This is a genomic window from Hymenobacter monticola (assembly GCF_022811645.1).
In the GTDB taxonomy this organism is placed as follows: Bacteria; Bacteroidota; Bacteroidia; order Cytophagales; family Hymenobacteraceae; genus Hymenobacter; species Hymenobacter monticola.
Map to the genome: position 1 here is coordinate 5,047,701 of NZ_CP094534.1, position 54,274 is coordinate 5,101,974.

Genomic DNA, 54,274 nt, shown 5'->3' on the forward strand with positions numbered 1-54,274 from the left:
GCGCACAGCGCGGCCCCGATTTCCTCGGCGTGGCGGGTGGCGGCCAGCGCCGCCATCTGGGCCGGCACCGGCACGGCCGCGCCGGTGGCAAACAGCCGGGCCGTCACCGCCTCGGCCAGCGCGGGCGGGGCCACCAGGCAGCCCACGCCCCACCCCGCCAGCGCCAGCGACTTCGAAAAGCCGCTCACTATCACGTGCCGCCCGCGCGGGTCGGGCAAGGCCAGCAAGGTGGGCAACGCCTCTGGCCCAAAGCTGATGCCCTCGTAAATCTCGTCGCTCAACACCCAAAGCTCCGGAAAGTCGGCCGTCACGGCCAGCAGGTCCGCCCATTCGGCCCGCGAATACACGCGCCCGGTCGGGTTGTTGGGGTTGCTGATGAGGAGCAGCCGGGTGGCCGGCGTGAGGGCGGCGCGTAGCGTGGCGGGCGTGAGGGCGTAGTTGTCGGCCGCTGCCAGCGGCAGGGTGCGGAGCGTGCCGCCGGCCCGGCGCACCAGCTCCCAAAAGCCAAACCAATTGGGCGTGGGCAGCAGCACCTCGTCGCCGGGCCGTAGCATCTCGCTGAGCAAGGCAAACAGGCCGGTTTTGGCTCCGTTGGTCACCACTACCTGCTCGGCACTGACGCTGGCCGCGCCGCGCTGGCGGTAGCGCTCCGCCAAAGCTTCGCGCAAGGCGGGCAGGCCCGCCGCCGGGCTCACGGCCAAGGGGCCCAGCTGCTGTTGGGCACCGGCTAGCACCTGCGTAGCCGCTGCCAACGCCACTTCGGGCACTGCAAAATTTCCGTAGCCAGAAGCCAGGCTGATGAGGTCCATGCTTTGAGTTATTTGAGTGAAGAGTTGGATGGCGTCTGTCATCCAACTCTTAACTCTTTACTCCTAACTCCTCTCTAGCCAGCACCACGTCGGCGAAATCGCCGGCCGCATCGGTGAAGGACGTTACCACCTGCAAGCCGACCTCAGCGGCCAGCGCTTCAATCTGGGGCATCGTGAACTTGAAGGAATTTTCGGTGTGAATGACCTCCCAGGCAGCGAAATCGACGGTTTCTTCCAAGGCGGCAAAGTGCACCTGCTGAGCCCGGGCACTCACCAGGAAGGAGCGCACGGCCCCGCTCAGCGGGCTGTAGTCGGTGTAGTGCTGCCAGTGGGCCAGGTCAAAATCGGCGCCCAGCTCGCGGTTGAGGCGGGTGAGCAGGTTCAGGTTGAACGCGGCCGTGACGCCCTGCGCGTCGTCGTAAGCCGCCCGGATGCGGCGCGGGTCTTTCTGCAGGTCGAAGCCGATGAGCAGGCGGTCGGCGGGGCCCAGCGGGGCGGCCAGCTGGCGCAGGAAATTCAGCCGCTCGCCCGGGCCGAAGTTGCCGACGTTGGAGCCCAGAAACAGCACGGCCTTAGTGCCCGCCCATGTGCGCAGCTGGGTGAGGGCCGTGGCGTAGTCTTCCACCACCGGCGCCACGCGCAGGGCGGGCAGCTCCCGGCGCAGCGTCTCGACCAGCCCTGTCATGGCGCCCGCCGAAATATCCACCGGCGCATACGTAAACGCGGCGTTGCCTTGCAGCAGCTCGCGCAGCAGCAGCTTGGTTTTGGTGCCGTCGCCCGCGCCCAGCTCCACCAGCGAGAAATCGGGGCTGCCGGCCGGGCTCAGGGCCGCCGCCAGCGCCGCGCCGTGCTGCTGGAAAATGGCCGCCTCGGCCCGCGTGGGGTAATATTCCGGCAAGTCCATGATTTGCTGGAACAAGCGGCTGCCCGCGTCGTCGTAGAAATACATCGACGACAACGTTTTGGGCGTTTTGCGCAGGCCGGCGGCCACGTGTTGGGCTAGCTCGCTTGCGGCCGGATTCAGGATGGATGGTTGGGACATAATCGGAACAGGTCATTCAAAACCCGTCATGCAGAGCGCAGCGAAGCATCTCGCGTGCTTAAGTAAACCAATCGATTGAATCACCATCGCAAGCGAGATGCTTCGCTGCGCTCTGCATGACGTTCTTACTGCAGCCTAGCGCGCCAGCCGGATGCCGGAAAACTGCCAGCGCTTGTCGGCATGAAAAAAATTGCGGTAGCTCACACGAATGTGGCTTTCGGGCGTGACGCAGGAGCCGCCGCGCAGCACCAGCTGGTTCACCATAAACTTGCCGTTGTACTCGCCCAGGGCCCCGGCGGCGCGCTCGTAGCCCGGGTAGGCGTGGTAGGCCGAGTAGGTCCACTCCCAGCATTCGCCCAGCAGCTGGTGGCACTGCGCGGGGTCGGCGTCGGCGGGCAGCGGCTGGGGGTCGAAGCGCTGGCTTTCCAGCCAAGTACCGCCGGCGGGCGTGGCGCCGAAGTGGCGGGCCGCCGTTTCCCATTCGGCCTCGGTGGGAAGGCGGGCTCCTGCCCAGTAGGCATAGGCGTCTGCCTCGTAGAAGCTGACGTGCGTGACGGGCGCGGCCGGGTTCACGGGCTGCAGGCCGTGGTGCGTGAAGCGGTACCAGGCGCCGTCGCGCTGCATCCAGTACAGCGGCGCTTCCCAGCCCTCGGCCTGGGCCAAATCCCAGCCCTCGCCCATCCAATAGCGGAAGTCGCGGTAGCCGCCGGCTTCCATGAAGGCCAGGTATTCGCCGTTGGTCACCAGCCGGTTTTGCAACTCAAATGGGGCCACCAGCACGTCGTGGGCCGCCAGCTCGTTATCAAAGCAAAATCCCTCTTCCTGAAACCCAATGCGGTAAATGCCGCCCGGCACGGGTAGCCAGGAAGCTGTTGATTCTGCAGGGGCTTTGGTTTCAACGCTTAACCCATTCAGGTACGCCGGTGCCAGCGGGCTGGTACTGAGGATGTATTTAATGTCGGTAGCCAGCAGTTCCTGGTGCTGCTGCTCGTGTTGCAGGCCCAGCTCCACCAGCTCATAGAACGCGGCAGGAAGGTCGTCGGCGTGGTTGAGCAGGGCGGCCATGGCCTCGTCGACGTGGGCGCGGTAGGCCAGCACGTCGGCCAGGGGCGGGCGCGAGAGCGTGCCCCGGTCGGCCCGGTTCACGCGCGAGCCCAGGGAGTTATAATAGGAGTTGAACAGGAAAGCGTAGTCGGGGTGAAAGAGCTGGTAGCCGGGGGCATACTCCTTCAGCAGAAACGTTTCCCAGAACCAGGTGGTGTGGGCCAGGTGCCACTTGGGCGGGCTCACGTCGAGCATGGGCTGCACCACCGTGTCTTCGGGCAGCAGCGGGGCGCACAGGGCCTGGCTTTGGGCGCGCACCGCCTGGTAGCGGGCCGGCCAGGGCGAAACGGCCGCACGGGGAGCAGCCAGGGAAGCAGGGGCTTGGGACATGATGGTGGGCCAGCCACTAAGGCCTGGCAGGGCACTAACCGGATTAGCACGCCAGAGGTTACGGTCCAGCTCCGGATATGTGTTTCTCCCGCTTGGCTTCTGAAAATGGCGTGCCGTCCCGAAAACCCGCAGAGCGCAACAATAACTACGTAGAAGCTCCTCAGTAAAAATTGGTATTTATGGTTCGAAACCTTGTAAATCACAACTTAAGCGAAAAATAGGGGTACGACTACCGCCGCTGCACATTACCATTGCACTCTGTTTAACCCTCTTTTTGAAAAACAAACATGGCTACTCAAACCACTTCCGCCGCTGGCGCCACTGCCACCAAACCCGCCACCCGCCCGGCTAACCGCGTGGGCACCAAAAGCCGCCGCGGCTTCGCGGCCATGAGCCCCGAGACCCAGCGCCGCATTGCCAGCGAGGGCGGAAAAGCCTCGCACGCTAGCGGCCGGGGCCACCGTTTCTCGGCCGAAGAAGCCCGCGACGCCGGCCGCAAAGGCGGCCTGGTAAGCCGTCGCGGCAAAGCTGCTTCGACCAAGTAAGCACTGTTCGCCAAGCGAAGACGAAGCATGCCGCGCATCTTTGCGCCATGCTTCGTCTTCGCTTTTCGCAGCGCGCGCTGCGCTTCAACTTCCCGGCCCGCACCTCGCGCGGGGCTCTGGCCGAGCACGTGGCCTGGTACCTGCACCTGACCCACGACGACGCGCCCGCCATCACGGGGTTGGGCGAAGCCGCGCCGCTGGCCGGCCTCAGTCCCGACTATGGGCCCGACTTCCCCGCCGCCGTTGCCCAGCTTTGCGCGCGGTTCAATGCCGGCGCATTGGCCACCTTCGCGGCGGCTGATGCGCCGGCATTTGTGGGTCTGGGCCTGCCCGCCCTCACCTTCGCCCTCGAAACGGCCGCCCTCGACCTGGCCCGCGGCGGCCGGCGCCAGCTCTACGCCAACGCTTTCAGCGAGGGCCGCGCCGCGCTGCCCATCAACGGGCTGGTGTGGATGGGCGACGCCCCTTTCATGCGCGAGCAGATTCGGCAGAAGCTGGCGGCCGGGTATTCGTGCCTGAAGCTGAAAATCGGCAGCCTCGACTTCGCCACCGAGTTAGCGCTGCTGACCGAAATCCGCGCCGCCGCCGGCCCCGAACGCCTGGTGCTGCGTGTCGACGCCAACGGCGCCTTCGCCCCGGCCGAGGCGCCGGCCAAGCTGGCGCAGTTGGCGGCGTTTCACATTCATTCCATCGAACAGCCCCTGGCCGCTGGCCAGACTGCGGCCATGGCGGAACTGTGCCGCACCTCGCTCCTGCCTATTGCCCTCGACGAGGAGCTGATTGGGGTGACCGAGCCGGCCCGGCAAGTTGCGCTGCTCGATGAAATCCGGCCGGCCTACATCGTGCTCAAGCCCACACTGCTGGGCGGGCACGCCGCCACGCGCCGCTGGATTGCGCTGGCCGAGGCGCGCGGCATCGGCTGGTGGATTACCTCGGCCCTGGAATCGAACGTGGGCCTCAACGCCGTGGCCCAGCTCACGGGCGAGTACGACGTGCGGGGCTTTGCGCAGGGCCTGGGCACGGGCCAGCTCTACCACAACAATGTGGAAGCCCCTCTGCACGTGGGCGGCGGCGCGCTGCGCTACGACCCGGCCGGCGCCTGGGAGCTGCCCGCCTGAAGCAGCTCGGGCGGAAAAGGCGCGGCTGTTCGCTAATTTACCGGCCCGCTCTTCCCGCTTCCCGCCATGTTTGTTTCGCGCCTTGTGTGGTTGCTGCTATTCCTGCTTTGGGGCGGGGAAATGCAGCCGGCTGCGCGGGCGCAGGCCGCTTCGACTGAGGCGCCGTTTCGGCTTCGGAACACGCGGCACCCCCGGGCGCGCGTGCCGGTCCAGTTGCAGCGCAATCTGCTGATTGTGAAGTGCCTGCTGAACGGCGCCGGTCCTTACAATTTTTTGCTTGATACGGGCGTCAGCACCACCCTCATCACCTCGCCTGCCCTGGCCGATTCGCTGCACCTGCGGCACGGCGAGCGGTTCCGGATAGTGGGCGCGGGCGGCGCCGACAGCGGCCTGCTGGCTTACCAGGCCGACAGCGTGCGCCTGACACTGGGCGGCGTGGAGGCCGCGCACCTCAGCCCGCTGGTGCTCGAAGCAGACGCGCTCAATCTCTCGGGCTACGTAGGCATGCCCATCCACGGCATCCTGGGGTCGGAGCTGTTTCGCAGCTTTGTGGTGGCGCTGCGGCCCGAGGAGTCGTTCATGGTGCTCCACGACCCGGCCACCTTTCAGGCGCCCCGGGGCCGGCAATGGTCGAGCCTGCCCATTTCGCTGGAAAAAGGCAAGGCTTACTTTCAGGCCCCGGTGCAGCTCAGCGACTCGCTCACCCTCCCCCTGAAACTGGTGCTCGACACCGGCGCCAGCCACGCCCTCTCGCTCGAAACCGACTCGGACCCGCGCCTGGCGTTGCCGCCCCGCCGCCTGGCGGCCGAGCTGGGCCAGGGCCTCACCGGCACGGTGCGCGGCTACCTGGGCCGGGTGGGGGCGCTGCACCTGGGCCGCTACCGGCTGCGCTCGGTGCTCACCTCCTACCCCGACGGGGCCGACGTGCACCGCCGCGCCGACGTGCCCCGCAACGGCAACGTGGGCTACGAGCTGCTCAAGCGCTTTTCGCTGGTCATCGACTACCCGCACCAGCGCCTGCTGCTGCGGCCCAATGCGCACCTGTCCGAGCCCTTCGAACACGACATGTGCGGCCTCGACCTGCTAGCCTTCAGCCCCGACTACCGCCGCTACCTGGTGCTGAGCGTGGCCCCCGGCTCGCCGGCCCACCAGGCGGGCGTGGAGCTCGACGAAGAACTGCTCAGCATCAACTTATTGCCGGCCAGCGCTTTCACCCTCACCCAGCTCAGCCGGATGCTGCGGTCCGAAGACGGCCGAGCGGTGTACCTAGTGCTGCGCCGGCCCAACGGCGACCTGCACACCGTGACGTTGCGCCTGAAGCGGCAAATCTGAGGTCGACCGGCAGCGCCGGGCGTACCTTCGCGGCAGTTTTCGCTTTCAACTTTTTGCTGTTTATGACTGCTCGACTTCTGCTTCAGCTCGCCGCCGTGTTCGGCGGCCTGGGCGTGGCCATTGGGGCCTTCGGGGCCCACGCCCTGCACGACACGCTGGTGAAAGCCGGCCGCGTCGACACCTTCGAAACTGCCGTGCGCTACCAGTTCTTTCACGTGCTGGCGCTGCTGGCCATTGGTGTGCTGTGGGCCGCCCGGCCCGAGCTGCGCGGCCTGGGCACCACCGGCTGGCTGTGGCTGGGCGGCATCGTGGTGTTCAGCGGCTCGCTCTACGGCATCTGCTTCACGGGCATCACCAAGCTGGGCGCAGTGGCGCCGCTGGGCGGTTTGCTGTTTCTGGCTGGCTGGGTAAGCCTGATACTGGCCGTTCGCGAGCTGTAGGACCCACAACCTATGTGCTAAGCCAACAAAAAAGGCGGCTCGCTTGCGCGGGCCGCCTTTTTAGCGTTAGAGCAGAAGCCAGAAAAGCTTACTTGGTTTTCACTTTCACTTTGGCGTCGCCCACTTTCTCTTTGGTTTTCTTGCCGTCCGTCTTCACTTTGGCGTCGCCGGCGGCTGTGGTCGTGGTCATGGCGGGGGCGGCGTTGGCCGTGGCCGAGGCCTCTTTCACTTCGCCTACCAGCGACACGGTGGTGCTGCCAGCAGCGGCGTTCGACTCAATGGTCAGCACTTTGTTCTGCATACCCATTTTGCCGGCCGAGTTGAAGTGGGCCGAGATGGTGCCGGTCTTGCCGGGGGCTACGGGCTCTTTGGTCCACTCGGGGGTGGTGCAGCCGCAGCTCACGCCGATGTTGGAAATGATGAGGGGCGCGGTGCCGGTGTTGCGGAACTTGAAGGTGTGGTCAACCACGCCGCCTTGCACCACCGAGCCGAAGTCGTATTTCGACTCTTCGAAGGTGATGGCGGGGCCGGCCGTAGCGGCTGCTTTCGTGGACGTGGCCTGGGCTTGGGCGGTGTAAGCGGCAGCGGTCAGGCTCAGGGCGAGGAGCAAGGTTTTTTTCATGGAGCGGAAAGCTTAAAAAGAATTGAAGGAGTTGGGGTTTAGCAAATTTAACGGTTTCGCCGCCACTGGCAAATTTACGGCCAAACTTGGCAACGAACCCTGAAGATACCGTGAAGTACCCGAAACCCGCGCCCCGGGAATTTCATTCCATGCCCCGCCTGGCACGAGTACCCCGAAGCTCCGCTTCGGCCCGTTGAACGATGCGGCCGTGAGCCGAAGCGGAGCTTCGGGGTACTCGTGCCATACGGCCCACAACGCCTGCTCAGTCCTCTTCCACGGGGTCGCTAATCAGCTTCTGCTGAAAATTGAGCAAGAACAGCCGCTCCGACGCTCGCGTAATGGCCGTGTAGAGCCAGCGCGCAAACTCGCCCGCCAGCGGCTCGTCGGGCTTCAAAAAGCCGTGGTCGACGAACACGGCCTGCCACTGCCCGCCCTGCGCCTTATGGCAGGTGAGGGCGTAGGCAAACTTGATTTGCAGGGCGTTGAGGTAGGGGTCTTTGCGCATTTCCTTGTACCGCTCGGCCTTGGTGGTAAGGTGGGCGTAGTCCTCGCTCACGGCCAGATACAGGGCGTTATTGCGGTCGGAGGGCAGGGCCGGGCTTTCGGTGTGCAGCGTGTCGAGCAGCAGCTTCACTTCAATTTCGGGCTCGTCGGGGTAGTCCACCAAGCGCACCAGCGCCTGGGCAAAGTGAAAGCCGTACACCTCCTCGCGCCGCACCACCTTCCTGATTTCCAGGAAGTCGCCGTTGGCCAGGAAACCGATTTCGGAGTCCTTCGGCAGCCAGAAGTAATTGTTGCGCACCACCATCAGGTAGTCGCCGCCCTCAATCTCCTCCTCGGCATCGAACAAGGCCCGCCGGATGAGCTGGTTGTACTGGTTGGCGTTGCGGTTCGAGCGGCAGATGATGGTGGTGTTTTCGTGGCCGAACTGGCGGTAGGCCCAGCGCAGACCGTCCTCCAGCTTGTCGCCGCCCATTTTGAACATGTCGCGGAAACCATTGGTATGCAGCTGAATATTGGGCGTTTCCGCGCGCAGCTCCTCGCGCAGCTCGGTGGCATTCACCAGAATGCCCGACTGCTGGGCCTGGCGCATCACCTGGCGCAGCTCCACGCTGCCCACCGTGGCCCGGAAACGGTGCGCCAGCAGTTCCGGGTCGAGGGCCGGGCTCAGGAGCTGGCCCACCGGCGGCAGCTGCGCCGTATCGCCGATGAGCAGCAGCTTGTTGCTGGTTTTCTCGAACACGAAGCCCATCAGGTCATCCAGCAAGCCGTTTTCGCCGAAGGCTTTTTCGTCCGAAATCATCGAGGCTTCGTCCACGATGTAGAGGGTTTGCTCGGTGCGGTTGGGTTGGCGCTGAAAGTTGAGCCGTTCGGACGGGGCGCCCGAGGTCTGACGGTAGATTTTCTTGTGAATGGTGCTGGCCGCTACGCCCGCGTAGCCCGCCATCACCTTGGCGGCGCGGCCGGTGGGCGCTAGCAGGGTGTACTTGCGCTGCAGCTTGTGCAGCCACTGCACTAGGGCACTTACCACGGTGGTTTTGCCGGTGCCGGCGTAGCCGCGCAGCACAAAAATCTTACGCCCCGGCAGCTGGTCTTTCAAAAACGCGTCGAGCTGCGTGAACAGCAGGGCCTGGTCTTCGGTGGGTTCGTAGGGGAAATAGTCGCGGACGGACGGGGTGCGGAGGGAGAGCATTATTACAGTTTCAACAATATCAAATTAGGCACGCTGCTGCTTTCACGCTGCTGCTTTATAAAGTCAATCTGCGTCATAAACGTGCTTATTCCACAGCCGGAATCCTTGAAGCAGGATGCGACGCAGCACCTTGCGCTCCTGACGGGGCCACACTACCGGGCCCCAGGGATGTCCTGGCCGTCGCCATATCCCGGCGGTCACATACAATAGCTCAAACACCCGGTTGCGAACGGGAGACTTCGTATCGCCATCGAAGGGCTTTCCGGCGCTCTGGCTCACATCAGTAAAGATGTTCCAGGCTTCCAGTGAAGCGGCAGGCGGCATTTTTTCAGGGTTGTCCATCCAGGAAGCCACCGCATCGAAGTCAAGAAGTTTCGGCGGTTCAGCGTTAAGCGAAAGGTGCTGCTTTTTTGCCAGTTCAACGATTTTTTCGCTACTCCTAAACGCGGGCACAAGCTGATTATCAGAAGTCCAGAAAGAATCTTTTTCCTCCAAGCCTTCTCTCCAAAGCAAGTACATATCCTTGCGCTTATATCGTGCCCAAAAAATGTAGTAATTAAACTTGCTCATACCCAGCGCTCAGAGGTGGAGATTCAATTATCAACTGGGCTCAATCACCGCCATTGTGGCACTGGCCTTGGCAATCAGCAGGTCGTCGCACCACACTTCGGCCTCGCAAAAATGCAGGCGGCGCCCGGCTTTCAACACCCAGCCGATGGCTTTTAATTTCTGGCCGAAGCCGGGGTGCAGATAGGAAACTCTCAAATCGGCGGTCACCACCCCAAAATTGTCGGGCACGAGCGTGACGGCCGCAAAGCCGGCCACCAAATCGGCCAGCGTGGCGATGAGGCCGCCGTGGGCGAAGCCGCGCTGCTGCTGGTGCTGCTCGGCCAGAGTTAGCTCGGCCTCGATGCGGCCGGGGGCGATGGCCGTGAGGTCGGCCCCAATCAGGTGCATGAAGCGCTGCCCGGTGAGCTTGCGGCGGATGCGCGCTTCAAGGTCGGGGGTAGCAGCGGTTTCGGGGGTATTTGCAGACACGAAAAGTCGGTTAAGTTTGCTTAAATAAAGAAGCCGATAGTTCATTCATCAGCTTTGTACTGATTTGTACTCTGCACCAGGCGCTAGAACTTTCGAGAACTAAAAAGCTACTTCTAGAGGCCTTAAATCCTCATTCTTGGGCGGAAATCCAAAGGTACTGGCTGCGGACGGGCTGGGAGTTTCTTCTTTCATTTTTTCCTTCCCAAACTCTATGGAACAGCTACCGGCAATGCAATACCTAATGGCGGGCGCGCTGGGGCTGGGCCTGGCGGCATGCAGCGGGTTTCGGGTGTTTGTGCCGCTGCTGGCGGCCAGCCTCTGCTACCATTTCGGCTACCTCGCGCCGGCGGCAGGGTTTGCGTGGCTGGGTAGCTGGGCGGCGCTGCTCACGCTGGGCACGGCCACGCTGGTCGAAATCGCGGGCTACTACATTCCGGTGGTCGACCACGTTCTCGACACGCTCACCACGCCGGCCTCGTTTGTAGCCGGCACCATCCTCATGACGTCGGCCCTCCCCCACCTCGACCCCACCGTGCGCTGGACGCTGGGCGTTCTGGTGGGCGGCGGCACAGCCGGCCTGGTCCAAACCGCGACGGCCCTGTTGCGGGGCGCCTCCACCGCCACCACCGCCGGCCTGGCCAACCCCGTGCTGGCCACGGCCGAAAACACGTTGGCCATTGGCGGCGTGGCGCTCACGCTGCTGTTGCCGCTGCTCGCGGCCGCTCTGGTGCTGCTTCTGGTGGTGTATGTGCTGAGCCGCCTGCGCCGCTGGCGGGCCCGGCGGCGGGCCAACGGCTGAGTTTTTCTTTTCCCGTCAATTCTTAAAACAAACCCCGTCGCTCCGCGTTTGCCATGCACGCTTCTCTCATCCGGTTGAAAACATTCTCGCTACTTGTTGCTGCATGACCAATCCAACCACTATCGATTCCGAGGCCTTATTGGCGGCCTATTCGGGCAAAGTGCGGGTGCGCGTCGGCGGCCTGCTCCTGCGCGACGGAGCCCTGCTGCTGGCGGCGCACCGGGGCCTGCTGCCGGAGGGTGCCTCGTTCTGGTCGCCGCCGGGGGGCGGGTGGCAGTTTGGCGAAAGCATTCGGGCGGCGCTCGCCCGCGAGTTTTTGGAGGAAACGGGCCTGAATGTGCAGGTGGGCCGCTTTTTGCACCTGCACGAATTCAGCACCGACAAGCTACAGGCCCTGGAGCTGTTTTTTGAAGTCATCGCCGACGATGCCGCGCAGCCCCGGCTCGGCCACGACCCCGAGCACGCGTCTCACCAGCAGTTGCTCACCGAGCTGGCCTGGCATACACCGCGCCAGCTGCTGCAGCTGCCCCCAAACCAAGTGCACCCCGTGTTGCAGCACCTGCTCAGCCCCGACGACGTGTTCGTGCCGCAGCAGCGCTTCGCTTGAGTTAGCGTAGAACCGGCCTTCGTGCTGAGCGTTACCAAGGACCTCTGCCACGCTCCGAACGAAGACTGGTTGCGCACATCTTTCCTTTCTCATCGGGCGAAGCGTTATCTTCGGGCATTTTCGCGCCGAATTCGTGTCCGTTTCCACTGCTTCAACTGCTTCTGCATCCGCCGCCAACTCTTCGTTGCGTTTGCGCGACGAGACGTTTGACGCCGCCACGCTGGGGGCCTACAATCTGTATTTGCTGGCCAGCCCCACGCGCCTGCAGCTAGCGGTGGCCGATGTGGAGCGCAATAAATTCGTAGCCCTGGAAGAGCAAGCGTTGCCAACGGGTGGCCTGCCCGCGCTGGCCGCGCAGCACGATTTTCTGGGCCAGCGGGGCTGGAACGCCGTGCGCTTGGCCATCACGGGCCGCGCCTTCACCCTGCTGCCGGCGCCCTTGTTTCGGGCCGGCGACGAAGAAGCGGCCCTGCGCCTGCACCATTTTCTCACGCCCTTCGAAACCGTGCGCCACACCACCCACCCCGGCCTGGAGCTGGTGAACGTGTTTGCGGCCGACGCGGCCGTTGCCAACTGGCTGGGCACTACGCATGGCGCCAGCGGCCGCCTTTTGCACCACACCAGCGCCCTGCTGGCCGGTTTGGTGCACCAGCGCGGCGCCGCGTCGCCCCGCCGCCTCTACCTCAACCCCGGCCCGCAGGAGCTTACCCTGGTGGTGCTGGGCCAGCACCTGGAGTACTGCAACGTTTTTTCCACCTCCACGGCCGAGGACGTGGTGTACTACACCATCTTGGTGATGCAGGAACTGGGCCTCAATCCCGACGAGGACGAGGTGACGGTGTGGGGCGAGCTCACGCCCGATTCGGCCATTTTCAGCCTGCTGCGCACCTATGTGCGGCAGGTGCGCTTCGGCCCCCGCCCCGGCAACGTGCAGTACAGCTACCGGCTCAACGACGTGTTCGAGTACCGTTATTTTGACTTGTTCAGCCTGCACTTTGCGTAAATAATGTTGAGTTTTAAGGGTTGAGTATTGAATTTGAACATCTTCTCAACTCAACATTCAACTCTCAAAACTCAACGCTTATACCATGCCCCGCATCGCCATTTTCCCCGGCTCTTTCGACCCCTTCACCAACGGGCACCTCGACATTGTGCGCCGCGGGGCGGAGCTGTTTGATGAGGTTATCGTGGCCATTGGCACCAATAGCAGCAAGCAGCGCTACGTGCCCATCGAGCAGATGCTGGCCCTGCTCGGCGAGGTGTTTCAGAACGAGCCGCGGGTGTCGGTGCGCACGTTTCGGGGGCTCACGGCGGAGTTCGCCCGCGAGGCAGGGGCCCGCTTCCTGCTGCGCGGGCTGCGCAATAGCATTGATTTTGAGTACGAAAAACCCATTGCCTACGGCAACCAGCACGTCAACCCCGGGCTGGAAACGGTGTTCCTGCTGACCGCGCCGGACCTGGGCGCCATCAGCAGCACCATCATCCGCGACATTCACCGCTACGGCGGCAACGTAGACGCCTTTTTGCCCTTCACCCTGCCGCCAGTAGCTTCCTGATAGCAGGAGCCAAGTAGGCTGTTGGGCTTTTGGTTTCAACTATTGATTGAGCGCCAGCGCCAGCACCCGCAGCCCCATGAGTTGGCTGGGCTGGCTGGCCTGAAACACGGGCAGCACCAGATAGTGGTCGGCGCCCAGCTGCAGGTGGGCGCGGCGCATGAGTTCTTCTTCGTTGCTGCCCAGCAGCAGCAGGTCGTTTACGCGGCGGGTGCGGTAATCGTAGGCCACCACCAGCGCTAGGCCGCCGCGCCGGAACATCGCCATCGAGTCGATGGGGCCCCGGCGCTGCGAGAGCGGGTCCAGCGTGGGGTCGACGAAGCCAGGCGGCACGGGCTGCCACGGCCCCACCCGCTGGTTCAGCTCATCGAACGAGAGGGCAAGCAGGGCCGGCACATCGAGGCTGGGCGCGGCCCTGTCCGGGGCGGCCGGGCGGGCAGTGTGCTCCCGCACTTGCTCGCGCCCGCCCGAGCAGGCGCCCACGCTCAGAGCCGTTGCCGCCAACACCACTCCTGCTCCTGTCAGTATCGGTCGCATAGACCGCAATATACTATTATTTATTTACCAGCCGCGGGGGCTGCCTTGGCGGGCTTGCCGGCCATTTCGCTCAGGTAGTGCCGCACCACCAGCGCAATGGAAGCATAGGAATCTTCCAGCTTGGCCAGGGCCTCCTGGGGCGACATCCAGCGCACTTCCTCAATGTACTCCTCGGTCTGCGGCTTCATCAGGCTGTCGTCGAGGCACTTCATCAGGTACCAGCTGGTTTTTTTCAGCATCTTGTTGCCCTTGTAGGCGTAGCTGTGCCAGGTGCTGGGCAGTTCCTCGCCCAATTCGAGCTTGATGTTGGTTTCCTCCTCCACTTCGCGCAGGGCGCCGGCGGCCGTGTCCTCGTCGCTCTTGAGCTTGCCCTTGGGCAGGTCCCACTTGCCAAGGCGGTAAATCATCAGCACCTGGTCGCCTTTCACCACCAGCCCGCCGCCGGCTTTGGCAATTTTGAACTGGTCTTTGAGGTGCAGGATGACGTGCTTCTTCTTTTTGACCAGCATGGTGAGCGACTTCAGCTTTTTGAGCTTTTTCACTTCCATCAGGCGCAGCAGGCGGTCGATGAACAGGGGGCCGGCGTCTTTCACGAGCACATCGCCCACCAGGTCCTTCGACGTGAATTCGTCGTCGGGGCTCAGGATGAGGTCGAACTTGTGCTTGTATACTTTTTCGCTGAGCTTTTTGATAACCAGCGGTATGTCGTTGATGAAAATATTCATCGGGAAAAGCGGCTTGAGGAAACGATAACGGGCAACGGGGCCGCCGAAATCAAGGAAGATTGAGAAAATAAGCTTTGGGCAGCGGCCGCAAGATACGGGGCCGGACCGATTTGGCGGCGGGCCCCATCTTTGCGGCATGACACGCATCGGCCTGCTTTCCGACACCCACGGCTACCTCGACGAACGAATCGCGCATCATCTGCGCGGCTGCGACGAAATCTGGCACGCCGGCGATTTCGGCGACGCCCGCGTGGTGGACGAACTGCAGGCCCTGGCGCCGCGCTTCCGGGGCGTGTACGGCAATATCGACGGCACGGACGTGCGCCGCACCCAGCCGCTGGTGCAAGATTTTGAGGTTGAGGGCCTTCGTGTGCTCATCACGCACATCGGCGGCTACCCGGGGCACTACGCGCCAGCCGCCCGGCCCCTGCTGGCCGAGGTTCGGCCGGGCCTATTCGTCACCGGCCACTCGCACATTCTGCGGGTGATGCCCGATAAAAAGCTGGGCCTGCTCCACCTCAACCCCGGCGCGGCCGGGCGCCACGGCTTCCACCAGGTGCGCACGCTGCTGCGCTTCGGCATCGAAGCGGGGAAGGTGGTCGATTTGCAGGCGGTGGAGTTGGGGAAACGGGCCAGTTGAGGCGGATACGCCGGCTGGGGCCGTTTGTCATTGCGAGGCCGCAGGCCGTGGCAATCCGTCCTGTTCTCAGCGACTACCCTTCTAACGTGACAAACCAATTAAAAAGCCTCGGCATTACGCAGTGCCGGGGCTTTCTGGTAAAAGACAGCGTCTGGTTTTGACAGGACGGATTGCCGCGTTCCGCTACGCTCCACTCGCAATGACAGACCGAACCAGCCGACCACAGGCAGCGAAACCGACAAGCCCCGCCATCTGTGAAACAGATAACGGGGCTTGCTACAATCTTAAACTACTGGCGCGAGGCCGCAGCGGCTGCTTACAGCGCGATTTCGGGCTTGGGGTGCTCGCCTTCCTGGCCGTCTTCGTTCACGGGCTTGGTCACGGCTTCGGCGTCGTCGAAAGCGTTGGCGTTGGCGGCGGTTTTGTCGCCGGCCACCACTTCTTTCACTTTGTCAACGGCGTCGCTCACCAGGTGCGAAGCTTTCTCTACCACTTCGGAGTGCGAAACGGCGTCAGCTACGTCGGCAGCCACTTCTTTCACCTTGTCAACGGCGGCGCTGGCGGCGTGCTTCACCGTGTCCAGGAGGCTACCGGTTTCGGCTTTAGCTTCGGCCGAGGCCGGGGCAGCGGTGCTGAAGCGCGACTTCAGCTCTTCCAAATCCACGTTCTTCAGCACGGGCGTGCGAAGCAGGTTTTTGATGATGTTCTGCTTGTTGTTGGCACGGGCAATGTTCTTGCGGTGCTTGCGCTTCAGACGGGTAACGGACATGGCGGTTGGCGAAAAGGAGAATTTATTCGGTGATGGCAACGGCGCTAAAGCGCGACTTCAGCTCCTCGAGGTCCACATTTTTGAGGACGGGCGTGCGGAGCAGGTTTTTGATGATGTTTTGCTTGTTGTTGGCGCGGGCAATGTTTTTGCGGTGCTTGCGCTTCAGACGGGTAACGGACATGGCCGGAAAAAAATCTAGGTCTTACGAAATGGAGGGCAAAAGTACGCAGCTGGGCTGGGAAGTGCAAGCCTGCCAGGCTTTTTCTGGCCGACAGGTGCCTTTGCTCGGCGCGACGGGACCGCCGGCGCGCTAATTTTGCCTGCTATGACGACTTCCGCTTCCCTTTCCGTGATTGACCTGCGCTCCGATACCGTGACGCGGCCCACGCCCGCCATGCTGGCCGCCATGATGGCCGCCCCCGTGGGCGACGACGTGTACGACGAAGACCCCACCGTGCGCCGCCTCGAGGAAATGGCCGCCGCCCGCTTCGGCCTCGAAGCCGGCCTGTTCTGCCCCTCGGGCACCATGACCAACCAGATTGCCATCAAGGCCCACACCGAGCCGCTGAGCGAGGTGATTTGCGAGCAAACCTCCCACATCTACCTCTGGGAAGTGGGCGGCATTGCGTTTCACTCCGGCGCGAGCGTGGCGCTGCTGCCGGGCCAGCGGGGCCGCGTCACGGCGGCGCAAGTGGAGGCCGCCATTCGGCCTGAAAACATTCACTACCCCACCACCCGCCTCATCAGCCTCGAAAACACCCACAACCGCGGCGGCGGCACCTGCTACGCGCTGGAGGACCTGCGGGCCATCAGCGACGTGGCGCGGCGGCACGGCATTGCGCGGCACCTGGACGGAGCCCGCGTTTTCAATGCTCTGGTGGCCACGGGCCAGCGTAGCGAGGACTACGGGCAGCTGTTCGACTCCATTTCGGTGTGTTTGAGCAAGGGGCTGGGCACGCCGGTGGGCTCGGTGCTGCTGGGCTCGGCGGCTTTTGTGAAGAAGTGCAAGCGCATCCGCAAGGTGATGGGCGGGGGCTGGCGGCAGGCCGGCTACCTGGCCGCGGCGGGCATTTATGCGCTGGAAAACAACGTGGAGCGCCTGGCCGACGACCACCGCCGCGCCGCCCGCCTGGCTAACGTGCTCGGCCAGCAGCCCTACGTGGCCGAGGTGCTGACCCCGGAAACCAACCTCGTTATTTTCCGGCTTGCCGACGCCATGCCGGCAGCCGACTTCCTGGCCACCTTGGAGCAGCAAGGCATCCGGGCCAGCAGCTTTGGGCCGCAGTGGATACGCTTCGTGACGCACCTCGACGTGGACGACGACGGCATCGCCCGCGTGGAAGCGGCGCTGGCTTCGCTGCGAAACGACTAACGGCCCAGCGCGGAAGAAAGCGCGCCGAGCCGGACCCTTCAGCGCTTTTTCAACGTTAGCCAGGCTATGAATTTGTTCATCATCGGCGACGTGCATGGCTGCTTCCACACGCTTCAGGAATTGCTGAGGCGCTGGGACCCGGCCACCGACCACCTCATTCAGGTGGGCGACCTGGTGGACCGTGGCGCCCACATTCCGGCTACTGTGGAACTGGCCCGCGAGCTCAACGAAAAATACCCCGAAACGACGACCTTCCTCATGGGCAACCACGAGGACGCGCTGTTGCACCATTTTGGGCCCGATGGACCTTACCCGGGCTGGCTCAAGTGGGGCGGCCGTAGCACAACCGACCAGTACCATACCCGCGCCGGGCTGCTGGCCCGGCACCTGCCTTGGCTGATGGAACGGCCCCTGCTCTGGCAGAACGAGCACGTGCTGGTGAGCCACGCCGGCATCAGCACCTCTCCGTTGGCCTACGACCGCGACAGCTCCGACGGCCTGCTCTGGACGCGCGGCCCGCTCCGGCGGCTCGACCACCAATTGCAGGTGGTGGGCCACACGCCGATGGAAAAGGGCGAGCCCGTGCTCGACAAGACTTCCAACACCTTGTACACCGACACGGGCGCGGTGTTTGGCGGTAACCTCACCGGCCTGCGCCTCTCCCCCACCGGCCAGGTGCTGGACATTGCGCTGATTCCGGTTTTTCCGCAGGACCTGCTCGAAAAGCCGCGTTTTTAACCTCTACTCCCGATTTAGTGATGCTCAACCAAGCTGCCATCGAACACCTGAGCGCCGCCGACCCCTTATTGGGTGGCCTCATTGCCAAGGGCCGCGAAATCCACCCCCGGCCCCACGAAGACCTGTACCTGTCGCTGCTGCGCGCCATTGTCAGCCAGCAGATTTCGACCAAGGCGGCGGCGGCCATCTGGAAGCGGTTTCAGGCGCTGTTTCCGCCCGAGGGCTACCCCGAGCCGCGCGAAGTGCTGGCCCTGACTGAGGACGAGCTGCGCGCCGTGGGCCTCTCGCGCCAGAAAGCCGGCTACCTCAAGGCCATTGCTGAATACAACGAGCGGGGCCTGCTCGACTACGAGCACCTCACCAGCCTTTCGGAAGAAGCTTTCACGCAGCACCTTACCGCCATCAAAGGCGTGGGCCGCTGGACGGCCCAGATGCTGCAAATGTTTGCCCTCGACCAGCCCGACGTATTTTCCGAAGGCGACCTGGGCGTACAGAACGCCATGCGCCGCCTTTACGGCCTCGAGGAAACTGGCCGCGCCCTCCAAAAGCGCATGCTCGCCATTGCCGAAGCCTGGCGTCCATATCGCACGCTGGCTTGCAAGTACCTGTGGCAGAGCCTCGACCAAGGCACGCAGATTCCACCGACGGTGTAAGACTTTGTTATAAAAAAACGCCTGTCATCCTTCGTCTCTGCTCTCGCAGAGTACTCAGGATGACAGGCCTTGCTGGGCAACTCTACCCCAGCACCTTTTCGCCCATTTTAAACACTTCTTCCTTCACAAACAGCTCGCCTTCCTGCCGCAGGATGGTGATGTTGTCGATGATGATTTTGAGGTTGTAGGTTTCCTGATTGAGGTAGGCTAGGACGGGGCCTAAAAGGTCGACGGTGGTGTCGTGCAGCGCCAGGGAGATGTGCGGCAGCCAGCAGTCGGGGCCGCTGAACTTGTCGGTGCGCAGGCACAGCGGCGCGGTGGCCGCCCGGATGCGCTGGTGCAGGGCGTTGAGGGCATCGGAGCGCAGCACGGGGATGTAGATGACCGGCCGCTCGCCCGGAAACACGCCCAGGCCGGTGGTGAAGGCCGGAAACGGCTCGGTGGACGTGGCCACGTCGGCCAGCACCTCTTTCAACGATTCCAGCTTGCGCACGCCGGCCAGCTGGTAGGTCAGGTGCGGGTCGAGGGTGGCCTGCACGTCGTCGAGGCCAAACTTCTCTTCCAGGCTTTTGATGATGTTGTTGATGCGCAGCGCGTGCGGCGGGCTAAGCAGGGAAGTGATGGCGAGCATGGGGCTGTCGGGTTCGTTTTCGGCTTTGGGCTGGGGCTCTTCGGCAACTTTGCGGCGGAGCAGCGCGGGGTAGACCGGCGCCGGTTGCACGTGCTCGGCGCGCAGCTTGCCGTGGGGGTTTAAACTCATGAAGTGGTTTTTTGGGCCATTTGTTGGTTGAATTGCTCGCTCTGGCCGCGCGGAATGCTGAGCGACGGGAAAGCCTCGCCGCGCAGCTGCTTGGCCAGTTGTACGAGCTGGCCGCTGTGATAGGCGTAATGCGCCACCTGGCGCTGCACGGCGGCCAGCACGGTGTGGGCCTCGCCGCGAATGGTGACGGTGCTGAGCAAGTCGGCCGGCTGCAGCGTGTCGAGCAGTTCGAAGAGTACGCGCCAGGCGGCTTTCCATTCCTCCTGCAAGGGCGCGATGGCCGCGACGGTAGCGGGCTCTTCAAATTCCTGGTCGCGCCGACGGGAGGGCTTTTCGCCGTCGGAGGTCAGAAAATCGGTGAAACGCGAGCGTAGGTTGCCGGCCATGTGCTGCACAATGACGGCGGCCGAATTGCTGCCAGGCGCCGGGCGGTGCAGCCACTCGGCCTCGCTGAGTTGGGCCAGGGCACGGTCGGCCAGATTTTTATACATCTGAAAGCTGTGCCGGAAGGAGGCCAGCAGCGCGACGCCCACGGCGTCGGGAGCAGAAGGAGTAGGCATAAGCCAAATGTACGGGCTGGGGCTAAGCCCGGCCGACAATTTTTCCTTCGCGCCAGGCCTTCGCCGGCTCGCTGGTCGGCAAAACCCACTTCTCCATCGACACACTGCTTCCGGGGCCTAACCCCGGCCGGTTGTTTTCGCGTTACGAGATTTCCGCTTCGCTTTTGCCCCGTGCCCGACACCTTTCTGCCTGCCAATACTTCCTCACCCGCTTCGGCCCCGCCTCCGGAGCCGGGGGGTCGTCATCGTTGGGTGTGGTGGTTGCTGGGCGTTTGCGGGCTGTTGCTTGGGTTGGCGCTGGTGGTGCAGCACTTCCTCGACCCCTGGCTGCGGCGGCAACTGGAGAAGCAGGTGCTCACCCAAACCCACGGCCAGTACCGTCTGCACGTCAACGAGCTGGAAACCAGTATTTGGCAGCGCGCCATCCGGCTGCGCGGTCTGCGCCTGCGTCCCGCCGCCCAGGTGTCCGACACCCTGCCCCGCCTGCGCCTCGACGCGGCCGAGCTGCACGTCACCGGCGTCGGCCTGCTGGCGCTGCTGCACAAGGGCGTGGTGCCGGTCGACAGCGCTGTGCTCGATTCCGTGCGCCTCGACGTGCTGGCCCTGCCCACCAAGCCCACCCGCCGCGCCGGCCGGCCCCTGCACCAGCAGCTGCCGCTGGGGCTGAAAGGGCTGGACATCAACTACGCCGGCCTGCAGCGTGCACAAATCAACTACCTGCCCGACAGCGCCCAAACCACCGCCCGCCTGCGCCGCGCCGACCTCAGCGCCCGCCACCTGCTCCTGAGCCCCGCCGGCGCGGCCGACACGCAGCGCCTGGGCTACGCCGCCGGCTGGCACCTGCGCTTGCAGCAGAGCCAGGCGCGGGCGCAGGGCCACGCGCTGGCCCTGGCCAAACTGGATTTTTCGACAAGCGCGAAGCGGCTGCAGCTCGACTCAGCGCACCTACAGCCTACCAACCCAGTTTCTTCCCGCTCGCCGCGCCTGGCCCTCGCGCTGCCCCGGCTGCTGCTCACCGGGCTGGATGCAGCGCGTTTGCAGCACACGCACCGGCTTCGGGTCGATTCGCTGCTGGTGCAAGGCCCCCACCTTACCCTGACGCCCGCTCAATCAACAACGCCTGACCCAGCCGCCCGGGCGAATTTCATAAGGAGCGTGGAGGTAGCGCAGCTGGTTGTGCGGAATGGATACCTACACGTAGCCGGCACGCCGGAAAACCCTATTATCCGGCAAATGGAGGTTGCGGCCACCGCCATTCGATACGATTCGGCCGCGGCACCCGATGCGCGCAGCGTACTTTTTGCCAAGAGCTGGAACGTGGCCCTGGGCCGCAGCCAGGCCACGCTGGCCGCGCATCCCGTCAGCGTGGGCAGCTTGCGCTTATCGACCGCCGCCGGCACTTTCGATTTGCGCGCGCTGCGCGTGCGGCAGCCCGCCCCCGGACAGGGCAAGCCCGACGGCGCCCGCTTCGACGTGACACTGCCGCACCTGACGCTCAGCGGGTTTGACGCGGCGCAGTTGCAGCATCATCGTCATTTCAAGGCCCGCCGGCTGGAGCTGAGCGGGGCCAAGGCGCTGTTTATTCCGCCAGCCCAGCCGCCGCCCCCGCTGTGGCAGCTGCTGAGCAAGGCGGCCCGGCGCTCCGACCTGGCCGAGCTGCGCGTGCGCAACACCGAAATCCGCATCGGCCGCTGGCGGCACTCGCCCCACATCCGCCAGCTCAACCTGACGGGCCGCAGCATTCGCATCGACCAGCCTTCGGACGACGCGCCCAACCGCATTGCCTACGCCCTGGGCTGGCAAGGGCAGTCGGGCCGGCTGTCGGCCCCCTTCGACAGTCCCTTTTACTTTGCCAGCAGCGAGCGGGTGAAGGTCGACACCGACGCGCGCCTGCTGCGTTTCGAGGACATGCGCCTCAAGCCCCGCTACTCCCCCGTGGGCATGAACCTGCGCAAGGGCTACCAGGCCCCGGCCGTCACCATCAAGGTGCCCTCGCTCACGCTCACGGGGCTCGACTACCCCAACCTGGTGAACCACGGCGACTTCCGCATTGCGCGGGCCGTGGCCCAGCGCCCCCACGTGCTGATTGCCTCCGACGGCCGCGGGCCCATCAACCCCAACCTCTCCAAAATCTCGCCCGAGGAGATGCGCCACTTGAAGGTGACCGTCGACGTGCGCCGGCTCGACTTCGTGAACGGCAGCCTCTACACCACCTACCGCAGCCCGCGCACGCCAATCATCGGCAAGCTGAACATCAGCCGCTTCAACGGCAGCTTCTTCAACCTGAGCAACGACCGGCGCCGCATGACGCCCGCCACGCCCCTCACCGGCCGGGCCAGCACCTACCTGCAGGGCCAGTGCCGCCTCGACGCGCAAATTTCGGCCTACCTGCTCGACCCCAAGGGCCGGCACCGGGTATGGGGCACCTTCGGGCCGAGCCCTTTTGCCATCATCAACTCCATGACCGTGCCCACCCGGCTGGTGCAGTTCAAGAAGGGCGAGGTGCAGGGCATTCGCTTCGCGCTGCAGGCCGACCGCCAGGGCGTAACCGGCACCATGACTACCCGCTACACTGGCCTGCAAATGCAGCTGCTAGGCTATAAGGAAGAGGAAATTAAGAAGACTTTCTTCAAGCGCATTATCTCTAAAGCGGCCAACGTCCTCGTCATCCGCGACCAGAACCCGCGCAAGCGCGACAAACTGATTTCGGGTGAAATGACCAGCAAGCGCGAACCGCGCTTTTCGGTGTTCACGCTCTGGCGGCAGGGCGTGGTGAGCGGCTTGTTCAACAACGTGGGCGTGCCGCAGAAGCTGGCCCAGAAGCTAAGCGAAAGCGCCGACGAAGCGCCGCTGCCAAAATAAAATGGGGGCTGCACAATCAGCGCCCTGGTGTCATCGCCCCGGTGAGTCAGTTTTTCTAAAAAAAGCTTAAACGATTAATTGGCCCAGCATTCTTCTCTATATTTGACTCATCCCCTTTTTCACCCCATTTCGCTTTCCATTTATGCGCAACACCTTTACTTCTTTCCGCACCCTGGCACTTCTAACGCTGGGGTTGGGCACCCTGCCAGCCGCCCATGCCGCGCTGATACCCGTGGCCGTGACCGGCTACAACGCCGACGTGGTGGCCAACGGCGCCGGCACCGTCACCTCCTCAACCACCGACGACGTGGACGGCGGGGCGGTGGGCAACCGCTTCAATTTCATGGCGCCGACGTTCGTGAACCCAACCGGCGCGGCGCCCACCACGTCGTTGCCAGCCAACGGCCTCTTTACCAGCGCCACCACGGCCGGCCTTACGTTTCAGCTCGCCCCTTATGCGGCCAACAACTCGCTGCGCATCAACGGCGTGGGCACGGGCACGTTGACTTTCCCCACCACGCAGCTGGCCGCTACCGAGGTGTACTTGCTGGCCACCTCCGGCAACGGGGCCAGCGCCTTCACGGCCACGGTTAACTTTGCCGATGGCACCTCGCAGATATTCACGAATCTTTCGGCGGCCGACTGGTTCTCGGGCACCACCAACATCGCCCTGCGCGGCTTTGGCCGGGTGGGCCGCGACAACAACGTCATCCAGAACAGCACCACCGACCCGCGCCTGTATGAATTCCGCTTGGCGCTGGTGGCCGCCAACGCCAGCAAGGTTATCCAAAGCGTGAGCATCGCCAAATCCTCCACCACCGGCACCCTCAACGTGATGGGGGTCAGCATTAATTCCACCGTTACGGCTGCGCTGTCGGCCCGGGAGGCCCTGGCCGTGAACGCCTACCCCAACCCCACGGCCGACCGCCTCACCGTGCAGGCGCCCGCCGAGGCCAGCCCGGCCGCCACCGTGCAGCTGCTCGACCACACCGGCCGCATCCTGCAAGCCGCGCCCGTGCGCAACCGCGAAGTCCGCTTCGACCTCGGCAGCCTGGCCGCCGGCCTCTACCTGGCCCGCTACCAGGACGGCGACCGCACCCGCACCCTGAAAGTGGTGAAACAATAAACCAAGCCGTTTTTCCACGAATTGCTCTTCCCCGCAGCTCCGGCTGCGGGGATTTTTTGTGGGCCGTGCGTCGTTTAAATCGGTGGAACACGGCGGCGTTAACCGCGCCCGGGGCCGTACCTTTGCCCCTGAATACCCCGACTCTATGATTTCTATTTCCGACCTCGACTTCCACTTTGGCTCCCGCACGCTGTACGACAACGCCAGCCTGCACATCAAGCCCAAGGATAAAATCGGCCTCATCGGCCTCAACGGCACCGGCAAATCGACGCTGTTGCGCCTGCTGGTGGGCGAGTACAAGGCCGACGGCGGCTCGATTTCGATGGCCAAGGACGTGAGCTTGGGCTTTCTCAACCAGGATTTGCTGAGCTACGACACGCACGAAAGCATTCTGCACGTGGCCATGCAGGCCTTCGAGGAGGCGCTGGAACTGCAGAAGAAAATTGACGAGGTGCTGCTGCAGTTCGAAACCGACTACTCCGACGACCTGGTGGACAAGCTGGCCACCATGCAGGAGCGGTTTGAGGCGCTGGGCGGCTACACCATGCAGGCCCGCGCCGAAGAAATCCTGGAAGGCCTGGGCTTCAGTACCGAAGACCTGCAGAAGCCGCTGAAAAGCTTTTCGGGCGGCTGGCGCATGCGCGTGATGCTGGCCAAGATTCTGCTCCAGCAACCCTCCCTCCTGCTCCTCGACGAACCCACCAACCACTTGGACCTGCCGAGTATCAAGTGGATTGAGAACTACCTGGCCGACTACGAGGGCGCCGTCATCATCGTGAGCCACGACCGCGCCTTCCTCGACCGTACCACCAACACCACCGTGGAAGTGCTGGGCGGCAAACTAGTGCCCTACGCCGGCAACTACAGCTACTACCTCGAAGAAAAAGAGGAGCGCAACCTCATCCAGAAAGGCGCCTTTGAGAACCAGCAGGCCCAGATTCGACAGGCCGAGCGCTTCATTGAGCGCTTCAAGGCCAAGGCCAGCAAGGCCAAGCAGGCCCAGAGCCGCGTGAAAGCCCTCGACAAGCTGGAGCGCATTGAGGACGTGGCCCAGGACGCGGCCAAAATTAACATGAAGTTCACCTTCAAGGTGGAGCCCGGCCGCCACATCCTCCGCATGGAGCACGTGACGAAGAAATACGACCAGAAGCTCATCTTCCGCGACACCAACGTGCACATCGAGCGCGGCGACAAAATCGCGCTGATTGGCGCCAACGGCAAGGGCAAGTCGACGCTCATGCGCCTGGTGGCCGGCACTGAGGCGCCCACGGCGGGCAAGCACCAGCTGGGCCACAACGTGATTATGTCGTTCTACGCCCAGCACCAGCTCGAAAGCCTGACGCTCGACAATGAGATTTTGCAGGAAATGAGCGAGGCCGGCTCGAAGCGCAACGACATGGAATTGCGCTCGGTGCTGGGCTCGTTCCTTTTCACGGGCGACGAGGTGTTCAAGAAAATCAAGGTGCTGAGCGGCGGCGAGAAAAGCCGCGTGGCCCTGGCCAAAACCCTGATTTCGGAAGCCAACTTCCTGCTGCTCGACGAACCGACCAACCACCTGGACATGGTGTCGGTGAACATCCTCATTCAGGCCCTGGAGCAGTACGAGGGCACATTTATCGTCATCAGCCACGACCGCTACTTCGTGGAGAATGTGGCCACCAAAATCTGGTTTATCGAAGACTACCAGCTGAAAGAATACCCCGGCACTTACGAGGAATACGAGCGGTGGCAGGACGACCGCGAGAAGGCCGCCAAGAAAGCCGGCCTGCCCTCGCCATCGGCCAACAAGCCCCAGCCCAAGGAGGAGAAAAAGGCCGAGGCCATGCCCGCCAAAACGTCGTCGCCCGACCAGAAAAAAGCCCTCAAGGAGCTAGCCGAAGTAGAAGCCAAAATTGATACCTTGGAAAAGGAACTGGCCGGCTACGAAAAGCAGTTGGCCGACCCGAAAATCTACGAAAACGCCGCGCAGCTGAAAGACGCGACGATGAAATTCGAGCAGGTGAAAAAGGAACTGGCGCAGTTGAACGACCGGTGGGAAATGCTGGCGGAAGTGTAAGCCAGTGAAACTTTGAAAAGCAAAAAAGCCTCTCCCGAAGCACCACGCTTCGGGAGAGGCTTTTTTGCTTTACCAAGCAACGGGCCGTGAATTGGCGATAGGCAGGATTTTTAGTACTGACGCTCATGCAAAGCCGTTCAGCTCGCTTATTACCAATACGATGTTAGTGGCTGTCTTTTTTGTCTTTTCGTTGGTATTCTAATGTTTCATACCACGCTTTTTGAGGTCTGCTTTTTGGATACCCCTTCTCAACGCGAAACTTTTTTCGTTCTTCGGTAAAGTCCCACCACGTTTTTTTTGCGTCGCGTGTATTTGCAAAGTTTACCACTAATCTGAACTGGTCCTCAACACAAGGGTCTGTCCAATAACCTCTTTTTATCTCGTATTCGTTCGTCAGGTCAGCACCGTCTTTATCCTTTAGTTCGTTAAGTGAATAGTAACCTAAAAACACAAGGTCTTCAGCAAATTTTATTCCGACTGATGGAATGGTTTGAAATTCTGCCAACGCAAAAATTTCTTTTGCTCGTTCAGGTGTAACATTAAGCAAATCTTCCAATTCGTCAGTTGCAAAACTGATGATATTGGCAATTTTGATTTTGTTTTTCCTCAAATTCGCTTTTTCAATATCTGTCAGCGGAAGTTTTATATTCGCCTTACTTTTCATCTTCGGCAAAGTCAGCAAGTATTTGTTATAGTCGCACAGCAGTTGCGATTGAATTGCTACCGCGCCTATTTCAGATTGGCAACGCCTTTGAAGAACTGGATGCCGCCGAAAATGATGGCGCCCCAGAAGATGAAGCCGATGTCGGCCAGGGTGAGGGCTGTGCCGCCCACGCACCACAGCGCCCCGTAGAGCATGTCCTTCTTGGCTTGTGCGTTTTGGGCTTGCTTAATCTGGCCTTGCAGGTTGCTGACGACGATGCCGGCGCTTTCGGCATCGAGCCCCTGCTCCTGCAGCAGCTGCTCTACTTCGGCGGCGCTTTTGCCGCCGTGCACGAGCTGATTGGCGGCGTAGTCGTATACCTGATTAACGGTTTCCTGGTTGCTGGTTGTAGAAACTTCCATTTGGGTTGTTTTTAAGGGTAGACAAAACCAGCTTTACTGGCAAAATTCGCGAGCAATATACCACTACTGCTGATGGTTACAAGCACGTCAGCAATATCGGACGCGTAAGAGAATCAGCCGCAAGATGACCACCCTTCACCAGGCACTTCGCTTCGCCGCTTCAAACCTTTAGCACGCCCCGAAAGCCCCGCCCGCTGTAGTACGCCTGCGCGCCGTTGTGATACACGAAGACGGTGCCGAAGCGGAAGTCGGCGAAAAGGGCCCCGCCGAGCGTTCGGATATTCGCCGGCGTTTGCAGCCAGCTGGAAGTCTTGGCGTCGAAGCGGCCCAGCTGCTGCAATTCACGGTACTGGGCCTCGGTCAGCAACTCGATGCCCATGTCCGCGGCCAGGTCCAAGGCGCTGGTGGCGGGTCGGTGCTCTTTGCGCGATTTCAGCCCTTCGCGGTCGTAGCAGAGGCTGCGGCGGCCGGCCGGGCTTTCGGCGGTGCAGTCGAAGAACAGGTATTCGCCCGTTTGGGCGTCAAGGCCCACCACGTCGGGCTCGCCGCCGGTGGTTTCCATGTCGTCGAGCGTCCAGAGCTTTGCCGGCTTGGCTTCCAGCCGGGCCTGCACGTCGGGCCAAGCCAAGCCTTGGTGGCGGCCCGGGTGCTTTGCAAAACGCGTTTTTAAGATGTTGATGAGCTCCTCCCGGCGCTCCATGGGCAGTTCCTTGTAGTTCTTTTTTGCCATCGTTATCGGCTATCAGCACGGGTTGTAGCTCCTGGGGCTGCTCGGTTTCAGGCGGCTAAAGTGCCGCCCGCCACGAAAATAGCGCGGTTCTGGCTTGTACCTTGCGTCCCGCCCTCCTTCCCGCCCGTCTTGCTGCCTCCCCCCATGCTCACCTTCGATTTCACTCACTTCCCCACCCTCCGCACCGAGCGCCTAACGCTGCGCCAACTCACCGGCACCGACGCGCCCGCCCTGTTTGCCCTGCGCTCCGACCCGCAGGTGATGCTGTATATTCCCCGACCACTGGCCACGTCGGTAGCCGATTGCGAAGCCCTGATTGACATGATGAACGAAGGCATGAGCCGGCACGAGCTGCTCCACTGGGGCGTGGCCCTGCGTTCGTCGGGCGAGCTCATTGGCACCATCGGCTTCTACCGGCTGCAGCCCGAAAACCACCGGGCCGAAATCGGCTACATGCTGCTGCCCGCCCGGCAGGGCCTGGGCCTGATGCAGGAGGCGGTGGCGGCCGTGCTGAACCATGGCTTCGAGGTGCTGAACCTGCACTCGGTGGAAGGCGTCATCGACCCGCAGAACGTGGCCTCGGCGCGGGTGTTGCAACGGGCGGGCTTTGTGCAGGAAGGGCTTTTTCGGGAAAACGAATACTGGGAAGGCAAATTTCTGGACACCGCTTATTATTCGCTGCTCTGCCCCGCCAGCCGCTGAAAAGGCTCCGGGCGGGACAGACGTAAAACGGCCATTGCCGTACCTTTCGGGCCATGCGTTTCCTTCCCCTCGCCTCCCTCCTGCTAGCCACGGCCTGCGTGCCGCTGGGCACCCCCATCACCGACCCCAACGCCAGCCGCGTCGGCACCCAGAAGCCGCCGGAATACTACGCCGACAAAACCCTGAAGTACCAAGACTACGCCTACTCGCCCGACGTGCGCAGCGTGCAGTGCTACGTGGCCACGGGCCAGCCCAACGAGGTGTTTCAGCCGCCGGTGGTGCCGCTGGGGCAGTCGGGGGCCGTCACGCTGGAGTTTGACGTGCTGGGCGAGCAGAGCCAGCGCTTCACGGCCAAGCTCATTCACTGCGACGTGGACTGGCAGCCGTCCATCCTCACGGACATGCAGTTTCTCAATGAGATAAACGAATTTCTCATCACCGACTACCGGGTGGGCACGGGCACCAAAACGCCGTATTTCCACTACCGGATGCGGGCGCCCCAGGTGAAAATCAGCGGCAACTACCTGCTGGTGGTGCAAAGCCCGGGCGGTGTGCCGGTGGTGTCGCGCCGGCTGCTGGTATACGAAAACCAGGTGAGCGTGGGCCTGAAGCCGGGCATCGTGATAGGCGGCAAGGAGCGGTTCACGATGCAGCAGCTTGACTTTTCGGTGGGCTACGGCGCCGTGGAGCTGGTGAACCCGGCCGTGGAAGTGAAGGTGGTGCTGCGTCAGAACTTCCGCTGGGACAACGCCAAGTACAACCTGCGCCCCACCTTCGTGCGCGACGCCGACCGCCGCCTCGAATACCAATACTTCAACTTCGAAAACGCTTTTCCCGGCCTGAGCGAGTACCGCTTTTTCGATACCCGCTCGGTGCAGAGCGTAGGCATTGGCGTGCTGCACGTTAACCCCCAGGCCCGGCCCGTGACCACGGCCGAGCTGCTGCCCGAAACCTCGCGTGCCCTCACCGCCTACAACCAGTATGTGGACGCCAACGGCCAGCGCGTGTTCGAGAGCCGAGAGTACGGCAACGGCGCCACCAACGCCGACTACTTCGACGTGACCTTTCAATTGAAGGCCGACCAGCCGGCGCCGGGGCCGGTGTACGCCTTCGGGGCGTTCAGCGACTGGCAGCTCCGGGACGAGTATAAGCTGACCTACAACGAAGCCACCCAGCTCTACACCGGTCACGCCCTGCTCAAACAAGGCTACTACAACTACGATTTTGCGGTGGGCGGCGCGCGCGGCGCCAACGAAGCCTATTTCGAAGGCAGCCACTACGAAACCGAAAACCAGTACGACCTGCTGGTGTACTACCGCCCGCCCGGCACCCGCGCCGACCTGCTCATCGGCTACCAGATGGTGGACATGAACAGCCGGCAATAGCCGCCCAACAACCCGGCCGGAGCGGCTGCGTTTGAGCCCGTGACGCCGCTCCGGCCCACCCATGGGTGGAGCCCGGCGGCGCACGACCACCTCACCCACACCCTCCCACCCATGAAACAACTTGTTCTTCCGGCCGTTGGCGCGGCGGCCCTGGCCTTGTTCGGCGGCTGCGCCACCAACCCCGTCACGGGCAAAAAAGAAGTCATGCTGGTGTCTGAAGGCCAGGAGCTGGCCATGGGCCAGCAGTCGGACCCGGCCGTGACGGCCCAGATGGGCTTGTATGATGACAAGAAAATCCAGGCTTTCATCAACGAAAAAGGCAAGAAGATGGGGGCCGTGTCGCACCGCGCCAACGTGGACTTTCAGTTTCGGGTGGTCGATTCGCCCGTCATCAACGCCTTCGCCATTCCGGGCGGCTACGTGTACTTCACGCGCGGCATCATGGCCCATTTCAACAACGAAGCCCAGTTTGCCGGCGTGCTGGGCCACGAAATCGGCCACGTCACGGCCCGCCACTCGGCCAAGCAGCAAACCAATTCCATCCTGGGCCAGGTGGGCCTGATGGGCGCTATGATAGCCTCGCCCCGGCTGGCGCAGTTTGGCGAGCAGGCCATGCAGGGCATGCAGCTGCTGTTCCTGAAATTTGGGCGCGACGACGAGCGCCAGTCCGACGAGCTGGGCGTGCAGTATTCGTCGAAAATTGGCTACGACGCCAGCCAGATGGCCGATTTTTTCCAGACGCTGTCGCGGCAGCAGCAGCTGTCGAAGACCGAGGCCATTCCCGATTTTCTGAGCACGCACCCCAACCCCGAGGACCGGTACAACACCGTGCACCAGCTGGCCGACCAGTGGAAGCAGGCCAACGGCAACCCCAAGCTGGCCGTGAACCGCGACCAGTACCTGCGCCTCATCGACGGCCTGGTGTACGGCGACGACCCCAAGCAGGGCTTCGTGGAAAACAGCGTGTTTTACCACCCCGAGCTGAAGTTTCGCTTTCCCATTCCGGCGGGCTGGAAGTCGCAGAACTCGCCTTCCCAGTTCCAAATGGCCGACCCTGCCGGCAAGGGCCTGCTCATCTTGCTGCCCGCCCCCGGCACCACCCCGGAGGAAGCCGCCCAGGCCGTGGCCAAGCAAATGAGCCTGCAAGCCACCGAAGCCCCGCGCCGCACCACCATCAACGGCTTCCCGGCCCTGGTGTTTGTGGCCGACCAGGTGCAGCAGGACCAGCAAACCGGCCAGCAGGTGGCCGGCGTGCGGGTCTTGGGCCACATCATTCAGGACGGCAAAAGCCTGTATGCCTTGCTGGGCGTATCGGCGCCAGCCGACTTTCCCACCTACGCGGCCCAGTTCAGCAGCGTGGCCGAAGGCTTCCAGCGCCTCACCGAGCCCGACAAGCTCAACCGCCAGCCCGAGCGCATCCGCATCGTGAAACTCAAGCTGCGCAGCAACCTGCAGCAGGCCTTCGCCGCCAACGGCGTGCCCGAAAAACGCTACGAAGAGTTGGCCATCCTCAACGGCATGCCGCTCAACGAGCAGGTCAATGCCGGGTCCCTCATCAAGATAGTCGGCAAATAAGTGGCACTACTTTGGATTAAGCGGCCGTAAGCAGCCCGCGTAACTCTGTTTCGGGGGCTGCGTTTGCAAGCTCGGCCGCCACCCAACTGGCGACCCCATTTTTTACTTTTTATTCCCATGGCTATTCATACTTCCCGAGGGCTGCGCACGGGTGCCGCCCTTCTGCTCCTGCTTCCCCTGGCCAGCATTTCCAGTGTCCGCAACTGGGCCGAGAGCTTTCCGGCCGCTACCGCTACGCCCACGGCTCCCGCCGCCCGCCCCCTACAGGGCGCCAAGCCCGACCCGGCCGTTATTGCCCAGTTTGGCTTGTATAATAACGCCAAGCTGCAAAGCCTCATCACGGCCAAGGGCAAGCAGATGACGGCCATCTCGGACCGCCCCGGCGACTACGGTTTCACGGTGGTCGATTCGCCCATCATCAACGCCTTTGCTACGCCCGACGGCCACGTGTATTTCACGCGCGGCATCATGGCCCACTTCAACAACGAAGCCCAGTTTGCTGGCGTGCTGGGCCATGAGTTGGGCCACATCACGGCGCAGCACGGCAAAAAGCAGAGCCGCAACAACACCGTCGCCGGCATCGGCATGCTGCTCGGCTCCATCATCGCGCCGCGCGTGATGCAGTCGGTGGGCGGCATTGTGCAGCAGGGCGTGGGCTTGTGGATGTTGAAATACAGCCGCGGCGACGAGAACGAGGCCGACCAATTGGGGGTGAAATACTCCACCAAAATCGGCTACGACGCCAGCTACATGGCCGATTTCTTCCAGACGCTGCAGCGCACCGAGGCCCAGAGCGGCAGCAGCATCCCCACCTTCCTCAGCAGCCACCCCAACTCGGCTGACCGCTACACCCGCGTGAAGCAGCTGGCCGCCCAGGCCAAGCAAAGCGCCGGCCGCAGCACCTTCGCCGTGAACCGCGACCAGTACCTGCGCTCCATCGAGGGCCTGACCTTCGGCGAAGACCCACGCCAGGGCTTTGTGGAGAGCGGCGTGTTCTACCACCCCGATTTGAAGTTCCGTTTCCCCATCCCCTCGGGCTGGAAGTCGAATAACTCGCCCGAAACGTTCCAGATGCAGGAGCCTAACGGCAAGGCGATGCTGGTGTTCCTCGGCGCCTCGGGCAACTCGCTCGATGCCGCCGCCCAAAGCCTGGCCAAATCCATCGGCGTGGCCAACGCCCAAGCCCAGAAAACGACCATCAACGGCTTCCCGGCCCTCGTATTTGAAGGCGACCAGCAGGCGCAGGACCAACAGAGCACGCCGGCCCACGTGCTGGCCCAGCTCATCCAGGACGGCAACAGCATCTACGCCTTCGTGGGCCTGGCCGCGTCGGGCTCGTTCGGCACCTACGCGCCGCAGTTTCAGCGCGCCGCCCAGGGCTACGCCCGCCTCACCGAAGCCGATAAGCTGAATCGCCAGCCCGAGCACATCCACATCCGCACCGCCACCGGCACCCAAACGCTGGCTTCGGCCTTGGCCTCGGCTGGCGTGCCGAGCAAGCGTTACGAAGAAATGGCCATTCTCAACGGCATGAAAACGACGGATAAGCTGCCAAAGGGCATGTTGTATAAGGTGGTGGGCCGCTGATTCTAGGGATGGGCAAATATGAATTGCTTCACGCTTAGCGTGATGTTCCTTGGGCTAGTTTGAAGCCTTCGTGACAACAAAATGCCTCCCAGTCGGCTGCTGTCCTCTTGAATCCTTTCCATATCTCCCTCCTCACGGTATGCAATTTCTACCGCACTGACGTACCAAAGTTTATCGCTCTGCGTGGAGTCTGCAAAAACTTGCTTTTGCGTCATAGGCCAACTATTAGCCATGATATTAAAATCCAGCTTGTGTTGTCGCATGTTGATGGCCAAGTCAGGGTGAATGCTTTTCAGATTATCAATCAGGGTTAAAGTGTCATTGATTGGACAAGGAATGAAATAATCGAAGCTGGTATGATTTCTTGAGCCGTCAACAACCAAAATTCCCGTCTTTGTAATCCTACCACTCTTGGAAGTGCAGCCAATCGCGAGAGCGAGAAGTAAGAATAAAGCCTGCTTCATTTTCATGAAGGCAAGGTATTAAACCAAAAGTGCCCCGACCTTACCTGGTCGGGGCACTTTTGGTTTCCAAGCATCATGAACTGAGAAAAACAGCCGTCAATTACACGTTAAACCGGAAGTGCATGATGTCGCCGTCTTGCACCACGTAGTCTTTGCCTTCCACGGCCATTTTGCCGGCTTCTTTGATTTTTACCTCGGTCTTATATTCCTGGTAATCGGGCAGCTTGATGACCTCGGCGCGGATGAAGCCCTTCTCGAAATCGGAGTGGATGACGCCGGCCGCGGCGGGTGCTTTGTCGCCGCGATGGATGGTCCAGGCGCGTACTTCCTGCACGCCGGCGGTGAAGTAGGTAATCAGGTTCAGCAGCTCGTAGCTGGCCCGGATGAGCTTGTTCAGGCCCGACTCGGTGAGGCCGTATTCGCCCAGGAACATGGCTTTTTCCTCGGGGTCTTCCATCTCGGCAATCTGCGCTTCGATGGCGGCCGACACCAGTACCACCTGGGCGCCTTCGGCTTTCACGTGCTCGCGCAGGGCCGTCACGTGGTTGTTGCCGTTGCTGGCAATGCTGGCCTCGTCCACGTTGGCCACGTAAATCACGGGCTTGATGGTGAGCAGTTGCAGGTCGGCAATGGCTTCGAGGTCGTCGGCCGAGGCGTCCACGGCGCGGGCGTTCTGGCCGGCTTCGAGGGCAGCTTTGAATTTCTGCAGCGACACCACTTCCTTCTTGGCCACGGCGTCGCCGGCCTTGGCGCTGCGCTCCGATTTCTGCAGCTTCTTCTCGACGCTTTCCAGGTCCTTGAGCTGCAGCTCGGTATCAATAACGTCTTTGTCGAACACGGGGTCGACGCCGCCGGCCACGTGCACGATGTTGGGGTCGTCGAAGCAGCGCACCACGTGAATGATGGCGTCCACCTCGCGGATGTTGGCCAGGAATTTATTGCCCAGGCCCTCGCCCTTGCTGGCGCCCTTCACGAGGCCGGCGATGTCGACAAACTCGATGATGGTGGGCAGCACGCGCTTGGGGTTCACCAGCGCTTCCAGGATTTGCAGGCGCTCATCGGGCACGGTGATGACGCCCACGTTGGGCTCGATGGTGCAGAACGGGTAGTTGGCCGATTCGGCCTTGGCGTTCGAGAGTGCGTTGAAAAGGGTGGATTTACCGACGTTCGGCAAGCCGACGATACCGCAGCGGAGGCCCATTTATGTAGGGTTGAGTGTTGAATGTTGAGTGTTGAATTGCGGGCAATTCGGCCGCAAAGGTACGGCTTGCGGCAATGGCATCAGGCAAAAAAAGAACGTCATGCTGAGCGAAGTCGAAGCATCTCTACCGCAGCAGCAATCAAATTACTTGCGCGGTAGAGACGCTTCGACTTCGCTCAGCATGACGTTTTTGCAGCGCCGTTGGCCCAAGAAGACGCCTTAGTAGCTGTCGTCGCTGCGGTTGGGGTCGAAGGCGGGGCGTTCGGTTTCGCGGCGGGGCTGGTCCCGGTCGTCGTACTCGCGGGGGCGGTCGAGTTCGGCCACCTCCTCGGGGCTCAGCAGCTCTTCGCGCACGTAGTCCACGGCGTCCTGCAGGGCATCCACAAATTTCATGAAATCCTCCTTATAGAGGAAAATCTTGTGCTTTTCGTACGAAACGGAGTCGTCGCCGTTCTGGCGGCGCTTGCTTTCGGTGATGGTCAGGTAGTAATCCTGGCCGCGGGTGGCTTTCACGTCGAAGAAATACGTGCGCTTGCCGGCCTTAATGCGTTGGGAATAAATCTCTTCCTGGTCGTGACGGTCGTCCACTGGAATTGGGTGGGGTATGAGTGGGAAATAAAATCGGTCGGTTGGTTGGAAAGGCTAACTTACGAAATGTGCGGTAAAGATAAACGCCGGGCGCGGGGCCGGTGTTGGGGTCGGGAACGAAGAAGAAAACAGTCATGCTGAGCGCAGCCGAAGCATCTCTACTGCGCAACGTAATTCAATCAACAGGATTACTTGCGCGGTAGAGATGCTTCGGCTGCGCTCAGCATGACGTTCTTTACAATAGAAAAAACACTCGCCCACCCCATGCCCCTCGACCTCGCTTCCATCCGTTCCTTCGAGAACCTTGAGTTTCTGGCCCGCCAGCTGGTAGACGGGTTCATCACCGGCCTGCACCAGTCGCCCTACCACGGCTTTTCGGTGGAATTTTCGGAGCACCGCCTCTACAACCCCGGCGAGAGCACCCGGCACATCGACTGGAAGGTATTTGCCCGCACCGACAAGCTGTTCGTGAAGCGTTATGAAGAGGAAACCAACCTGCGCGCCCACCTGCTGCTCGACGTGAGCCCCAGCATGTACTACCCCGCGCCGGGTCACGACAAGCTCAAATTCAGCATTTTGGCTTCGGCGGCGCTCACCACGCTGCTCACCCGCCAGCGCGACGCCGTGGGCCTCGTCACCTTCGCCGATACCATTGAGCTGCAAACCCCGGTGCGCTCCACCAGCACCCACCGCCACACCCTGCTGCTGGCCCTGCAGCAGCTGCTGGAACGCCCGCCCGCGCCCAAATCGGGCCGGGGCACCGACGTGGCTGGCACCATCCACGCCATTGCCCAGCAGATTCCCAAACGCTCGCTCGTCATCGTGTTCAGCGACATGCTGGGGCGCGGCGCGGCCGAGCAGGAGGCGGCCCTGGCGGCGCTGCAGCACCTCAAGCACCAGCACCACGAGGTGCTGTTATTCCACATCCTCGACCGCACCACCGAGGCCAACTTCGATTTTGCCGAGCGGCCCTACATCTTCGAAGACGTGGAAACCGGCCTCGAAATCAAGCTGCAGCCTTCGCAAATCAAAGAGCAATATCAAGCGGCCATGACGGCTTACGAGCAGGAACTGGCCCAGCGCTGCGGCCAATTGCGCATCGACTTCGTGCCCGTGGACGTGCGCGAGCCGTTCGAGAAAGTGCTGTATGCCTACCTGGTGAAGCGCGGCAAGGTGCGCTAAAAGAACGAGTACCCCGAAGCTCTGCTTCGGCTCGCGTCTGAGTCGTTCAACGACCGAAGCGGGGCTTCGGGGTACTCGGCCCATTTTTCATTCATTTCCTCTTTTCCCGTGTTCGTTCTCCGCCTCGTTCTCATTTTCACGGTTTCGCTGCTGGTGTTTGCGCCCATCACCGGCTACATCGCCTATAATTACGGGCGCTCGTTCTGGCGGTGGTTTGCATTTGGGATGGTAGTGCCGTTTTTCTCCGTATTTGTAGCGCTGTTTGTAGCCATGCGCCAGCGGGCAGCCGAAGAGAAAGCGGAAGGCCGGCGGCGATAGGAGGCGCGAGGGGGGGTTGAAATCCAGAAGGCGCGGAAACGCCCCGGAAGCCAACTGCCCGCCGCTTGTTTTACTTTCGCGGCGGCGCCGTTGCCGTTTTGCTTACCCTCTTCCCCTTTTTATGTACCAAACGCTGCTCGTTCTTCACTCTTGGTCCCGCTGGTTTGTGGTCATTTTTGGCCTCATTGCCGTGTTTCGCGCCTACACAGGCTACTCCGGCCGCCGGCCCTTCGTGAGCGCCGACAACGGGATGAGCGCCGCCTTTTCGGGCTTTATGTGGCTGCAGGTGCTCATCGGCTTCGGGTTGTATTTCGGCCTCAGCCCCTGGGGACTGAACGCCATGAAGCAGGCCGGCGCCATGCAGGACCCCACCAAGCGCTTCTTCGGCATGGAGCACGTGGCCGTGATGATACTGGCCGCCATTGTGGCCCAGGTGGGCCGCATTGCCGTGAAGAAAACCGCCGACAGCACCCAGAAGCACCGCAAGGCGCTGCTGTATTTCGGCGTGGCGCTGCTGCTTGTGCTGCTCATGATTCCGTGGGGCATCTGGAATCCGGCGCGGCCGTTGTTTCGTTTCGGGTTTTAAGTCTTAAGTTTGAACTGCTGCGTAGTTCGCGCAGCCCCACTTGCTATTTTGCCCGGTTCCTTTTTTCTAGCCTGCCCGTGCCTGCCGCGCCAAAACGAGCCTATTCCGTAGAGGACTTTTCCGACCTCATAAACACGCGCCTGCAAAAGCTGGAAAGCAAGCGCGAGGCCCAGCAGCGCTACGGCAGCCTGCTGGCCGTGCTGCGCCAGCAGGTGGACTCCTACCGCCTGCGCAAAGGGCCGGGCAAGTAGCCGGCCTTCATTGAATCGACACAAAAAAACCTGCCTGCATTGCTGCAGGCAGGTTTTTTTGTGTCGGGATTGCTGCAATTTAAGCGGCACCAGTAACCGCCTGCTCCGGTCCGACCTCCTAGGGCGGTCGGACCGGAGCAGGCGGTGCCTAAATGCCCTGGCCGCCCGATACCTCGATGCGCTGGGCATTGACCCAGCCGGCCTCCGGGGTGCAGAGGAAGGCCACCACCGGGCCAATGTCGGTGGGCAGGCCCACGCGCCCCAGGGCGGTGAGGCTGGCGATGTGGGCGTTGACGTCCTTATTGTCGCGGGTGCGGCCGCCGCCAAAATCGGTTTCGACTGCGCCGGGGGCTACTACATTGACGCGGATGCGGCGCGGGCCCAGGGCCTTGGCCAGGTAGCGGGTCAGGATTTCTACGCCCCCCTTCATGCTGGCGTAGGCCGACGACAAGTCGTTGGTCATTTTGGTGAGGCCCGACGAGATGTTGACGATGCCGCCGCCGTCGTTGAGCAGCGGCAGGGCCTGCTGCGTCAGGAAATAGGGCCCTTTAAAGTGAATGTTCAGCATGTCGTCGAACTGCTGCACCGAGGTGCTGGCAAAGGGCGCGTAGAGGCCCGTGCCGGCGTTGTTGATGAGGAAATCAAACTTTTCAGCGTTGAACGTGTCGCGCAGGGCGGCCTGCACCTGCTCAAAAAAGCGGGCGAAGCTGCTCACGTCCGACGCATCGAGCTGCAGGGCCACTGCCTTGCGGCCCTGGGCCGTGACTTCGGCCACCACAGCCTCGGCTTCGGCCTGCTGGGTGTGGTAAGTGAGGATGACGTCGAGGCCCTTTTGGGCCAGGTTCAGGGCCATGTCTTTGCCCAGGCCGCGGCTGCCGCCGGTGACGAGGGCGATTTTAGAATTGCTCATCGGGTGTGTTGATTGGGGTGAATGATGAGGCAAAGGTCCGGGGCCGCCGGGCGGTGGTTATGGTGAGTAGTTAAGTTTTAATGGGTGGCCCTACCAGGGCAGCACGCCATCGGTGGCCGACGACATCGTGCCGGTGGGGCCGTCGGCCGGCAGCAGGGCCAGGCGGATGGCCTCGGCGGCGCCCTGCGCGGGGGTGTCGGCGCCGGCAAAGCCATTGAGGTCGGTGGCGGTGTAGCCGGGGGCGGCCGAATTCACTTTGATGGCCGTGTCGCGCAGCTCGTAGGCCAGCTGCACGGTGAGCATGTTCAGCGCCGCTTTCGAAGCCGAGTAGCCCAGCAGGGCCCAGTCGTGCTGCCCCACGATGGTGAGCGAACCCAGCGGACTCGACACGTTGACGATGCGCCCCGCCGCGGCCTGCTTCACCAGTGGCAAAAATGCCTGGGTGGCGGCCAGTGTGCCGATGAAATTGGTTTGGAGCGCTTGCTCCACGCTGCGCACGTCGGCCGCACCGGGCGAGCCGTCGCCGGGCACGTTGATGCCCGCGTTGTTGACCAGGATGTCGAGGTGGCCTTCTTCGCGCTGCAGCTGGGCGGCGGCCGCGTCGAGCGTGGCCTGGTTGGCTAGGTCCACTTCGAGGAAGCGGACGTCGCCTTCGGCGGCTAGTTCTGCGGCGGCTTGCTGGCCCCTGGCCGCCTGGCGGGCGCCCAGGTATACCCGGCAGCCGGCTTGCAGCAGGCCCCGCACGATTTCGAAGCCGATGCCTTTGTTGCCGCCGGTGACCAGCGCGATTTTCTTGTTTGCCATGTTTCCTGTGGGTTTGAATAAGTACCCCACAAAGGTCCGGCGGCTTAATAGCAGGCAAACTTCGCCAATCAACCCATCTGTTTTAGATTTCAAACATCTTGGCGCCGCCTCAAGCCAATGGAGGCAGGAGCCTGCCCTGCCGCTTGAGTCAATTCAACAATTTCGTGCAACGACGGGCGCGGACAAGCCCCTACCCCGTTAGGTGGGTGCCGTAAGGCCGCGCTACTTACCCGGCCAGGCGCCGGAATTCGCCTGGCGTTTGGCGGGTGTGGCGCTTGAAGAAGGTGCAGAAGTGGGCCACATCGGCGAAGCCCAGGCCATCGGCAACTTCCGAAACGCTCCAGGTGGTTTGCTTCAGCAGGAGGCGGGCTTCCTGCGCCAGGCGGCGGCTAATGAGGGCGGTGGTGGTGTGGCTGGTGGTTTCCTTGAGCACGCGGTTGAGGTGGTTGACATGCACGGCCAGCTGGTCGGCGTAGTCGGCGGCGGTGCGCAGGCGCAGGGGCGGCTGCGGGCTCTGGCGCGGAAACTGCCGCTCCAGCAGCTCCGCAAACTGCGTGGCCACGCGCTCGGCGGCGCTGTGGGTGGCCAGCGGGGACGGCACCGGCTGCAGCTTCTGCACCAAGTGTATCAGCTCCCAGAGGTAGGTGCGCAGCAGGTCGGGCTTGTAGGCGTAGGCGGAGGGCAGCTCGTGCGCCATCTTCTCAAAAATGGCTTCCAGCGCTGCGCAATCGGCCTGGGCCACTTCCCACACCGGGTAGGCACCGGGCCGGAAAATGGGCAGCTCGGCCAGCACCACCCCGGAGCGGGCGGGCAGCAAAAACGCATCATCAAACACGCAGCAGTAGCCGGCCGGCTCGTCGGTGAGCGGCAGCCAGCGGTAGGGCACCTGCGGCGTCACCAGAAACAGGGTATTGGCGCCCACATGCGGGGGTTGGTCGGCGCGCTCCACCTGGCTGGGGCTGCGGCAGAGCGTGATTTTGTAGTAGGCCCGCCGGTTGAAATTCATGGGCGGCGCCCCGCGCAGGTCGGCCAGCGGAAACACGTTGAAGTGCCCCACGCCTTTCCCCATGTCCGGCGGCGGCAACACCCCCACGGCCGACCCGGGCGTAGGGGCGCACGCTTCGTAAAAGGCGGCGAGCGTATTGGGTTTAAGTGGGGTGGCGGTGCGCATTCAGGCGGGCAGGTAAGCGGTGGCCAAAGGAGCAACGGGCTGCCGCGCGTCGGAAGCCGCGGCGGCATCTTTCGCGGCGGTGGCGGCGCGCTCCGCCGCCCACACCTGTTCGCGGTATTGCTTGGGCGTGCAGCCCTGGAAGCGCTTGAAAAACTTGGTGAAGTTGGAAGGGTCGTAGGTGAGGTTGGCGGCCACGTCGGCCACCGAGCGGCGGGGGTCGCGCAGCAGCTGCCGGGCTATTTCCAGGATGCGCTCCTCGAAAAAGTAGCACGGCGAGTGCCCGGTGGCCTCTTTGATGGTGTTGCTCAGGTGCGTGGCGTGAATGCAGAGGATGCCGGCGAAGTCGCGGATTTCGAACATCTCGGTGGCGCGGCCGGCCACGATGTCGGCTAGGTGCCGGTCCACTTCGCGCAGGTAGTCGGCGGTGATTTCATGCCGGCGGGCGAAAAGCGTGGGGGGAAGGGCGGTGGGTTTACGCATGAAGGTAGCACTCGTAATTAAACGACTAGATTTAGGTCTCCTCACCTATTTAACGGCCCTTGTAATCTAAAAGCTGTGTCCAGAAGGTACACCATAGACAATATAATAATACCCGATAACCCCTACTTGTTTCCTAGCATGGACCTCAATATCCGTTGCATGGAGGCAGTGCGGCTCGCGCTGCCAAAAATTCTTTCAGAACTCCCCGCAACGGTCGAATACGATTTGTTTCTCATTCACGGGCCTTACGTGCCCGAGGACTCAGAACCAGCTTATCCCGTCTTTGGCGTGCATTGTCCGGATGAGGAGTCGAGGGCAGCATTGGCTGCGCTCGATTATTGGGAGATGAATGAGCGGGTCAATAATTGGATAACCCAGCTGGGGCAGGCGGAGCTATTACAGCGTGCTTATTTTGTCGACTACGTTGACATGAAGCTATTGGGAAACCAGAAAGTTTATCCCATTCGATGATGCACGCTGCAAGGGTCGACCTCACACTATCGGTTTCAGCCCCGCCGCTCCCCCAGCGGCGGGGCTTTTTCGTGCCCCTTCAAAACAAAATCCTACCTTCGCCCTACCAATCTTCCCTCCCACCCAACCCCCATTTCATGCCCACCCTGCACGACCACGCCCACATCGGCGGCCAACAACTGCGTCCCGAAAGTTTGATGATGAGCTACGGCTACACCCCCGCCTGGAGCGAGGGCGCCATCAAACCCCCTATTTTTCAGACGTCTACCTTCGTCTTCAGCAGCGCCGAGCAGGGCAAAGCATACTTCGAGCTGGCCTACGGCTTGCGCCAAGCCAACCCCGACGAGGAAATGGGCCTCATCTATTCCCGCCTCAACAACCCCAGCCTCGAAATTCTGGAGCACCGCCTCACCCTCTGGGACGGTGCCGAGGACGCGGCCAGCTTCGCCAGCGGCATGGCCGCCATCAGCACCACGCTGCTGGCCCTGCTCAAGCCCGGCGACGTGGTGCTGCACTCCGAGCCCGTGTACGGCGGCTCCGATTTCTTTTTGAAAAACGTGCTGCCCAAGTTCGGCATCACCGCCGTGGGCTTCCGCCCCACCGCCACCCCCGAGGAGCTCACTGCTCAGGTAGCCGGCATTGAGCAGGGCCGCCTGGCCATGATTTTCGTGGAAACGCCCGCCAACCCCACCAACCACCTCGTCGACCTGGAAGCCTGCGCCGCCCTGGCCCGCCAGCACGGCACCCCGGAGCATCCCATCCGCCTGGTGGTCGACAACACCTTCCTTGGTCCGGTTTTCCAGCATCCGCTCAAGCACGGGGCCGACGTGGTGCTGTACTCGGCCACCAAGTTTCTGGGCGGCCATTCCGACCTCATCGCCGGCGCGGCCCTGGCCAGCAAGGCCCTCATGAAGGAGATAAAAGCCATGCGCACCTTCATGGGCACCATGTGCGACCCCAATACCGGCTGGATGCTCATGCGCAGCCTCGAAACCCTGAAGCTGCGCATGGAGCGCGCCGCCCAGTCGGCCCAAACCATTGCCGACTGGCTGCGGCAGCACCCGCTGGTGGCGCGCACCTACTACCTCACGCACCTGGAGCACTGCCCCGCGCAGCAGGACATCTACCGCCGCCACTGCCTCTCGCCCGGCTCCATGATTTCATTCGACATCCGGGGCGGCGAGCCCGAAGCTTTCCGCTTCCTCAACGCCCTGCGCCTCATCAAGCTGGCCGTGAGCCTGGGCGGCACCGAAAGCCTCGCCGAGCACCCCGCCACCATGACGCACTCCGACATCTCGGTGCCCGAGCAGGCCGAAATGGGCATTACCGCCCAGATGATTCGCCTGAGCATTGGCGTGGAGGACCCGCGCGATTTGATGATGGATTTGGAGCAGGCATTCGCGGCCGTGGGCGTGGCGCAGGAGCGGGAGTTGGAACTGGCGTAGCGTTTTTCGCTTGCCGTCTCAATATGCCTTGGTTGGGTTGACAGTACATTGGCAACCCAACCAAGGCATTTGCTTTCTTGCCAATGTTTCGATGATATACTCCAGCGCATCCCATCGTGTGGCCAGAGTCACTGCCTGGCTTTACTTTTTGTCAATAGCAACTATATGTCACGGGCAGGTTGAAAATTTGAAGACAACCTATCCTGGCTTAAAAACACTGGTTTGGGCCCCTGGCAAAACGACTTACGAGAGCTTTGGCCAATGCACTCCCTGCATTTTAGAAACCTATGGTAAGGATGGTCATTTATACACTAAAGCTGTCCAATACACTGATTGTGGAGTTGGTTTCTACAACGAATATTACCCGAACGGCAAGCTAAAAATCACGGGTCAGCACAGGGAAAACGACACTGGCAAATGGAGCGACATCTACGCGCGAGGTTTTTGTTGGGTCAAAACCGGCGAGTGGATTTTCTATTCCGACACGGGCAAGTTCCTTGGCAAGGAGTACTGGAAAGATGGCTTTTTCCTAAAACAAATGCCCGAGTTCTCCTTTAATGAGGCGTGGAAAATTGACCTCGTTCTGGAAGGCAATGTTCTCGAAAAAGATGCCCGCATTAATATGGCTGACATCAATAAATTGACCGTCATACCTTTTTTTAAGAATAAGTCCAACAATAAATCAGCTTACTGTAGCACGCTAACCCTATCTGCAACGGGCAAAACGCAGATACGTGTTGAATTTTCGGAGAACGGGAAATTGGAAACGGATGTCTATTCCCTGCTCCGGGCAAAAGGATATACTGACCCAAGTAAAATCAGCCTTTATATTATAACGACCAATCAAATTGACAAGAAACAAAGCTGGGGACAGTTCCTCAAATTCAAGTGATATGCGTTCAGCGCAGCAAAATGTGTATCAGCAGAAACAAAAAGAGCCAGCCGTCTCCTCATCGGCTGGCTCTTTTTTGTTGCGCAAATCCTGTAGTTGGCGCGGCGAAATGGCAGTAGTGAGTGGTAACCCGTGCTGCAACTTTATGAACCAAAAAAATAACTTGTCCTCCGCAGCGCTACGATTTATCTTAGCTGCTTAACACCTCATTTTCTGCTACTCAACGCTATGATGTTCGACTACTCTACGCACCTGACGGCGGTGGTGGCCGCCGAAGCCCTGGAAAACGCACCCGCGCACGGGGGCGCCCGGGCCCACCACACCTGCCTGGACTGCGGCGCGGCCCTGACCGATAAGTTTTGCGCCCACTGCGGCCAATCGGCCGACACGCACCGCATCACGCTCAAGCACTTACTGCTACACGACTTGCCGCACTCCGTCTGGCACGTCGATAAAGGGCTGGTGTACACCTTTTATCAAATGCTCACACGCCCGGGCCTCACCATCCGGGGGTACCTGGCCGGGCAGCGCACGCGCCTGTTCCGCCCGGTGAGCTACCTGCTGCTGCTGGTGGGCTTCTCGGCGCTGGTGATGTCGGCCTTTCAGGTCGACCTGCAGCAGGCCATGCTGTCGTCGCAGCCCACCGCGGCGGGTTCGCCATCGGTGGGGCTGATGTCGGTGGTGATGGAGCGCTACTTCTCCATCACCATGAAGCACCCCTACCTGATGCAGCTGGTGCTCATGCCGCTCAACAGCGTGGTGGCGTGGTGGCTGCTGCGGCGGGCGGGCTACAACTACGCCGAGATATTGCTGGCCAGCTGCTTCATCGGGGGCACCCTTACTGTCATCAACCTCACCGTGATGCTGCCCGCGCTGCTGGCCGGCAACCCGGCCTTCCTGAAGCTGGCTTCGCAGCTAGTCTTTATCCCGACGCTCGTTTATTCATTCTGGGTGCACGCGCAGCTACTGCAGGCTGCCCCCAAATTCACTGCGGTGCGGCGCTACAGCCGGGCACTGGGCATTTCAGTGCTGCAGATTGTGGTCCTGCTCCTAGCGGCAGTAGTGTGCATTGCCGTGCTCACGGTGCAGGTACTAAACGAGCGCCCGGACCTGCGGCCAAAAGCCGCTTCTAAAAAGCCCTCGGCAGCGGCCACCCGCTAGTCACCTCCAACCGTCTCAAAATCAAATGGGCCGGCCGCTGATGAAGCGGCCGGCTCTTTTTGTGCCATGCACACGCGGCATCGGTTTCCACTGGTGCTTTCACAAAGCGGGCGGCTCAACCCAACTCATCATCCGCCTACTTATGCTGATAGATGCGATGCTGCGGTATTTGACGCACCAGTTGGTACTGCCGGGCAAGGCTGTCGGGCAGCTGCTCGTCGCCATACACCACGTAATACGCCGTCTGCGCCGATTCGCAAGGCAGAAAACAGGGTAGCCCGCGCTGCTCCGCAATATGGTGGGCGCTGAAGCTTTCCCAGGAAAAAGTGATGCTGTGGCCCGCCGGAATCAGCTTTAGCTGCGTTTCCAGGGTTCGATACGCTTTGTTGTTATCGAAAGAGTAGAGCCTTTCAGCGTATGCAACGGGGTTGTCCTTCGCAAATTTGAACCCCAAAACCAGCAGCAGCCCGGTAACTATACCGAACTGCCAGCGGCGCGGATGCCAGTGGGCCGGCACCTGGGCCAGCAGCCAGTAAAGCGTAACCGGCACCAGCGCCAGGGCCAGGCTGAAGTGTCCTATCAAATTGCGCGAAAAGGTGCTGCGGCGCATGCCCAGCGTCGTGGCCACCAGCGCGAACAGCAACAGCGCATAGAACAGGCCGTAAGCAAACCACGCCGTATGGCGCCGGGCCCGCAGCAGCAGCAGCGGCAGCAGCAGGGCCACCACGTAGCTCAGCTGTACGCCCAGCACTTTCGAGCGCGAGAAACAGTAAGTGGCATAACTCCCGAAATTCTGACCCATACCGGGCAAAAACTCCCGGAGCGTTTCCGTCTTGGGGCGCACGTACCCGTTGCTGGCAATGGCAGCCAGCCCCGAAAAGCACAGCGCGGGCAAATAGAACAGATAGACTGCCACCAGAACTGCCACCTGGTAACGCCAGAAGCGCCAGTCCATTTCCCGATGAAGCAGTTGATAGGCGACGCCGAAGGCTAACTGCGCGAGGTGAAAATACAGGAAAGTAGGCACCAACGCATAACCGGCCACGCAGCATACCGCATTGAGCAGCAGCCAGCTGCGGCGCCGGTCGCGCAGGTGGCCGAACAAAGCAATGAAAGCCCCCCAATGCATGAGCGCATACCAGGCGTAGCCGCGGGCCTGGAAGCCGAAACCCCACAACGGGAACTGTAACGCCACCACCAGCGCAACCAGCGCCGAGAGTAGCCGGTGCCGCAGCAGGGGCCGCAGCCAGCCATAAGCCGCCGCCACCGTGGCCAGGTAGGCCACCCCCGACAGCCACCGACCAGTAGCAACCAGGTTGTCGGCGCGGCCAAACAAGGCGCCGTTCATCAAATTGAACAGCAGGTGATTGTTGGGCAGCATATAGTAAGACAGGGTCTGAAACGGTGGCAGCTTCGCGCAGTACAGCGCGGAGAATACCTCGTCGGTGCCGGGTGCTACCTGCGCATTGCCCCAGCCCCAAAGCCCGCCGGCCACTGCGAGCACCGGCAGCAAATACGGCGCATCCGGCCGCCAACTCGGCCGGCGTTGCGTAACCGGGGTCGGAACCGGCGTTTGCTGGCTGTGGTACACCAGATAGCCCAGTCCCAGCACGCACAGCCCCAGCGCCAATAGGCACAGTTGGTTTCCCTGGGCTTTGACCGCAGGCGTAAAGAATCGTCCCGACCAGGATTCAGCGCGGTAAAAGCAGCTATTCAGTCCCAAATACCACTGCCGAAGTGCCGCATAAGAATGGAGCAGGTAGGCGCCTGCTCCCGCCCCGCCCGCAAGCAACACGGCCGCTCCCGGGAGGAAGCGGCCGTGGCTGGAAATTCGAAATGAGGACATTTCGCTATCCGATAGCACCTACTGCCCCAGCACGATGGCGAACACCAGCGGCGCCACGATGGTGGCGTCCGATTCGATGATGAATTTCGGGGTTTTCTCGCCCAGCTTGCCCCAGGTGATTTTCTCGTTGGGCACGGCGCCGGAGTAGCTGCCGTAGCTGGTGGTGGAGTCCGAAATCTGGCAGAAGTAGCCCCACAGCGGCACGTCGTGGCGCTGCAAATCCTGGTGCAGCATGGGCACCACGCAGATGGGGAAGTCGCCGGCAATGCCGCCGCCAATCTGGAAGAAGCCCACTTTGCTCTCCTCGGTGGCGGTGTTGGTGTACCAGTCGGCCAGGTACATCATGTACTGAATGCCCGTCTTCATGGTGTGCACGTTCTTGATGTCGCCCGAAATCACGTGGCCGGCGTAAATGTTGCCGAGCGTGGAGTCTTCCCAGCCGGGGCAGATGATGGGCAGGTTTTTCTCGGCCGCGGCCAGCATCCAGGAGTCTTTGGGGTCAATCTGGTAGTATTGCTCCAGGTCGCCCGACTTCAGAATCTGGTAGAAGAATTCGTGCGGGAAATAGCTCTCGCCGGCCTGGTCGGCCTTTTCCCAATGCTTGAGCACGGTGTGCTCGATGCGGCGCATGGCCTCCTCCTCGGGGATGCAGGTATCGGTCACGCGGTTCATGTGGCGCTTCAGCAGTTCGTGCTCGTCGGCGGCGGTGAGGTCGCGGTAGTGCGGCACCCGCTCGTAGAAATCGTGGGCCACCAGATTGAAGATATCCTCTTCGAGGTTGGCGCCGGTGCAGCTGATAATCTGCACCTTGTCCTGCCGGATGAGCTCGGCCAGCTGGATGCCCAGCTCGGCGGTGCTCATGGCGCCGGCCAGGGTTATCATCATCTTGCCGCCATCGGCGAGGTGCTTGTTATAGCCATCGGCCGCGTCGATGAGGGCGGCGGCGTTGAAGTGGCGAAAGTGGTGGCGGAGGAAGTTGGTTACTTGCATTGTGAGGTAATTAGTTTACGTTAGCCGGGGCCGGAATTTCCAGGTCGCGACAGATTTTGAGAGCTGTTGGGCCTTTTACTTCGGTATGACGCGGCACCGCCGAGACGGTGCGCCGGGCCAGATTCACAAAGACGGAGTGGCTGCCGCCTTCGCGTTTTAATACGCAGCCGTGCTGCTCAAGATGCCGCAGCAGGTCGCGTCGCTTCATCAGGCCGCGGCCAACTGAATGTTCTCGCGAATAACGGCACGCCCAGCCTGCTGCTCTTCGGCCAGTTCCCGGCGAACTTCGAGCACCAGTTCAAGCGCTTCGCGCAGATTGGCGCGAGCTTCTTCCAAGGTTTCGCCCTGTGTGTTTACGCCAGGAATTTCTTCCACGTAGGCGGAATATCCACCATCCGCAACCGGCTCGAAAACAGCCGTAAATTTCAAATACGCTTCCATAAAACCGGGCTTAGGAGGGTTGCTCAATAATCAAGTTATGGTTGGTATAGATGCAGATGTCGGCCGCAATGTGCAGGCCTTCTTCCACCATCTGCCGGGCCGATAAATGTGGCGCGTGCTTCTTAAGCGCCAGCGCGGCGGCTTGCGCATACATGGCGCCCGAGCCGATGGCAGCCACGTCGGAGTCGGGCTCCAGCACGTCGCCGGTGCCGCTCACAATGAGCAGTTCGTCCTTGTCGGCCACCACCATCATGGCTTCGAGCTTGCGCAGGTACTGGTCTTTGCGCCAGTCTTTGGCCAGTTCAATGGCGGCGCGCTTGAGGTTGCCGCCGTAGCTGGTCAGCTTCTCTTCGAAGCGGTCGAGCAGCATAAAGGCATCGGCCGTGGAACCAGCGAAGCCGGTCACCACTTTGCTGTCGCCCAGCTTACGGATTTTGCGCACGTTGTTTTTGGCCACGTGCTTGTCCATGGTGGCCTGGCCGTCGGCCCCCACGGCGATTTCGCCGTTGTGCCGGATGCCGAGTACGGTCGTAGAACGGATTCTGGTCATGTTTCTGGTATTCTGTAAAGGGTATTCGGTAGTCGGAATCCTAACAAAAGATGATTGGGTAGTCGATAGCCAGGCGCTACGGTCTGACTACTGACTACCCAATACTGACTACTCAAAAAAGACTCAAATCATCAGGCGCATGGGGTCTTCCAGCAGGCTTTTCAGCGTTTGCAGGAAGGCTGCGCCGGTGGCACCGTCCACCACGCGGTGGTCGCAGCTCAGCGTCACCTTCATGATGTTGCCAATGGCGAGCGCGCCCTCCTTCACAATGGCGGTTTGCTTGATGCCGCCCACGGCTAGGATGCAGGCATCCGGCGGGTTGATGATGGCCGTGAATTCATCAATGCCGAACATGCCCAGGTTCGAGATGGTGAAGGTGCTGCCCTCCCACTCGGCGGGCTGCAGCTTCTTCGATTTGGCTTTGCCGGCCAGCTCTTTCACCTCGTTGGCGATGGTAGCCAGGCCCTTGCCATCGGCGTTGCGCACTACGGGCACCAGCAGACCTTCGTCCACAGCCACGGCCACGCCGATGTTGATGACCTTGTTCTGCCGAATACGGTCGCCTAGCCAAGAGGAGTTCACGGCCGGGTGCGAGCGCAGGGCAATGGCCGCCGACTTAATCACGAGGTCGTTGAAGCTCAGCTTCACCGGCGACAGTTCGTTGAGCTTCACGCGGGCTTCCATGGCCTTGTCCATGTTGATTTCCATCGTGAGATAGAAATGCGGGGCCGTGAACAGGCTCTCGGACAGGCGCTTGGCAATCACCTTGCGCATCTGCGACACGGGCGTGTCGGTGTACGTATCGGTCGAGGCTGGGGCGCTGGCGGCCGGGGCCGGAGCCGCGGCGGGGGCAGCAGCTTGCGGGGCAGCGGCCGGCGTGGCGGCGGGTGCAGGTGCGGCAGCCGGAGCAGCTTGCGTGGCCGGAGCGGCAGCCGTGCCAGGCTGGAAGTTCTCCACGTCGCGCTGCACGATGCGGCCGTTGTCGCCGCTGCCCACTACCTGGGCCAGGTTGATGCCTTTCTCTTTCGCAATGCTCTTGGCCAGCGGCGAGGCCAGGATGCGGCCGTTGTTGGCCGGCGCAGCAGCTTGGGCAGCCGGCGCTTCGGCAGCAGCGGCCGGCGCTGCGGCGGCTTCGGTAGCAGCGGGCGCGGCCGGAGCTGCAGCGGGGGCCGAGCCACCACCGAGCAGGGCCTGGATGTCGGCGCCTTCTTCGCCGATGATGGCAAGGATGCCGTCCACAGCCACGGCTTCACCGGCTTTGGGGCCGGTGTAGAGCAGGGTGCCGTCTTCGTAGTTTTCCAGCTCCATCGTGGCTTTGTCGGTTTCGACTTCGGCCAGGATGTCGCCCGATTTCACTTTGTCGCCCACGTTTTTCAGCCAGGAAGCAATGGTGCCTTCCGTCATCGTGTCGCTCATCTTGGGCATGCGCACCACGGTGGCTTTCTTGCCATTGGCGGGCGCGGCCGGGGCTGCGGGCGCTGCGGCAGGGGCCGGCGCGGGAGCCGGAGCAGGTGCGGGAGCACCTTCAGGGGCTTTAGGTGCCTCGGCGGCGGGGGCCGGGGCGGGGGCTTCGGCAGCGGCCGGAGCCGGGGCAGCGCCACCGCTCTGGCCGTTCAGCAGGCCGGAAATGTCTTCGCCTTCTTTGCCTACGATGGCCAGGATACCGTCAACCGGCACGGCGTCCTTCTCTTTCGGGCCGATGTAGAGCAGGGTGCCATCTTCGTAGTTTTCCAGTTCCATGGTGGCTTTGTCGGTTTCGACTTCGGCCAGGATATCCCCGGATTTAACTTTATCACCCACCTTTTTGAGCCAGGCCGCGATGACGCCTTCGGTCATCGTGTCGCTCATTTTGGGCATTTTTATGATTTCGGCCATCAGTATAGAAGCGCTAGAGTTGAGAAGGCCAAAATTAGCCTGAAAAGTTGGTCAGGCAATGTTTACCCATTGTCCGGCAATTCCAGAATGTTGTAGCGAATTGCCTAAACGCAATGACGCACTTTTTTGCAATTCTCGCGGCCATTCAGCCCGCCGCCTGCAAATGTGCTACGTCCAGGAAGTTCTTAATGGTGAACATCGAGCCCGTGTACTCCAGCTTGTACAGGCATAAGTTGCTGTGTTCAAATCCTTCCATGCAGCTGAGGGGGTAATTGAGCAGCTGGCAGAGCATAACGCGCAGGGCCCGGCCGTGCATACACACCAGCACGGTCTGCTCGTCATCGCGGGCCTTGAGCAGCTCAATGAACGGGCGCTGGCGGGCGGCTACTTCCGCCGGGCTTTCGCCGCCGGTCAGGCGGGCGTTGTCGTCGCCGGCCATCCAGCCGGCCAGCACCTGCCGGTACTCGGCGTCCTCCTCCATGGTGATGCGCGTGCCCTCGCGCACGCCCCAGCTGATTTCGTTGAGGCCGGCGTGGGCTTCGTGGGGCAGGCCCAGGTCGAGGAACTGCTGCACTGATTCGTGGGTGCGGCGTAGCGTGGAGGTGTACACCTTATCGAACGGCACGTGGCCGTAGGCGGCAAAAAACTGCGCGGCCTGGCGCCGGCCGGTGTCGTTCAGGCTCGAATCGACGCCGCTACCCTGCACGATGCCGCGCACGTTGAAATCGGTCTGGCCGTGGCGCAGCAGGAAAATGGTCCGGGGCCTCACGTTGCGTGTAGTTTTGCGTGACAATTCGGTCAACAATCCCTCAAAGTACGGGGATTGTTTCTAGTGGTTAATGATTAACGATTGGTGATTAATGGTCTGCCAAAGGAATAATTGCTGGGCACACCACCTTCACTATCTCTGCTTAATCGTTAACCACTAAGCATTAATCACTAAAAAAATGACCCTGGAAGAAGTACAGCAGTGGACCAATTCGCGCCCGAACCTGGCCCATGCCCTCGGCATTGAAATCACGGCCGTGGCCGACGACCACCTCGAAGGCCGCATGCCCGTCGACGGCCGCACCCACCAGCCCATGGGGCTGTTGCACGGCGGCGCCTCGGTGGCCCTGGCCGAAACCCTGGGTAGCGTGGCCGCCGCCCTGCGCGTGGACCGCAGCAAGCAGGCCTGTGTAGGCCTGGAAATCAACGCCAACCATATTAAGGGCGTGCGCGAGGGCTGGGTGCGGGGCCGGGCCACGCCGGTGCACATCGGCCGCAGCACGCAGGTCTGGGAAATCCGCATCACGCACGAAGAAACCGGGGCGTTGGTGTGCCTCAGCCGCATCACCATGGCCGTGATTGACCTGCCGGGCGCCAACGCCAAAACCGCCTGATGCCCACGCCCGAACTTCGCCAGCTGCGCTGGCCCGCTACTGCCGCTGGCCTCGACACGCTGGGCCGCCTGCGCCACTTGGCAGCCGGGGCCCTGCGCACGGGTCGCCCGCTGGCGCTGTGGCGCGAGCCAGACGCTGCCCAGCCGCGCCTGTTGGTGGCCCGCTCTTTGGAGGCTTCCTTCACGGGTTTGCCGCCCGCGCTCGAGGCCCAGGCGCCGGCCGGCTTTGCCTTCTTTCCCTTCCGCGACTCCGACCACAACCCCGCCCTTTTTCTGCCCGCCGACGTGCGCTACGACGCGGCCGAGCCGGACGTGGTGGCGGTGTCGGCTGCGGCCAATGACATTGTGCCCGGCCTGGCGGCCTGGTTGGCGGCCCCTGCGGTAGAAACCCTGAGCTGGCACCGCAGCCAACAGCCCGCGCCGCACACCGCCACCGAGGCGGAGTACATGCGTTTGGTGAGCGAAGGGGTGGCCGCCATCGAAACCCGCGAGGTGGTGAAGGTGGTGACGTCGCGGGCGGCGCGGCGGCCGCTGCCGGCGGGGTTCGACGCGTTTGCGGCGTTTGCGAAATTGCTGGCGAAGTACCCGCGGGCGTTTGTGTCGCTGGTGAGTGTGCCAGGCGTGGGCACCTGGCTGGGCGCCACGCCCGAGGTGCTGGCCGAGGTAACGGCCGACGGCACGTTTCGAACCATGGCGCTGGCCGGCACCCAGCCGCTGGCGCCCGGCATGCTGCCCCAGCAGGCCATCTGGCGGCAGAAGGAGATTGAGGAGCAGGCCCTGGTGGCGCGCTACATCGTGAGCTGCTTCAAGCAGCTGCGGCTGCGCGAGTACCACGAAACCGGCCCGCGCACGGCCATTGCCGGGCAGCTGCTGCACCTGCGTACCGATTTTGAGGTGAACCTCAACAACGTGCCTTTCCCTAACCTGGGCACCGACATGCTGCGCCTGCTGCACCCCACCTCCGCGGTGGGCGGTATGCCCCGGCAAGCGGCCATGAATTTTATTCAAGAACATGAAGGCTACGACCGGGCCTACTACAGCGGCTTTCTGGGCCCCGTAAACGTGGCCGCGCCCGGCGTGGCCCGCCTCTACGTGAACCTGCGCTGCCTGCAGCTGCGCCCCGACGAAGCCGTGCTCTACGCCGGCACCGGCCTCACCGTCGACTCAGACCCGGAGCGCGAGTGGCAGGAAACCCAAATGAAATTGCAAACCGTAAGCGCTGTGCTTCAGTGAGCAGCTATCAGTGAGCAGTGAACAGCCCTACCAAAGCGTAAGTCAATGCTGTTCAAATTGCTCCTACGCACTGTTAACTGCTCACCATTAACTGATAACTGATTTTATGCAGGCCGTTCATAACATCGCCGAAATCTGCGCCCGTCACGGCATTACCGATGTGGTGCTTTCGCCGGGCTCGCGCTCGGCGCCGCTCACGCTGGCCTTTGCCCGCCACCCCGGCTTGAAGGTGCGCGTGGTGCCCGATGAGCGGGCAGCGGCCTTTATCGGCTTGGGCATTGCACAGGCGCAGCGGCGGGCGGTGGCGCTGGTGTGTACCTCCGGCACGGCCGGGCTGAACTACGCGCCCGCCGTGGCCGAGGCCTTTTTTCAGCGCATTCCGCTGGTGGTTTTCACCGCCGACCGGCCGCCGGAATGGATAGACCAACTCGATGGGCAAACCATTCGGCAGCGCAACCTTTACGGCGCGCACGCCAAGGGAGAGTTCGAGTTTCCGGTGGATACCACGCACGCCGACGCCAAGTGGCATGCGGCGCGCATCGTGAACGAGGCCATCAACCTGGCGCAGGCCGCACCGGCCGGGCCAGTGCAGGTGAACGTGCCGCTACGGGAGCCGTTTTACCCAAAGGCGGGCGAGGAAATTCAATACGAGCAGGACGTAAAAATCACACTGGAAGCCACGCCCGAGCCGGTGTTGCCGACCATAGAAGCGGCAGCCTTTCTAGGCGAAATAGAAGCGGCCAAAAAGGTGCTGGTGGTAGCGGGCCAGCATCCGGCCAACCCGGAAGTGCAGGCAACTTTGGTCGCCTTTGCTACGGCCGTCGGCGCTGTGGTGGTGGGCGATACCATTGCCAATCTGTTGCCACTAGGTGACTTGGTGATTGGGCAGCAAGATGTGTTTCTGGCCGGCATGACTAAAGAGGCGCGGGAAGAACTGCGGCCCGATTTGCTTATTACCTACGGGCAGTCGCTAATTTCCAAAAGCCTGAAACTGTTTCTGCGCGATGCTGCGCCGGCTGCGCATTGGCATATCTTGGCCCACGGCGAAGCGGCTGACACGTTTCGGTCGCTTACGCGCGTCATCCGTGTAGAGCCCGCCGGTTTCTTCCATCAGTTGTCGGTCTTGAAAACTGGTGAGGGCATAACCACTGGAGGTTCGA

At 62.1% G+C, this 54,274-nt stretch carries 60 protein-coding genes (2 of these 60 only partly in view); 30 read left to right on the top strand and 30 right to left on the bottom strand.

Going from position 1 to position 54,274, the window contains the following annotated elements:
- The 3 genes from MTP16_RS21110 to egtB all read right to left on the bottom strand — a co-directional run.
- Positions 1–809 carry the 5' portion of a pyridoxal phosphate-dependent aminotransferase gene (locus tag MTP16_RS21110; protein ID WP_243513519.1) on the bottom strand. The gene continues 310 nt to the left of window position 1, outside the view, so only the first 809 of its 1,119 coding nucleotides appear in the window; its start codon is at positions 807–809; the stop codon falls past the left edge of the window.
- A gap of 49 nt (positions 810–858) precedes the next feature.
- Positions 859–1,851, bottom strand: coding sequence for an L-histidine N(alpha)-methyltransferase (gene egtD / locus MTP16_RS21115; RefSeq protein ID WP_243513521.1), 993 nt, complete (start codon positions 1,849–1,851; stop codon positions 859–861).
- A gap of 135 nt (positions 1,852–1,986) precedes the next feature.
- Positions 1,987–3,285 carry an ergothioneine biosynthesis protein EgtB gene (gene egtB, locus MTP16_RS21120; protein ID WP_243513522.1) on the bottom strand — a complete coding sequence of 433 codons (1,299 nt, stop codon included), beginning with the start codon at positions 3,283–3,285 and terminating at the stop codon, positions 1,987–1,989.
- A gap of 287 nt (positions 3,286–3,572) precedes the next feature.
- On the opposite strand from egtB, the gene MTP16_RS21125 reads away from it, so the two are divergent.
- The 4 genes from MTP16_RS21125 to MTP16_RS21140 all read left to right on the top strand — a co-directional run bounded on the left by MTP16_RS21125 (position 3,573) and on the right by MTP16_RS21140 (position 6,720).
- Complete coding sequence (locus MTP16_RS21125; RefSeq protein ID WP_243513523.1) at positions 3,573–3,830, top strand: KGG domain-containing protein; 258 nt, start codon at positions 3,573–3,575, stop codon at positions 3,828–3,830.
- Positions 3,831–3,877: 47 nt separating this feature from the next.
- On the top strand, positions 3,878–4,948 hold the full coding sequence (locus MTP16_RS21130; RefSeq protein ID WP_243513524.1) for an o-succinylbenzoate synthase: 1,071 nt from the start codon (positions 3,878–3,880) through the stop codon (positions 4,946–4,948).
- 66 nt (positions 4,949–5,014) lie between these two features.
- Positions 5,015–6,280 carry an aspartyl protease family protein gene (locus MTP16_RS21135; RefSeq protein WP_243513526.1) on the top strand — a complete coding sequence of 422 codons (1,266 nt, stop codon included), beginning with the start codon at positions 5,015–5,017 and terminating at the stop codon, positions 6,278–6,280.
- Between the two features lie 62 nt (positions 6,281–6,342).
- On the top strand, positions 6,343–6,720 hold the full coding sequence (locus MTP16_RS21140) for a DUF423 domain-containing protein (protein ID WP_243513528.1): 378 nt from the start codon (positions 6,343–6,345) through the stop codon (positions 6,718–6,720).
- Positions 6,721–6,808: 88 nt separating this feature from the next.
- Here MTP16_RS21140 and MTP16_RS21145 read toward each other — a convergent pair whose 3' ends face one another.
- From MTP16_RS21145 to MTP16_RS21160, 4 genes are all read right to left on the bottom strand, one after another.
- The gene (locus tag MTP16_RS21145; RefSeq protein ID WP_317244078.1) at positions 6,809–7,342 is read right to left on the bottom strand and encodes a DUF1573 domain-containing protein; all 534 of its coding nucleotides are present in this window, start codon (positions 7,340–7,342) and stop codon (positions 6,809–6,811) included.
- 262 nt (positions 7,343–7,604) lie between these two features.
- Positions 7,605–9,035, bottom strand: a complete 1,431-nt coding sequence (locus MTP16_RS21150) for an ATP-dependent DNA helicase (RefSeq protein ID WP_243513531.1) — start codon at positions 9,033–9,035, stop codon at positions 7,605–7,607.
- A gap of 63 nt (positions 9,036–9,098) precedes the next feature.
- The gene (locus MTP16_RS21155; protein WP_243513535.1) at positions 9,099–9,605 is read right to left on the bottom strand and encodes a hypothetical protein; all 507 of its coding nucleotides are present in this window, start codon (positions 9,603–9,605) and stop codon (positions 9,099–9,101) included.
- 30 nt (positions 9,606–9,635) lie between these two features.
- A complete protein-coding gene (locus MTP16_RS21160) occupies positions 9,636–10,073 on the bottom strand; it encodes a PaaI family thioesterase (RefSeq protein WP_243513537.1) in 438 nt (145 codons plus the stop codon).
- 211 nt (positions 10,074–10,284) lie between these two features.
- Here MTP16_RS21160 and MTP16_RS21165 point away from each other — a divergent pair, with 211 nt between their 5' ends.
- The 4 genes from MTP16_RS21165 (at position 10,285) to coaD (ending at position 13,035) form a co-directional block, all read left to right on the top strand.
- Positions 10,285–10,872, top strand: a complete 588-nt coding sequence (locus MTP16_RS21165; RefSeq protein ID WP_243513539.1) for a DUF4126 domain-containing protein — start codon at positions 10,285–10,287, stop codon at positions 10,870–10,872.
- Positions 10,873–10,975: 103 nt separating this feature from the next.
- Positions 10,976–11,479, top strand: coding sequence for an NUDIX domain-containing protein (locus MTP16_RS21170; protein WP_243513540.1), 504 nt, complete (start codon positions 10,976–10,978; stop codon positions 11,477–11,479).
- A 133-nt stretch (positions 11,480–11,612) separates the two neighbouring features.
- Positions 11,613–12,482 (top strand): DUF3822 family protein, encoded by an 870-nt coding sequence (locus tag MTP16_RS21175; protein ID WP_243513541.1) that lies wholly within the window; start codon positions 11,613–11,615, stop codon positions 12,480–12,482.
- 85 nt (positions 12,483–12,567) lie between these two features.
- The gene (gene coaD / locus MTP16_RS21180; RefSeq protein WP_243513543.1) at positions 12,568–13,035 is read left to right on the top strand and encodes a pantetheine-phosphate adenylyltransferase; all 468 of its coding nucleotides are present in this window, start codon (positions 12,568–12,570) and stop codon (positions 13,033–13,035) included.
- A gap of 39 nt (positions 13,036–13,074) precedes the next feature.
- On the opposite strand, the gene MTP16_RS21185 is transcribed toward coaD, so the two are convergent.
- Both MTP16_RS21185 and MTP16_RS21190 read right to left on the bottom strand, forming a co-directional pair.
- Positions 13,075–13,569 (bottom strand): hypothetical protein, encoded by a 495-nt coding sequence (locus MTP16_RS21185; protein ID WP_243513544.1) that lies wholly within the window; start codon positions 13,567–13,569, stop codon positions 13,075–13,077.
- 20 nt (positions 13,570–13,589) lie between these two features.
- Positions 13,590–14,294: an NUDIX hydrolase gene (locus MTP16_RS21190; protein ID WP_243513546.1), complete on the bottom strand. Its 705-nt coding sequence runs from the start codon at positions 14,292–14,294 to the stop codon at positions 13,590–13,592.
- A 136-nt stretch (positions 14,295–14,430) separates the two neighbouring features.
- Here MTP16_RS21190 and MTP16_RS21195 point away from each other — a divergent pair, with 136 nt between their 5' ends.
- Positions 14,431–14,934: a metallophosphoesterase family protein gene (locus tag MTP16_RS21195; protein WP_243513548.1), complete on the top strand. Its 504-nt coding sequence runs from the start codon at positions 14,431–14,433 to the stop codon at positions 14,932–14,934.
- 316 nt (positions 14,935–15,250) lie between these two features.
- Here MTP16_RS21195 and MTP16_RS21200 read toward each other — a convergent pair whose 3' ends face one another.
- Both MTP16_RS21200 and MTP16_RS21205 read right to left on the bottom strand, forming a co-directional pair.
- Positions 15,251–15,703 (bottom strand): hypothetical protein, encoded by a 453-nt coding sequence (locus MTP16_RS21200; RefSeq protein ID WP_243520130.1) that lies wholly within the window; start codon positions 15,701–15,703, stop codon positions 15,251–15,253.
- A 22-nt stretch (positions 15,704–15,725) separates the two neighbouring features.
- Positions 15,726–15,884 (bottom strand): hypothetical protein, encoded by a 159-nt coding sequence (locus MTP16_RS21205; protein ID WP_243513551.1) that lies wholly within the window; start codon positions 15,882–15,884, stop codon positions 15,726–15,728.
- Positions 15,885–16,028: 144 nt separating this feature from the next.
- Here MTP16_RS21205 and MTP16_RS21210 point away from each other — a divergent pair, with 144 nt between their 5' ends.
- The 3 genes from MTP16_RS21210 (at position 16,029) to MTP16_RS21220 (ending at position 18,466) form a co-directional block, all read left to right on the top strand.
- The gene (locus MTP16_RS21210; RefSeq protein ID WP_243513555.1) at positions 16,029–17,075 is read left to right on the top strand and encodes a threonine aldolase family protein; all 1,047 of its coding nucleotides are present in this window, start codon (positions 16,029–16,031) and stop codon (positions 17,073–17,075) included.
- A 66-nt stretch (positions 17,076–17,141) separates the two neighbouring features.
- A complete protein-coding gene (locus MTP16_RS21215; protein WP_243513563.1) occupies positions 17,142–17,813 on the top strand; it encodes a metallophosphoesterase family protein in 672 nt (223 codons plus the stop codon).
- Between the two features lie 20 nt (positions 17,814–17,833).
- Positions 17,834–18,466, top strand: a complete 633-nt coding sequence (locus MTP16_RS21220; protein ID WP_243513564.1) for a DNA-3-methyladenine glycosylase family protein — start codon at positions 17,834–17,836, stop codon at positions 18,464–18,466.
- An 82-nt stretch (positions 18,467–18,548) separates the two neighbouring features.
- Here the strand turns inward: MTP16_RS21220 and MTP16_RS21225 are convergent, their stop codons facing one another.
- Both MTP16_RS21225 and MTP16_RS21230 read right to left on the bottom strand, forming a co-directional pair.
- Entirely contained in the window at positions 18,549–19,226 is a 678-nt protein-coding gene (locus tag MTP16_RS21225; protein WP_243513567.1) for a 2'-5' RNA ligase family protein, read from the bottom strand.
- Positions 19,223–19,786, bottom strand: coding sequence for a DUF1572 family protein (locus MTP16_RS21230; RefSeq protein WP_243513570.1), 564 nt, complete (start codon positions 19,784–19,786; stop codon positions 19,223–19,225). The genes MTP16_RS21225 and MTP16_RS21230 overlap by 4 nt, the downstream gene beginning before the upstream one ends.
- A 171-nt stretch (positions 19,787–19,957) precedes the next feature.
- Between MTP16_RS21230 and MTP16_RS21235 the strand changes: the two genes are divergently transcribed.
- The 3 genes from MTP16_RS21235 to MTP16_RS21245 all read left to right on the top strand — a co-directional run bounded on the left by MTP16_RS21235 (position 19,958) and on the right by MTP16_RS21245 (position 25,830).
- Positions 19,958–22,648: a hypothetical protein gene (locus MTP16_RS21235; protein WP_243513572.1), complete on the top strand. Its 2,691-nt coding sequence runs from the start codon at positions 19,958–19,960 to the stop codon at positions 22,646–22,648.
- Between the two features lie 142 nt (positions 22,649–22,790).
- Positions 22,791–23,774: a T9SS type A sorting domain-containing protein gene (locus MTP16_RS21240; protein ID WP_243513573.1), complete on the top strand. Its 984-nt coding sequence runs from the start codon at positions 22,791–22,793 to the stop codon at positions 23,772–23,774.
- Between the two features lie 145 nt (positions 23,775–23,919).
- Entirely contained in the window at positions 23,920–25,830 is a 1,911-nt protein-coding gene (locus MTP16_RS21245) for an ABC-F family ATP-binding cassette domain-containing protein (RefSeq protein WP_243513574.1), read from the top strand.
- Between the two features lie 163 nt (positions 25,831–25,993).
- On the opposite strand, the gene MTP16_RS21250 is transcribed toward MTP16_RS21245, so the two are convergent.
- The 3 genes from MTP16_RS21250 to MTP16_RS21260 form a co-directional block, all read right to left on the bottom strand.
- On the bottom strand, positions 25,994–26,494 hold the full coding sequence (locus MTP16_RS21250) for a helix-hairpin-helix domain-containing protein (RefSeq protein ID WP_243513576.1): 501 nt from the start codon (positions 26,492–26,494) through the stop codon (positions 25,994–25,996).
- 65 nt (positions 26,495–26,559) lie between these two features.
- On the bottom strand, positions 26,560–26,895 hold the full coding sequence (locus MTP16_RS21255) for a hypothetical protein (RefSeq protein WP_243513581.1): 336 nt from the start codon (positions 26,893–26,895) through the stop codon (positions 26,560–26,562).
- Between the two features lie 160 nt (positions 26,896–27,055).
- Entirely contained in the window at positions 27,056–27,625 is a 570-nt protein-coding gene (locus tag MTP16_RS21260) for a DUF4256 domain-containing protein (RefSeq protein WP_243513583.1), read from the bottom strand.
- Positions 27,626–27,754: 129 nt separating this feature from the next.
- On the opposite strand from MTP16_RS21260, the gene MTP16_RS21265 reads away from it, so the two are divergent.
- The 4 genes from MTP16_RS21265 to MTP16_RS21280 all read left to right on the top strand — a co-directional run bounded on the left by MTP16_RS21265 (position 27,755) and on the right by MTP16_RS21280 (position 32,874).
- Positions 27,755–28,327 carry a GNAT family N-acetyltransferase gene (locus tag MTP16_RS21265; protein WP_243513585.1) on the top strand — a complete coding sequence of 191 codons (573 nt, stop codon included), beginning with the start codon at positions 27,755–27,757 and terminating at the stop codon, positions 28,325–28,327.
- A 53-nt stretch (positions 28,328–28,380) separates the two neighbouring features.
- Positions 28,381–29,712: a type IX secretion system plug protein gene (locus MTP16_RS21270; RefSeq protein WP_243513587.1), complete on the top strand. Its 1,332-nt coding sequence runs from the start codon at positions 28,381–28,383 to the stop codon at positions 29,710–29,712.
- Between the two features lie 111 nt (positions 29,713–29,823).
- Positions 29,824–31,287 (top strand): M48 family metalloprotease, encoded by a 1,464-nt coding sequence (locus tag MTP16_RS21275; protein ID WP_243513593.1) that lies wholly within the window; start codon positions 29,824–29,826, stop codon positions 31,285–31,287.
- 117 nt (positions 31,288–31,404) lie between these two features.
- Positions 31,405–32,874 carry a M48 family metalloprotease gene (locus MTP16_RS21280; protein WP_243513595.1) on the top strand — a complete coding sequence of 490 codons (1,470 nt, stop codon included), beginning with the start codon at positions 31,405–31,407 and terminating at the stop codon, positions 32,872–32,874.
- 2 nt (positions 32,875–32,876) lie between these two features.
- Here MTP16_RS21280 and MTP16_RS21285 read toward each other — a convergent pair whose 3' ends face one another.
- The 3 genes from MTP16_RS21285 to MTP16_RS21295 form a co-directional block, all read right to left on the bottom strand.
- Complete coding sequence (locus MTP16_RS21285) at positions 32,877–33,344, bottom strand: hypothetical protein (RefSeq protein ID WP_243513596.1); 468 nt, start codon at positions 33,342–33,344, stop codon at positions 32,877–32,879.
- Between the two features lie 94 nt (positions 33,345–33,438).
- Positions 33,439–34,539 (bottom strand): redox-regulated ATPase YchF, encoded by a 1,101-nt coding sequence (gene ychF, locus MTP16_RS21290; protein WP_208173613.1) that lies wholly within the window; start codon positions 34,537–34,539, stop codon positions 33,439–33,441.
- A 219-nt stretch (positions 34,540–34,758) separates the two neighbouring features.
- Complete coding sequence (locus tag MTP16_RS21295) at positions 34,759–35,127, bottom strand: DUF3276 family protein (protein ID WP_243513598.1); 369 nt, start codon at positions 35,125–35,127, stop codon at positions 34,759–34,761.
- Positions 35,128–35,391: 264 nt separating this feature from the next.
- Here MTP16_RS21295 and MTP16_RS21300 point away from each other — a divergent pair, with 264 nt between their 5' ends.
- The 4 genes from MTP16_RS21300 to MTP16_RS21315 all read left to right on the top strand — a co-directional run bounded on the left by MTP16_RS21300 (position 35,392) and on the right by MTP16_RS21315 (position 37,464).
- Positions 35,392–36,309, top strand: coding sequence for a DUF58 domain-containing protein (locus MTP16_RS21300; RefSeq protein WP_243513599.1), 918 nt, complete (start codon positions 35,392–35,394; stop codon positions 36,307–36,309).
- Between the two features lie 108 nt (positions 36,310–36,417).
- Positions 36,418–36,627 carry a hypothetical protein gene (locus tag MTP16_RS21305; RefSeq protein ID WP_243513600.1) on the top strand — a complete coding sequence of 70 codons (210 nt, stop codon included), beginning with the start codon at positions 36,418–36,420 and terminating at the stop codon, positions 36,625–36,627.
- Positions 36,628–36,748: 121 nt separating this feature from the next.
- Entirely contained in the window at positions 36,749–37,213 is a 465-nt protein-coding gene (locus MTP16_RS21310; RefSeq protein ID WP_243513601.1) for a hypothetical protein, read from the top strand.
- Between the two features lie 77 nt (positions 37,214–37,290).
- Positions 37,291–37,464 (top strand): hypothetical protein, encoded by a 174-nt coding sequence (locus tag MTP16_RS21315; protein WP_243513602.1) that lies wholly within the window; start codon positions 37,291–37,293, stop codon positions 37,462–37,464.
- A 148-nt stretch (positions 37,465–37,612) separates the two neighbouring features.
- Here the strand turns inward: MTP16_RS21315 and MTP16_RS21320 are convergent, their stop codons facing one another.
- The 4 genes from MTP16_RS21320 to MTP16_RS21335 form a co-directional block, all read right to left on the bottom strand.
- A complete protein-coding gene (locus MTP16_RS21320) occupies positions 37,613–38,374 on the bottom strand; it encodes an SDR family NAD(P)-dependent oxidoreductase (protein WP_243513603.1) in 762 nt (253 codons plus the stop codon).
- Positions 38,375–38,464: 90 nt separating this feature from the next.
- Entirely contained in the window at positions 38,465–39,178 is a 714-nt protein-coding gene (locus tag MTP16_RS21325) for an SDR family NAD(P)-dependent oxidoreductase (RefSeq protein WP_243513604.1), read from the bottom strand.
- Positions 39,179–39,404: 226 nt separating this feature from the next.
- Positions 39,405–40,349 (bottom strand): helix-turn-helix domain-containing protein, encoded by a 945-nt coding sequence (locus tag MTP16_RS21330; RefSeq protein ID WP_243513606.1) that lies wholly within the window; start codon positions 40,347–40,349, stop codon positions 39,405–39,407.
- Positions 40,350–40,829: a helix-turn-helix domain-containing protein gene (locus tag MTP16_RS21335; RefSeq protein WP_243513608.1), complete on the bottom strand. Its 480-nt coding sequence runs from the start codon at positions 40,827–40,829 to the stop codon at positions 40,350–40,352. It abuts the gene before it with no gap.
- A gap of 138 nt (positions 40,830–40,967) precedes the next feature.
- Here MTP16_RS21335 and MTP16_RS21340 point away from each other — a divergent pair, with 138 nt between their 5' ends.
- From MTP16_RS21340 to MTP16_RS21355, 4 genes are all read left to right on the top strand, one after another.
- Positions 40,968–41,300, top strand: coding sequence for a hypothetical protein (locus MTP16_RS21340; protein WP_243513610.1), 333 nt, complete (start codon positions 40,968–40,970; stop codon positions 41,298–41,300).
- A gap of 137 nt (positions 41,301–41,437) precedes the next feature.
- Positions 41,438–42,745 carry a cystathionine gamma-synthase family protein gene (locus MTP16_RS21345; RefSeq protein WP_243513612.1) on the top strand — a complete coding sequence of 436 codons (1,308 nt, stop codon included), beginning with the start codon at positions 41,438–41,440 and terminating at the stop codon, positions 42,743–42,745.
- Positions 42,746–42,863: 118 nt separating this feature from the next.
- Positions 42,864–43,637 (top strand): toxin-antitoxin system YwqK family antitoxin, encoded by a 774-nt coding sequence (locus tag MTP16_RS21350; protein ID WP_243513614.1) that lies wholly within the window; start codon positions 42,864–42,866, stop codon positions 43,635–43,637.
- Positions 43,638–43,865: 228 nt separating this feature from the next.
- Entirely contained in the window at positions 43,866–44,798 is a 933-nt protein-coding gene (locus MTP16_RS21355; protein ID WP_243513616.1) for a DUF3667 domain-containing protein, read from the top strand.
- Between the two features lie 136 nt (positions 44,799–44,934).
- Here the strand turns inward: MTP16_RS21355 and MTP16_RS21360 are convergent, their stop codons facing one another.
- From MTP16_RS21360 to MTP16_RS21390, 7 genes are all read right to left on the bottom strand, one after another.
- Positions 44,935–46,644 carry a hypothetical protein gene (locus tag MTP16_RS21360; RefSeq protein WP_243513618.1) on the bottom strand — a complete coding sequence of 570 codons (1,710 nt, stop codon included), beginning with the start codon at positions 46,642–46,644 and terminating at the stop codon, positions 44,935–44,937.
- Between the two features lie 18 nt (positions 46,645–46,662).
- Entirely contained in the window at positions 46,663–47,634 is a 972-nt protein-coding gene (locus MTP16_RS21365; RefSeq protein ID WP_243513620.1) for a deoxyhypusine synthase family protein, read from the bottom strand.
- Between the two features lie 10 nt (positions 47,635–47,644).
- On the bottom strand, positions 47,645–47,842 hold the full coding sequence (locus MTP16_RS21370; protein ID WP_243513622.1) for a type II toxin-antitoxin system HicA family toxin: 198 nt from the start codon (positions 47,840–47,842) through the stop codon (positions 47,645–47,647).
- Positions 47,842–48,075 (bottom strand): type II toxin-antitoxin system HicB family antitoxin, encoded by a 234-nt coding sequence (locus tag MTP16_RS21375; RefSeq protein WP_243513625.1) that lies wholly within the window; start codon positions 48,073–48,075, stop codon positions 47,842–47,844. Before MTP16_RS21375 ends, MTP16_RS21370 begins: the two co-directional genes overlap by 1 nt.
- A 10-nt stretch (positions 48,076–48,085) precedes the next feature.
- Entirely contained in the window at positions 48,086–48,625 is a 540-nt protein-coding gene (gene hslV / locus MTP16_RS21380; protein ID WP_243513629.1) for an ATP-dependent protease subunit HslV, read from the bottom strand.
- Positions 48,626–48,748: 123 nt separating this feature from the next.
- Positions 48,749–50,500 (bottom strand): pyruvate dehydrogenase complex dihydrolipoamide acetyltransferase, encoded by a 1,752-nt coding sequence (locus MTP16_RS21385; protein WP_243513632.1) that lies wholly within the window; start codon positions 50,498–50,500, stop codon positions 48,749–48,751.
- 145 nt (positions 50,501–50,645) lie between these two features.
- Positions 50,646–51,269 (bottom strand): histidine phosphatase family protein, encoded by a 624-nt coding sequence (locus MTP16_RS21390; RefSeq protein ID WP_243513635.1) that lies wholly within the window; start codon positions 51,267–51,269, stop codon positions 50,646–50,648.
- Between the two features lie 178 nt (positions 51,270–51,447).
- Here MTP16_RS21390 and MTP16_RS21395 point away from each other — a divergent pair, with 178 nt between their 5' ends.
- From MTP16_RS21395 to menD, 3 genes are all read left to right on the top strand, one after another.
- Entirely contained in the window at positions 51,448–51,882 is a 435-nt protein-coding gene (locus MTP16_RS21395) for a hotdog fold thioesterase (protein WP_243513641.1), read from the top strand.
- A complete protein-coding gene (locus tag MTP16_RS21400; protein WP_243513643.1) occupies positions 51,882–53,114 on the top strand; it encodes a chorismate-binding protein in 1,233 nt (410 codons plus the stop codon). The genes MTP16_RS21395 and MTP16_RS21400 overlap by 1 nt, the downstream gene beginning before the upstream one ends.
- Positions 53,115–53,220: 106 nt before the next feature.
- Positions 53,221–54,274, top strand: the 5' portion of a protein-coding gene (gene menD, locus MTP16_RS21405; protein WP_243513646.1) for a 2-succinyl-5-enolpyruvyl-6-hydroxy-3-cyclohexene-1-carboxylic-acid synthase. Its footprint extends 776 nt past the window's final position; only the first 1,054 of its 1,830 coding nucleotides appear in the window; the start codon lies at positions 53,221–53,223; its stop codon lies beyond the right edge, outside the window.

Excerpts from the sequence above, each read along its gene's own strand:
- MTP16_RS21320 (WP_243513603.1), bottom strand. The coding sequence starts at position 38,374 with ATGAGCAATTCTAAAATCGCCCTCGTCACCGGCGGCAGCCGCGGCCTG.
- MTP16_RS21195 (WP_243513548.1), top strand. The coding sequence starts at position 14,431 with ATGACACGCATCGGCCTGCTTTCCGACACCCACGGCTACCTCGACGAA.
- MTP16_RS21220 (WP_243513564.1), top strand. The coding sequence starts at position 17,834 with ATGCTCAACCAAGCTGCCATCGAACACCTGAGCGCCGCCGACCCCTTA.
- MTP16_RS21275 (WP_243513593.1), top strand. The coding sequence starts at position 29,824 with ATGAAACAACTTGTTCTTCCGGCCGTTGGCGCGGCGGCCCTGGCCTTG.
- MTP16_RS21335 (WP_243513608.1), bottom strand. The coding sequence starts at position 40,829 with ATGCGTAAACCCACCGCCCTTCCCCCCACGCTTTTCGCCCGCCGGCAT.
- MTP16_RS21230 (WP_243513570.1), bottom strand. The coding sequence starts at position 19,786 with ATGCCTACTCCTTCTGCTCCCGACGCCGTGGGCGTCGCGCTGCTGGCC.
- MTP16_RS21270 (WP_243513587.1), top strand. The coding sequence starts at position 28,381 with ATGCGTTTCCTTCCCCTCGCCTCCCTCCTGCTAGCCACGGCCTGCGTG.
- MTP16_RS21135 (WP_243513526.1), top strand. The coding sequence starts at position 5,015 with ATGTTTGTTTCGCGCCTTGTGTGGTTGCTGCTATTCCTGCTTTGGGGC.
- MTP16_RS21385 (WP_243513632.1), bottom strand. The coding sequence starts at position 50,500 with ATGGCCGAAATCATAAAAATGCCCAAAATGAGCGACACGATGACCGAA.
- MTP16_RS21375 (WP_243513625.1), bottom strand. The coding sequence starts at position 48,075 with ATGGAAGCGTATTTGAAATTTACGGCTGTTTTCGAGCCGGTTGCGGAT.
- MTP16_RS21245 (WP_243513574.1), top strand. The coding sequence starts at position 23,920 with ATGATTTCTATTTCCGACCTCGACTTCCACTTTGGCTCCCGCACGCTG.
- ychF (WP_208173613.1), bottom strand. The coding sequence starts at position 34,539 with ATGGGCCTCCGCTGCGGTATCGTCGGCTTGCCGAACGTCGGTAAATCC.
- MTP16_RS21345 (WP_243513612.1), top strand. The coding sequence starts at position 41,438 with ATGCCCACCCTGCACGACCACGCCCACATCGGCGGCCAACAACTGCGT.
- MTP16_RS21280 (WP_243513595.1), top strand. The coding sequence starts at position 31,405 with ATGGCTATTCATACTTCCCGAGGGCTGCGCACGGGTGCCGCCCTTCTG.
- MTP16_RS21250 (WP_243513576.1), bottom strand. The coding sequence starts at position 26,494 with ATGAAAAGTAAGGCGAATATAAAACTTCCGCTGACAGATATTGAAAAA.
- MTP16_RS21340 (WP_243513610.1), top strand. The coding sequence starts at position 40,968 with ATGGACCTCAATATCCGTTGCATGGAGGCAGTGCGGCTCGCGCTGCCA.
- MTP16_RS21285 (WP_243513596.1), bottom strand. The coding sequence starts at position 33,344 with ATGAAAATGAAGCAGGCTTTATTCTTACTTCTCGCTCTCGCGATTGGC.
- MTP16_RS21255 (WP_243513581.1), bottom strand. The coding sequence starts at position 26,895 with ATGGAAGTTTCTACAACCAGCAACCAGGAAACCGTTAATCAGGTATAC.
- MTP16_RS21240 (WP_243513573.1), top strand. The coding sequence starts at position 22,791 with ATGCGCAACACCTTTACTTCTTTCCGCACCCTGGCACTTCTAACGCTG.
- MTP16_RS21205 (WP_243513551.1), bottom strand. The coding sequence starts at position 15,884 with ATGTCCGTTACCCGTCTGAAGCGCAAGCACCGCAAAAACATTGCCCGC.
- MTP16_RS21395 (WP_243513641.1), top strand. The coding sequence starts at position 51,448 with ATGACCCTGGAAGAAGTACAGCAGTGGACCAATTCGCGCCCGAACCTG.
- MTP16_RS21370 (WP_243513622.1), bottom strand. The coding sequence starts at position 47,842 with ATGAAGCGACGCGACCTGCTGCGGCATCTTGAGCAGCACGGCTGCGTA.
- MTP16_RS21170 (WP_243513540.1), top strand. The coding sequence starts at position 10,976 with ATGACCAATCCAACCACTATCGATTCCGAGGCCTTATTGGCGGCCTAT.
- MTP16_RS21365 (WP_243513620.1), bottom strand. The coding sequence starts at position 47,634 with ATGCAAGTAACCAACTTCCTCCGCCACCACTTTCGCCACTTCAACGCC.
- MTP16_RS21300 (WP_243513599.1), top strand. The coding sequence starts at position 35,392 with ATGCCCCTCGACCTCGCTTCCATCCGTTCCTTCGAGAACCTTGAGTTT.
- MTP16_RS21310 (WP_243513601.1), top strand. The coding sequence starts at position 36,749 with ATGTACCAAACGCTGCTCGTTCTTCACTCTTGGTCCCGCTGGTTTGTG.
- MTP16_RS21330 (WP_243513606.1), bottom strand. The coding sequence starts at position 40,349 with ATGCGCACCGCCACCCCACTTAAACCCAATACGCTCGCCGCCTTTTAC.
- MTP16_RS21360 (WP_243513618.1), bottom strand. The coding sequence starts at position 46,644 with ATGTCCTCATTTCGAATTTCCAGCCACGGCCGCTTCCTCCCGGGAGCG.
- MTP16_RS21215 (WP_243513563.1), top strand. The coding sequence starts at position 17,142 with ATGAATTTGTTCATCATCGGCGACGTGCATGGCTGCTTCCACACGCTT.
- MTP16_RS21145 (WP_317244078.1), bottom strand. The coding sequence starts at position 7,342 with ATGAAAAAAACCTTGCTCCTCGCCCTGAGCCTGACCGCTGCCGCTTAC.
- MTP16_RS21150 (WP_243513531.1), bottom strand. The coding sequence starts at position 9,035 with ATGCTCTCCCTCCGCACCCCGTCCGTCCGCGACTATTTCCCCTACGAA.
- MTP16_RS21260 (WP_243513583.1), bottom strand. The coding sequence starts at position 27,625 with ATGGCAAAAAAGAACTACAAGGAACTGCCCATGGAGCGCCGGGAGGAG.
- MTP16_RS21155 (WP_243513535.1), bottom strand. The coding sequence starts at position 9,605 with ATGAGCAAGTTTAATTACTACATTTTTTGGGCACGATATAAGCGCAAG.
- MTP16_RS21325 (WP_243513604.1), bottom strand. The coding sequence starts at position 39,178 with ATGGCAAACAAGAAAATCGCGCTGGTCACCGGCGGCAACAAAGGCATC.
- MTP16_RS21185 (WP_243513544.1), bottom strand. The coding sequence starts at position 13,569 with ATGCGACCGATACTGACAGGAGCAGGAGTGGTGTTGGCGGCAACGGCT.
- hslV (WP_243513629.1), bottom strand. The coding sequence starts at position 48,625 with ATGACCAGAATCCGTTCTACGACCGTACTCGGCATCCGGCACAACGGC.
- MTP16_RS21130 (WP_243513524.1), top strand. The coding sequence starts at position 3,878 with ATGCTTCGTCTTCGCTTTTCGCAGCGCGCGCTGCGCTTCAACTTCCCG.
- MTP16_RS21140 (WP_243513528.1), top strand. The coding sequence starts at position 6,343 with ATGACTGCTCGACTTCTGCTTCAGCTCGCCGCCGTGTTCGGCGGCCTG.
- MTP16_RS21225 (WP_243513567.1), bottom strand. The coding sequence starts at position 19,226 with ATGAGTTTAAACCCCCACGGCAAGCTGCGCGCCGAGCACGTGCAACCG.
- egtB (WP_243513522.1), bottom strand. The coding sequence starts at position 3,285 with ATGTCCCAAGCCCCTGCTTCCCTGGCTGCTCCCCGTGCGGCCGTTTCG.
- egtD (WP_243513521.1), bottom strand. The coding sequence starts at position 1,851 with ATGTCCCAACCATCCATCCTGAATCCGGCCGCAAGCGAGCTAGCCCAA.
- coaD (WP_243513543.1), top strand. The coding sequence starts at position 12,568 with ATGCCCCGCATCGCCATTTTCCCCGGCTCTTTCGACCCCTTCACCAAC.
- MTP16_RS21210 (WP_243513555.1), top strand. The coding sequence starts at position 16,029 with ATGACGACTTCCGCTTCCCTTTCCGTGATTGACCTGCGCTCCGATACC.
- MTP16_RS21200 (WP_243520130.1), bottom strand. The coding sequence starts at position 15,703 with ATGTCCGTTACCCGTCTGAAGCGCAAGCACCGCAAGAACATTGCCCGT.
- MTP16_RS21400 (WP_243513643.1), top strand. The coding sequence starts at position 51,882 with ATGCCCACGCCCGAACTTCGCCAGCTGCGCTGGCCCGCTACTGCCGCT.
- MTP16_RS21165 (WP_243513539.1), top strand. The coding sequence starts at position 10,285 with ATGGAACAGCTACCGGCAATGCAATACCTAATGGCGGGCGCGCTGGGG.
- MTP16_RS21190 (WP_243513546.1), bottom strand. The coding sequence starts at position 14,294 with ATGAATATTTTCATCAACGACATACCGCTGGTTATCAAAAAGCTCAGC.
- MTP16_RS21355 (WP_243513616.1), top strand. The coding sequence starts at position 43,866 with ATGATGTTCGACTACTCTACGCACCTGACGGCGGTGGTGGCCGCCGAA.
- MTP16_RS21125 (WP_243513523.1), top strand. The coding sequence starts at position 3,573 with ATGGCTACTCAAACCACTTCCGCCGCTGGCGCCACTGCCACCAAACCC.